This is a genomic window from Antarctobacter heliothermus (genome assembly GCF_900188425.1).
Lineage (GTDB): Bacteria > Pseudomonadota > Alphaproteobacteria > Rhodobacterales > Rhodobacteraceae > Antarctobacter > Antarctobacter heliothermus.
Genome location: NZ_FZON01000045.1, coordinates 1 through 43666, shown reverse-complemented (window position 1 = coordinate 43666; position 43666 = coordinate 1). Strand labels below are relative to the sequence as shown.

General features: G+C 64.6%; 43 protein-coding genes and 1 other RNA gene. 21 read left to right on the top strand and 23 right to left on the bottom strand.

Features of this window, described 5'->3' with window-relative positions; all coding sequences use genetic code 11:
- A partial coding sequence (locus tag CHB90_RS19025; protein ID WP_170941114.1) for a transposase occupies positions 1-276 on the bottom strand: 276 nt, incomplete at its 3' end.
- Positions 277-346: 70 nt separating this feature from the next.
- Here CHB90_RS19025 and ehuB point away from each other — a divergent pair.
- The 3 genes from ehuB (at position 347) to ehuD (ending at position 2373) form a co-directional block, all read left to right on the top strand.
- Entirely contained in the window at positions 347-985 is a 639-nt protein-coding gene (gene ehuB / locus CHB90_RS19020) for an ectoine/hydroxyectoine ABC transporter substrate-binding protein EhuB (RefSeq protein ID WP_245823304.1), read from the top strand.
- Positions 986-1048: 63 nt separating this feature from the next.
- Positions 1049-1717: an ectoine/hydroxyectoine ABC transporter permease subunit EhuC gene (gene ehuC, locus CHB90_RS19015; protein ID WP_089279434.1), complete on the top strand. Its 669-nt coding sequence runs from the start codon at positions 1049-1051 to the stop codon at positions 1715-1717.
- 2 nt (positions 1718-1719) lie between these two features.
- On the top strand, positions 1720-2373 hold the full coding sequence (gene ehuD / locus CHB90_RS19010; RefSeq protein WP_089279433.1) for an ectoine/hydroxyectoine ABC transporter permease subunit EhuD: 654 nt from the start codon (positions 1720-1722) through the stop codon (positions 2371-2373).
- Positions 2374-2692: 319 nt separating this feature from the next.
- Here ehuD and CHB90_RS19005 read toward each other — a convergent pair whose 3' ends face one another.
- Positions 2693-4972 (bottom strand): NADP-dependent malic enzyme, encoded by a 2280-nt coding sequence (locus CHB90_RS19005; protein ID WP_089279432.1) that lies wholly within the window; start codon positions 4970-4972, stop codon positions 2693-2695.
- A 225-nt stretch (positions 4973-5197) separates the two neighbouring features.
- Between CHB90_RS19005 and CHB90_RS19000 the strand changes: the two genes are divergently transcribed.
- The 6 genes from CHB90_RS19000 to CHB90_RS18975 all read left to right on the top strand — a co-directional run bounded on the left by CHB90_RS19000 (position 5198) and on the right by CHB90_RS18975 (position 11177).
- Complete coding sequence (locus tag CHB90_RS19000) at positions 5198-5614, top strand: cytidine deaminase (RefSeq protein WP_089279431.1); 417 nt, start codon at positions 5198-5200, stop codon at positions 5612-5614.
- Positions 5614-6906 (top strand): thymidine phosphorylase, encoded by a 1293-nt coding sequence (locus tag CHB90_RS18995; protein ID WP_089279430.1) that lies wholly within the window; start codon positions 5614-5616, stop codon positions 6904-6906. Before CHB90_RS19000 ends, CHB90_RS18995 begins: the two co-directional genes overlap by 1 nt.
- A complete protein-coding gene (locus CHB90_RS18990; protein ID WP_089279429.1) occupies positions 6906-8108 on the top strand; it encodes a phosphopentomutase in 1203 nt (400 codons plus the stop codon). Before CHB90_RS18995 ends, CHB90_RS18990 begins: the two co-directional genes overlap by 1 nt.
- Positions 8105-9133 carry an adenosine deaminase gene (locus CHB90_RS18985; RefSeq protein ID WP_089279428.1) on the top strand — a complete coding sequence of 343 codons (1029 nt, stop codon included), beginning with the start codon at positions 8105-8107 and terminating at the stop codon, positions 9131-9133. Before CHB90_RS18990 ends, CHB90_RS18985 begins: the two co-directional genes overlap by 4 nt.
- A complete protein-coding gene (gene upp, locus CHB90_RS18980; protein WP_089279427.1) occupies positions 9130-9762 on the top strand; it encodes a uracil phosphoribosyltransferase in 633 nt (210 codons plus the stop codon). Before CHB90_RS18985 ends, upp begins: the two co-directional genes overlap by 4 nt.
- A 284-nt stretch (positions 9763-10046) precedes the next feature.
- Entirely contained in the window at positions 10047-11177 is a 1131-nt protein-coding gene (locus CHB90_RS18975) for an SPOR domain-containing protein (RefSeq protein WP_141135927.1), read from the top strand.
- Between the two features lie 53 nt (positions 11178-11230).
- Here the strand turns inward: CHB90_RS18975 and CHB90_RS18970 are convergent, their stop codons facing one another.
- Both CHB90_RS18970 and CHB90_RS18965 read right to left on the bottom strand, forming a co-directional pair.
- A complete protein-coding gene (locus tag CHB90_RS18970; protein WP_089279425.1) occupies positions 11231-12247 on the bottom strand; it encodes a hypothetical protein in 1017 nt (338 codons plus the stop codon).
- Between the two features lie 114 nt (positions 12248-12361).
- Complete coding sequence (locus CHB90_RS18965; RefSeq protein ID WP_089279424.1) at positions 12362-13990, bottom strand: AMP-binding protein; 1629 nt, start codon at positions 13988-13990, stop codon at positions 12362-12364.
- A gap of 109 nt (positions 13991-14099) precedes the next feature.
- Between CHB90_RS18965 and CHB90_RS18960 the strand changes: the two genes are divergently transcribed.
- Complete coding sequence (locus CHB90_RS18960; protein WP_089279423.1) at positions 14100-14747, top strand: sulfotransferase family 2 domain-containing protein; 648 nt, start codon at positions 14100-14102, stop codon at positions 14745-14747.
- Positions 14748-14769: 22 nt separating this feature from the next.
- Here CHB90_RS18960 and CHB90_RS18955 read toward each other — a convergent pair whose 3' ends face one another.
- Both CHB90_RS18955 and CHB90_RS18950 read right to left on the bottom strand, forming a co-directional pair.
- Positions 14770-15114, bottom strand: coding sequence for an SH3 domain-containing protein (locus tag CHB90_RS18955; RefSeq protein WP_170941113.1), 345 nt, complete (start codon positions 15112-15114; stop codon positions 14770-14772).
- A gap of 214 nt (positions 15115-15328) precedes the next feature.
- Positions 15329-15964 carry a ribonuclease T2 family protein gene (locus CHB90_RS18950; protein WP_089279421.1) on the bottom strand — a complete coding sequence of 212 codons (636 nt, stop codon included), beginning with the start codon at positions 15962-15964 and terminating at the stop codon, positions 15329-15331.
- 158 nt (positions 15965-16122) lie between these two features.
- On the opposite strand from CHB90_RS18950, the gene CHB90_RS18945 reads away from it, so the two are divergent.
- Both CHB90_RS18945 and CHB90_RS18940 read left to right on the top strand, forming a co-directional pair.
- The gene (locus CHB90_RS18945; protein ID WP_089279420.1) at positions 16123-16896 is read left to right on the top strand and encodes a DUF1013 domain-containing protein; all 774 of its coding nucleotides are present in this window, start codon (positions 16123-16125) and stop codon (positions 16894-16896) included.
- A 227-nt stretch (positions 16897-17123) separates the two neighbouring features.
- On the top strand, positions 17124-17528 hold the full coding sequence (locus CHB90_RS18940) for a VOC family protein (RefSeq protein ID WP_089279419.1): 405 nt from the start codon (positions 17124-17126) through the stop codon (positions 17526-17528).
- 18 nt (positions 17529-17546) lie between these two features.
- Here the strand turns inward: CHB90_RS18940 and recR are convergent, their stop codons facing one another.
- Genes recR through CHB90_RS18915 form a run of 5 tightly spaced genes read right to left on the bottom strand, consistent with a single transcriptional unit; the run spans position 17547 to position 21777 of the window.
- Positions 17547-18146 carry a recombination mediator RecR gene (recR, locus tag CHB90_RS18935; RefSeq protein WP_089279418.1) on the bottom strand — a complete coding sequence of 200 codons (600 nt, stop codon included), beginning with the start codon at positions 18144-18146 and terminating at the stop codon, positions 17547-17549.
- Between the two features lies 1 nt (position 18147).
- A complete protein-coding gene (locus CHB90_RS18930) occupies positions 18148-19215 on the bottom strand; it encodes a TraB/GumN family protein (RefSeq protein WP_089279417.1) in 1068 nt (355 codons plus the stop codon).
- Positions 19216-19218: 3 nt separating this feature from the next.
- Positions 19219-19563 (bottom strand): YbaB/EbfC family nucleoid-associated protein, encoded by a 345-nt coding sequence (locus CHB90_RS18925; protein WP_089279416.1) that lies wholly within the window; start codon positions 19561-19563, stop codon positions 19219-19221.
- Between the two features lie 10 nt (positions 19564-19573).
- Positions 19574-20002 (bottom strand): hypothetical protein, encoded by a 429-nt coding sequence (locus CHB90_RS18920; RefSeq protein WP_089279415.1) that lies wholly within the window; start codon positions 20000-20002, stop codon positions 19574-19576.
- Complete coding sequence (locus CHB90_RS18915) at positions 19999-21777, bottom strand: DNA polymerase III subunit gamma/tau (RefSeq protein WP_089279414.1); 1779 nt, start codon at positions 21775-21777, stop codon at positions 19999-20001. The genes CHB90_RS18920 and CHB90_RS18915 overlap by 4 nt, the downstream gene beginning before the upstream one ends.
- Positions 21778-21911: 134 nt before the next feature.
- On the opposite strand from CHB90_RS18915, the gene ypfJ reads away from it, so the two are divergent.
- From ypfJ to CHB90_RS18900, 3 genes are all read left to right on the top strand, one after another.
- Positions 21912-22760 (top strand): KPN_02809 family neutral zinc metallopeptidase, encoded by an 849-nt coding sequence (gene ypfJ / locus CHB90_RS18910; protein ID WP_089279413.1) that lies wholly within the window; start codon positions 21912-21914, stop codon positions 22758-22760.
- Between the two features lie 185 nt (positions 22761-22945).
- Complete coding sequence (locus CHB90_RS18905) at positions 22946-24484, top strand: ankyrin repeat domain-containing protein (protein WP_089279412.1); 1539 nt, start codon at positions 22946-22948, stop codon at positions 24482-24484.
- 215 nt (positions 24485-24699) lie between these two features.
- A complete protein-coding gene (locus CHB90_RS18900) occupies positions 24700-25257 on the top strand; it encodes a protein-tyrosine phosphatase family protein (RefSeq protein ID WP_089279436.1) in 558 nt (185 codons plus the stop codon).
- Positions 25258-25346: 89 nt separating this feature from the next.
- On the opposite strand, the gene ffs is transcribed toward CHB90_RS18900, so the two are convergent.
- Positions 25347-25446: signal recognition particle sRNA small type (ffs, locus tag CHB90_RS18895), an RNA gene on the bottom strand.
- A gap of 84 nt (positions 25447-25530) precedes the next feature.
- Between ffs and CHB90_RS18890 the strand changes: the two genes are divergently transcribed.
- On the top strand, positions 25531-26625 hold the full coding sequence (locus CHB90_RS18890) for a THUMP domain-containing class I SAM-dependent RNA methyltransferase (RefSeq protein ID WP_089279411.1): 1095 nt from the start codon (positions 25531-25533) through the stop codon (positions 26623-26625).
- A gap of 169 nt (positions 26626-26794) precedes the next feature.
- On the opposite strand, the gene CHB90_RS18885 is transcribed toward CHB90_RS18890, so the two are convergent.
- The 3 genes from CHB90_RS18885 to CHB90_RS18875 form a co-directional block, all read right to left on the bottom strand.
- Positions 26795-27133 carry a hypothetical protein gene (locus CHB90_RS18885; protein ID WP_089279410.1) on the bottom strand — a complete coding sequence of 113 codons (339 nt, stop codon included), beginning with the start codon at positions 27131-27133 and terminating at the stop codon, positions 26795-26797.
- Between the two features lie 69 nt (positions 27134-27202).
- Positions 27203-27841, bottom strand: a complete 639-nt coding sequence (locus CHB90_RS18880; RefSeq protein WP_089279409.1) for an HAD family hydrolase — start codon at positions 27839-27841, stop codon at positions 27203-27205.
- An 87-nt stretch (positions 27842-27928) separates the two neighbouring features.
- A complete protein-coding gene (locus CHB90_RS18875) occupies positions 27929-29905 on the bottom strand; it encodes a bifunctional 2',3'-cyclic-nucleotide 2'-phosphodiesterase/3'-nucleotidase (RefSeq protein ID WP_089279435.1) in 1977 nt (658 codons plus the stop codon).
- Positions 29906-30089: 184 nt separating this feature from the next.
- Between CHB90_RS18875 and nudC the strand changes: the two genes are divergently transcribed.
- From nudC to CHB90_RS18855, 4 genes are all read left to right on the top strand, one after another.
- Entirely contained in the window at positions 30090-31055 is a 966-nt protein-coding gene (gene nudC, locus CHB90_RS18870; protein ID WP_089279408.1) for an NAD(+) diphosphatase, read from the top strand.
- Between the two features lie 84 nt (positions 31056-31139).
- Positions 31140-31601 carry an SRPBCC family protein gene (locus tag CHB90_RS18865; RefSeq protein ID WP_089279407.1) on the top strand — a complete coding sequence of 154 codons (462 nt, stop codon included), beginning with the start codon at positions 31140-31142 and terminating at the stop codon, positions 31599-31601.
- A gap of 62 nt (positions 31602-31663) precedes the next feature.
- Positions 31664-32470 (top strand): DUF4198 domain-containing protein, encoded by an 807-nt coding sequence (locus tag CHB90_RS18860; RefSeq protein ID WP_089279406.1) that lies wholly within the window; start codon positions 31664-31666, stop codon positions 32468-32470.
- Positions 32471-32472: 2 nt separating this feature from the next.
- Positions 32473-33870: an FAD-binding oxidoreductase gene (locus tag CHB90_RS18855; RefSeq protein WP_425426643.1), complete on the top strand. Its 1398-nt coding sequence runs from the start codon at positions 32473-32475 to the stop codon at positions 33868-33870.
- Positions 33871-34066: 196 nt separating this feature from the next.
- On the opposite strand, the gene iolB is transcribed toward CHB90_RS18855, so the two are convergent.
- The 7 genes from iolB to CHB90_RS18820 form a co-directional block, all read right to left on the bottom strand.
- Positions 34067-34891, bottom strand: a complete 825-nt coding sequence (gene iolB / locus CHB90_RS18850; RefSeq protein ID WP_089279404.1) for a 5-deoxy-glucuronate isomerase — start codon at positions 34889-34891, stop codon at positions 34067-34069.
- Positions 34892-34904: 13 nt separating this feature from the next.
- Positions 34905-36071: a phytanoyl-CoA dioxygenase family protein gene (locus CHB90_RS18845; protein WP_089279403.1), complete on the bottom strand. Its 1167-nt coding sequence runs from the start codon at positions 36069-36071 to the stop codon at positions 34905-34907.
- Positions 36068-36298 carry a hypothetical protein gene (locus tag CHB90_RS18840; protein ID WP_089279402.1) on the bottom strand — a complete coding sequence of 77 codons (231 nt, stop codon included), beginning with the start codon at positions 36296-36298 and terminating at the stop codon, positions 36068-36070. Before CHB90_RS18840 ends, CHB90_RS18845 begins: the two co-directional genes overlap by 4 nt.
- Positions 36299-36302: 4 nt before the next feature.
- Positions 36303-37202, bottom strand: coding sequence for a myo-inosose-2 dehydratase (gene iolE / locus CHB90_RS18835; protein WP_089279401.1), 900 nt, complete (start codon positions 37200-37202; stop codon positions 36303-36305).
- 15 nt (positions 37203-37217) lie between these two features.
- Positions 37218-39041 carry a 3D-(3,5/4)-trihydroxycyclohexane-1,2-dione acylhydrolase (decyclizing) gene (gene iolD / locus CHB90_RS18830; protein WP_089279400.1) on the bottom strand — a complete coding sequence of 608 codons (1824 nt, stop codon included), beginning with the start codon at positions 39039-39041 and terminating at the stop codon, positions 37218-37220.
- Positions 39042-39044: 3 nt separating this feature from the next.
- Positions 39045-40943: a bifunctional 5-dehydro-2-deoxygluconokinase/5-dehydro-2-deoxyphosphogluconate aldolase gene (locus CHB90_RS18825; protein WP_089279399.1), complete on the bottom strand. Its 1899-nt coding sequence runs from the start codon at positions 40941-40943 to the stop codon at positions 39045-39047.
- Between the two features lie 285 nt (positions 40944-41228).
- Positions 41229-42260, bottom strand: a complete 1032-nt coding sequence (locus CHB90_RS18820; RefSeq protein WP_089279398.1) for a LacI family DNA-binding transcriptional regulator — start codon at positions 42258-42260, stop codon at positions 41229-41231.
- 136 nt (positions 42261-42396) lie between these two features.
- Here CHB90_RS18820 and CHB90_RS18815 point away from each other — a divergent pair, with 136 nt between their 5' ends.
- A complete protein-coding gene (locus tag CHB90_RS18815; protein ID WP_089279397.1) occupies positions 42397-43395 on the top strand; it encodes a Gfo/Idh/MocA family protein in 999 nt (332 codons plus the stop codon).
- Here CHB90_RS18815 and CHB90_RS18810 read toward each other — a convergent pair.
- Positions 43349-43666 (bottom strand): transposase domain-containing protein (locus tag CHB90_RS18810; RefSeq protein ID WP_141135833.1); only part of this gene is annotated, 318 nt, incomplete at its 5' end. The two genes, CHB90_RS18815 and CHB90_RS18810, sit on opposite strands and share 47 nt — an antisense overlap.

Genomic DNA, 43666 nt, shown 5'->3' with positions numbered 1-43666 from the left:
GTCGGGCACCGCCCAGTCGAGGCCGACCAGGCTCAGTAGGCTTTCAACGAACCCGGTCGTCTGCCGGAGCGCCATGCCGAAAAGGACTTTCATCGTCAGGCATGCCTGGATCGCGGCGTCGCTATAGAGCGGCTGCCGGCCTCGCTTGCCGGTCGGCGGTGGCACCCAGACCATGTCCGGGTCGAACCAGATCGTCAGGGAGCCGCGCTGCTTCAGCGCTTCGTTGTAGGCCGGCCAGTTCTTGGTCTTGTAGCTCGGCGGGATCGGTCTGCTCATGCAGGACAGCTACCACGCTGGATTCACGAGATGAATCCCTCAACCAGCCTTTGCGCAACAAAGCCCTGTGATGGCCAAACTCGGCGTTCCGGAAATTCGCGCACAGGTCGTCCCTTATGGTTCGATGATCCCGGCGCTTTTGGCGCGGCGCGTCGATATGGCGACCTCGGGCCTTTACATCAAGCCGAACCGTTGCGTGGCAATCATATATTCCGAGCCCGACCTCTGCGGTGCTGAAGCTTTTGCCGTGCCTGCGGGAAATCCGCATGGGCTCACTACATATGAAGATATTGCGGAAAACCCTGAGCTGACGATGACAACCTGCGCCGGCTGCGCAGAGGAAACATATGCTCTGGAGCGCGGTGTCAAACCCAGCCAGATTAAGGTTTTTACCGATCCACAGAGCGGCATCAAGATGTTGCAGCAGGGTCGCGTCGATGTGTTTGCCTTGTCGGGACTGGGGACGCAAGATCTTCTGCTCAAGCTGAACGACCCGAGTGTTGAACTGGTTATGCCGGTGAAGGGGGTTCCTATGGGCTGCGCCGGCACTGCATTCAATCCTGAGGATACGGCATTTCGCGAAGCCTATGACCAGGCGCTGGTCGAGTTGAAGGAAAGCGGGGAGTTTGCCGAGATCATCGAGCCTTATGGCTTCTCGGCCGAAGCGACGCTGGCCGTCAAGCGCGACGATTTCTGCCCCGGCAACTGAGCCGCTTAGTTCAAATCTAACTCTCCCTCGCGCCTCGCGGGGGAGATGATGGGATGCGTCACAATGGAAGTGCTTGTCGAATTTTTTCCGCTCCTGCTCAAGGGCGCCACAGTGACGATCCAACTGACGGTTGTCAGCGCAGTGATCGCTCTGGTGATCTCCTTCGTCGTGGGGTTGGCGCGATTGTCCCGGTATCGCGTCGTGCGCGTCTTGTCCGTGATCTATCTTGAGTTTTTTCGCGGCACATCGGCCCTGGTGCAGATGTTCTTCATGTTTTACGTCCTACCGCTTTTCGGTCTTACCCTGGCACCCTTTGCCGCTGGCTTTCTGGCCTGTGGCATGAATCTGGGCAGCTATGGATCAGAGGTTGTTCGGGGCGCGATCAAATCGGTCGGGAAACCCCAGCGCGAAGCGGCGCTTTCCCTGAACTACACGACCTTTCAGCTTTACCGGCATGTCCTCATTCCACAGGCGATTCCGATGATGATCCCGCCCTTTGGCAACCTGTTGATCGAATTGATGAAGCTGACCGCGGTTGCGTCGCTGATCACGATATCCGATCTGACCTTTGCCGCCCAGATCGTGCGGGCACAGACCGGGCTTACGCTGGAACCCTTCCTCTTGATCCTCGTAGTCTATTTCCTGATCGCTTCGGTACTTGTTGGCGCAGTTGATCTGCTCGCCTGGCGGATCAAGACCAAACGCAAATTGAATGTCAGAACAGGAAACTAATCATGGATTGGAGTTGGATCGTCGTCGCCGATGTTTTGCCGCGTCTGCTCGCAGGGTTGGTCGTCACCGTTCAAGCGACATTCGCAGGCGCCGCGGTGGCCTATGCACTGGGCCTGATGCTGGCAATCCTGCGGCGATCGCCGTCACGGCTGGTTTCGCTGACAACCTATTGGCTCTCGGAATTCGTGCGTCGTACGCCGCTTCTGGTGCAGCTCTATTTCCTGTTCTACGTCTTGCCCGACCTCGGGGTCTATCTGTCTCCGTTCGTCGCCGGAGTCATCGGTCTGGGGGTGCATTTCAGCACATACACAGCCGAAGTATTCCGTGCTGGCATCGAACATGTGCCCAAGGGACAATGGGAGGCCGCGCGATCACTGAATTATTCCCCCACTCAGACATGGATCAATGTCATCTTGCCGCAATCGATCCCCCCGATGATCCCGCCATTGGCGAATTACCTGGTGACGATGTTCAAGGAAACGCCATTGCTTGCCGCGATCACGGTGGTCGAGCTGTTCAACGCTGCGAACATCTACAGTAACAGTACCTACAAGTATCTGGAACCGATGACGCTGGTGGGACTTCTGTTCCTGATTGTGACAATCCCGACAGTTTGGGCGACCATGTATCTCGAGAGGCGGTACGCGCGACACTAGAGTCGCTTGGTTACCCCAGCCATCCGCACGGACGCCGTGTGGTGATCTCAATTCCTGTATGGTCAGGATGAGGTCCGAGTGGAGCGCAGTGTAACGTCACAAAGCTCCGCCACGTCTGCGATTAGTTTCTGCGCCAGCAAAAGTGGCAACTGCAGAAGTCCGGTTTGTGCCGCTTGGCCGACCTCCGGGTCAACAGGTGCCGAAGATGTCTTCGGTCGCTGTTGCTCGACGTAGCGCCGAGCGTACAGGGCGTTCGGCCACAAATTGCACCATTTGCGGCAAACGGCGGGTCAAAGGCCCGCCGTTTTTCCGTTCTGCCTTAGCCGTAATGCGCCACTGGTGTGCCCGCGATGGCGGCCATGTTCAGCAGGCCCCGCGCGGTGATCGAGGGGGTCACGATATGGGCGCGGTTGCCCATGCCCATCAGGATCGGACCGACCTCCAGCCCGCTTGCCTTCATCTTGAGAATGTTGCGGGTGGCCGAGGCCGCGTCGGCGTGGCCAAAGATCAGCACGTTGGCGGCCCCCTGCATCCGGTTGCCGGGGAACTGGCGTTCGCGCAGATCGACGTCCAGCGCGCTGTCGACGTTCATCTCTCCCTCGTAGCAGAAGTCGCAGTCATGCGCGTCGAGGATCTGCATGGCGTCGCGCAGGCGCACGCCGCTGTCGGATTGCTGGTTGCCGAACTGCGATTGGGAGCAGAGCGCGATCTTGGGCTCGATGCCAAAGCGGCGCACATGCCGGGCCGCGCCAATGGCGGTTTCGGCCAGTTGTTCGGCGGTGGGCTGCTGATGCACATGGGTGTCGGCGATGAACAGCGGCCCGTCTTCGAGGATCATCAGCGACAGCGCCGCCTGCGGATGATGTTTGCGGTCGCCCAGCACCTGCCGGATGTAGTTCAGATGCCAGAGATATTCGCCGAAGGTGCCGCAGATCAGGCTGTCGGCCTCATCGCGGTGGACCATGATCGCGCCGATGGCGGTGGTGTTGGTGCGCATGATCGCGCGCGCCAGATCGGGCGTGACACCGCGCCGGGCCATCACCTCGTGGTAGCTGGTCCAGTAGTCGCGGTAGCGCGGATCGTTCTCTGGATTGACGATGTGAAAATCGCGTTCCGGCCGGATTTCCAGCCCCATGCGTTCACACCGGGCGGCGATCACCTCTGGACGGCCAATCAGGATCGGCGTTTCGGTGGTTTCCTCAAGAATGGCCTGGGCCGCGCGGAGCACGCGTTCATCCTCACCCTCGGCAAAGACGATCCGGCGCGAGGCGGTGGCGGCGGCCTGAAACACCGGGCGCATCAGCAGCGCGGATTTGTAGACCGATGCGTCCAGCTTTTGCTTGTAGGCTTTCAGGTCCTCCAGCGGGCGCAGGGCGACGCCGGACTCCATCGCGGCGCGGGCCACGGCAGAGGAGACAATGCCCGACAGGCGCGGGTCAAAGGGCTTGGGGATCAGGTAATCGGCCCCGAATGTGAGCTGTTCGCCGCGATAGGCGGCGGCGGCCTCGGCGCTGGTGGTGGCGCGCGCAAGGGCGGCGATGCCTTCGACGCAGGCGACCTGCATGGCGTCGTTGATTTCCGTCGCGCCCACATCCAGCGCGCCCCGAAAGATGAAGGGGAAACACAGGACGTTGTTGACCTGGTTGGGAAAATCGCTGCGCCCGGTGGCGATGATCGCGTCGGGCGCGGCCTCACGCGCAAGGTCCGGCATGATTTCCGGCGTGGGGTTGGCCAGCGCAAAGATGATCGGGCGGGCGGCCATGCGGCCGACCTGTTCGGGCTTCAGGACGCCGGGACCGGAGAGGCCCAGGAACAGATCCGCGCCGTCAATCACGTCGTCCAGCGTGCGCAGGTCGGAGGGCTGGGCAAAGGCGGCCTTTTGCGGGTTCATGTCCTCTGCGCGGCCCTCAAACACCAGACCGTGAATGTCACACAGCCAGATGTTTTCGCGCTTCACGCCCAGTTTCACCAGCATGTTGAGGCAGGCGATGCCCGCCGCGCCGCCGCCGGTGCTGACCACCTTGATGTCGCCCCATGCCTTTTCGGCCACATGCAGCGCGTTGGTCGCCGCCGCGCCGACCACGATGGCAGTGCCGTGCTGGTCGTCGTGAAAGACGGGGATGTTCATCCGCTCGCGGCAGATCTTTTCCACGATGAAACAATCGGGGGCCTTGATGTCCTCAAGGTTGATGGCGCCAAAGGTGGGTTCCAGCGCGCAGACGATCTCGGCCAGTTTTTCCGGGTCCGGTTCGTTCACCTCGATGTCGAAACAGTCGATGTTGGCGAATTTCTTAAACAGGACGGCCTTGCCCTCCATGACCGGCTTGGACGCCAGCGCGCCGATGTTGCCAAGGCCCAGAACGGCGGTGCCGTTTGTCACCACCGCGACCAGATTGCCCTTGGTGGTGTAGCGGGCGGCGTTGGCCGGGTCGGCCTTGATTTCAAGGCAGGCCTCGGCGACGCCGGGGGAATAGGCGCGGCTGAGATCGCGGCCATTGGCCAGCGGTTTGGTGGCGCGGACCTCCAGCTTTCCGGGGCGCGGGTTCTCATGGTAGAACAGTGCCGCCTGACGCAGCGATTCATTGGTGGTGTCGTTCATGAAGAGGCCCTCCCGAAGAGTTTGTTTAATGCTAAACGACCCCGGTCTCCCACGGCAAGAGTCACGCGTCCGATAGCAGTTTCAGGATTCGATTGAAAATGGAATCCGGGAGGCGGCCCCGGCGGAGTGTCGCTGTTTCGCGCTAACATTCGACCCTCGCCGCCTCTTGCATTCCGCAGACCGGCTCCGCAACATGGGGGGCGTTCATCGAGGAAGGCCCATCCCATGTCCAATCCCCTCTCCGGATTCGCCGAGCTTGCCGCCGCCGCCCGTGCGGTGCGTGAGAACGCCTATGTCCCTTATTCGCATTTCAAGGTCGGAGCCGCCCTCCGCGCGCCCTCTGGCGCGGTCTATGTCGGCTGCAACGTGGAAAACGTCGCCTATCCCGAGGGCACCTGCGCCGAGGCCGGGGCGATTGCCGCGCTGGTGGCGGCGGGCGAGACAGAGATTGTTGCCGCCTATGTCATCGCCGACAGCGCGCATCCGGTGCCGCCCTGTGGCGGGTGCCGGCAGAAATTGTTCGAGTTTGCGCGGGGGGACGTAGAGGTGACGATGGCCACGGTGGATGGCGGTCAAGAGACGGTGACGGTGGCGGATCTGCTGCCCGGCGCCTTTGGCAGTGCGCATATGGATCGCACCTGATGGATGCGCGCGGGATCATCGGAGAGCTGCGCCGTGGCGAGGAACCGGCCCCTCGGGAACTGGCCTGGTTTGCGCAGGGGCTGGCCGATGGGTCGGTGAGTGCGGCGCAGGCGGGGGCCTTTGCCATGGGGGTGTGTCTGCGCGGATTGTCAGAGGCGGGGCGCGTGGCGCTGACGCTGGCGATGCGGGATTCCGGCCGGGTGCTGGAGTGGGACATGGACGCGCCGGTGGTGGACAAGCATTCCACAGGCGGCGTGGGCGATTGTGCGTCGCTGGTGCTGGCACCTGCGCTGGCGGCCTGCGGGGTTTACGTCCCGATGATTTCCGGCCAGGGGCTGGGCCATACCGGCGGCACATTGGACAAGCTGGAGGCGATACCGGGCTATTCCGTCGCCGCCGATGAGGCGATGCTGCGGCAGGTGGTGGGGGACGTGGGCTGTGCCATCGTCAGCGCCTCTGCCGACATCGCCCCGGCGGACAAGCGGCTGTACGCGATCCGCGATGTGACCGGCACCGTCGAGAGCCTTGATCTGATCACCGCGTCGATCCTGTCGAAAAAGCTGGCCGCCGGGCTGCAATCGCTGGTGCTGGACGTTAAAACCGGGTCGGGTGCCTTCATGAAGACGCAGGCAGATGCGCGTGCGCTGGCACAGGCACTTGTCAGCACGGCCAATGCGGCGGGCTGTCCGACGACGGCGCTGATCACCGACATGACGCAGCCGCTGGCGGCGTCGCTGGGCAACGCGCTGGAGGTCGAGTCATCGATGGCAGTGCTGACCGGGCAGGACAAAGGCCCGCTGCTGGAACTGAGCATCGCGCTGGGGGCGGAACTGCTGGCCACCGCCGGGATCGCCGATGGCGAGGCCAAGCTGCGCAAGGCCATCACCTCGGGCGAGGCGGCGGAGCGGTTTGGCCGGATGGTCTATGCGTTGGGCGGGCCGCTGGCCTTTGTCGATGACTGGCGGCGTTTCCTGCCAGAGGCGACGGTGATCCTGGAGGTGCCCGCGCCAAGGGCCGGTGTGGTGACGCAGATGGACGGCGAGGCGCTGGGGTTGGCGGTGGTCGATCTGGGCGGCGGACGCCGGGTCGAGACCGATGTGGTGGACCCGGCGGTGGGCTTTTCCGACGTGGTGCGTCTGGGCGACACGGTGGCCAAGGGCCAGCCGCTGCTGCGGGTCCACGCGGCGCGTGAGGAACAGGCCGCCGCCGCCGCGCAGGTGGCATTGCGGGCCATCACGCTGGGGGACACGGCCCCCGAAACCGTGCCGTTGATCATGGAGAGGATCACCTGATGCGCGCCTTTCTGGTTGTGATGGATTCGGTCGGCATCGGCGGTGCGCCGGACGCGGATGCGTATTTCAACGACGGGGTGCCCGACACCGGGGCCGACACGCTGGGCCATATCCTTGATGCCTGCGCCAAGGGCGCGGCAGAAGAGGGGCGCAGCGGCCCTCTGCACCTGCCGACGCTGAGCGCGCTGGGCCTGTACCACGCGGCCGATCTGGCCTCGGGCGGGGCGCGCGCCGATGACACGCCGCCGATGGGGCTCTGGGGCGCGGCGACCGAGGTGTCCAAGGGCAAGGACACGCCGTCGGGGCATTGGGAACTGGCCGGTCTGCCGGTGCCGTGGGACTGGCATTTCTTTCCCGACACCACGCCGGCCTTTCCCAAGGACGTGACCGATGAGGTCTGCCGGATCGCCGGAGTCGATGGTGTGTTGGCCAATTGCCACGGCTCCGGCACGGTGATGCTGGACGAATACGGCGCAGAGCACATCCGCACCGGATTCCCGATCTGCTATACCTCTGCCGACAGTGTGTTCCAGATTGCCGCGCATGAGGAGCATTTTGGCCTGCAACGGCTGTTGGATCTGTGTGAGACGCTGGCCCCGATCCTGCACAAGATGAAGGTGGGCCGGGTGATCGCGCGCCCCTTTGTGGGGGAGCCGGGCAATTTCACCCGCACCGGAAACCGGCATGATTATGCCATTACCCCGCCTGAGCCGGTGCTGACCAACTGGGTGCAGGACGCGGGCCACCGGGTCTATGCGGTGGGCAAGATCGGCGACATCTTTTCCATGACCGGCATCGACGAGGTGCGCAAAGGCGACGACGCCAACCTGATGGGCCACCTGTCGGATCTGATTGACGAGGCCGAGGACGGCAGCCTGACCTTTGCCAATTTCGTCGAGTTCGACAGCCTGTATGGCCACCGCCGCAACGTGTCGGGCTATGCCCGGCATCTGGAATGGTTCGACGCGCAACTGGCGGGGCTGCTGGCACGGCTGCGCGAAGACGACATGCTGCTGATCACCGCCGACCACGGCAATGACCCGACATGGACCGGCACCGACCACACCCGCGAACGGGTGCCGGTTGTGGTGGCTGGCTGCGGTGAGGGGACGCTGGGGCAGATCGGCTTTGCCGATGTTGCCGCCTCTATCGCCGCACATCTTGGCGTGCGATCGCACGGCCCCGGAAGGAGTTTCCTGTGAGAGACCGCGACCCCATCACCGACGAGGACGAACTGCACCGCATCGTGACCCTGCCCAAGGTCGAGCTGCACCTGCATTTCGAAGGGGCCGCGCCGCCCGCGTTCATCCGTGGGCTGGCCAAGGAAAAGAAGATCGATATCAGCGGGATTTTCAATCCGGACGGCTCTTACGCGTACCGGGATTTCTGGCATTTCCTCGAGGTCTACGAGGCGGCGACATCGGTGTTGCAGACGCCCGAGGATTTTGCCCGCCTGTGTACCGCGCTGCTGGAAGAAAGCGCGCGGAACGGTGTGGTCTATACGGAGACCTTTCTCAGCCCGGATTTCTGCGGCGGCGGCGATGTGACGGCGTGGCGCGAATACCTGCACGCGATCCGCGAGGCGGCGGATGCGGCAGAGCGCGACATGGGCATCACCCTGCGTGGCATCGTCACGCCGATCCGCCACTTTGGTCCGGAAAAGGCCAAGCGCGCCGCGCGCTGCGCGGCAGAGACGGCGGGCGACTGGATTGTCGGCCTTGGTATGGGCGGCGACGAGAAGCAGGGCAAACAGCGCGACTTTGCCTACAGTTTCGACATGGCGCGCGAGGCCGGTCTGAAGTTGACCAGCCATGCGGGCGAATGGCAGGGACCGTCAGAGGTGCGCGAGGCGGTCGAGGATCTGGGCGTCGAACGGATCGGCCACGGGGTCCGCGCCATCGGCGATCTGGCGGTGGTCGACATGCTGATAGAGCGCGAGATCACACTGGAGGTCTGCCCCGGCTCCAACGTCTTTCTGGGCGTATTTCCGTCGTTGAAGGAACACCCGATCGAGCGGCTGCGCGAGCGGGGCGTCAAGGTGACGGTGTCCACCGATGACCCGCCGTTCTTTCACACCACCATGAAGGATGAGTACCTTGGCCTTGCCAAGGCGCATCGATGGGACGAAGAGGTGTTCGCACAGATCAACCAAACCGCCATCGACGCCGCATTCTGCGATGCGGCCACGCGTGAGGCGGTCAGAAAGAAACTGGAGCCGCCCGCATGAGCAAGCACCTCACCATCGTCGATCACCCCCTTGTGCAGCACAAGCTGACCCTGATGCGGGAAAAGGACACCTCGACTGCCAGTTTCCGGCGGCTGCTGCGCGAGATCAGCCTGCTGCTGGCCTATGAGGTCACGCGTGAGATGCAGATGACCACCAAGCGGATCGAAACCCCGCTGTGCGAGATGGACGCCCCGGTGATCGAGGGCAAGAAACTGGCGCTGGTGTCGATCCTGCGGGCGGGCAACGGGCTGATGGATGGTATTCTGGAGCTGATCCCGGCGGCGCGGGTCGGCTTTATCGGGCTGTACCGGGACGAGGCGACGCTGAAACCGGTTCAGTATTACAACAAGCTGCCAGAGCAGATGGGCGACCGCCTGACCATCGTGGTCGATCCGATGCTGGCGACGGGCAATTCCTCGGCCGCCGCAATCGACCTGGTCAAGGCGTCCGGCGCCAAGGATATTCGGTTCCTGTGCCTGCTGGCCGCCCCCGAAGGGGTCAAGCGCATGGAAGAGGCCCATCCGGACGTTCCGGTCATCACCGCGTCGCTGGATCAGCGTTTGAACGAAAAGGGCTACATCGTTCCGGGGTTGGGGGATGCAGGCGACCGGATGTTCGGCACCAAATGATGCGGCAGGCCGCGACACGCGTGCTATCCATAGCGCGTGTGTTTCGCGGCCTGCGACAATCCCAGGTATATTGCCCGATTTACCGCAGTCCCGGCTGTGGACATCCCAAAGCCATTAACAATTTCAAGGCTTTACAGGACGGTTTCCAAAGGGGTATTCTATAGGTCAAATCTGTGGGGGCAGACATGACCTTGAAATCATTCTCTTTTATCGCGCTGCTGGTTTCCGGATTCGGAATTTCTTCTCTACCTTTGCATGCGCAATCCGCGTCCCGGGACGTTCCGGTGAACTTTCCGCCGGCCTCGTACACGGGCAGCCAGTTCGTCGACAACCGGGGCTGTGTCTATGTGCGCGCAGGCTTTGACGGGGCGGTGACATGGGTGCCGCGCGTCTCGCGCCAGCGCCAGCAGTTGTGCGGTCAAAAGCCGACGTTTGGCAGTACGCCGGTTGCGGCACCCGCCGCGCCGATGCCGACCACAACCAAGCCGGTGCAGATCACCGCAACGCCGCCGGCCAAGGCCGCGGCCCCCGCGCGGGTGCAAGCGACCACTACAGCGCCGGCGCCCAAGGTGGTCAGACGCACCGTGGTGCGCGCCGCCAAACCCGTTGCGGCCCAGCCGCCGCGTGTCGTGCGCCGCGTGCCCGCCGCTGCCGCCCCGGTGGCCAAGGCACCGGTCAAGGTGGTTCCCAAGAGGGTGGTGCAGGGTGAATACGCCTGCGTCAACGGTGAGACATTCCGCGTCGTGAACGGGATGAAGCTGCGCGCCAGCTGTGGTCCGCAAACCGCGCCGCATGTGACCATCGTCCGCCGGGGCGAGGCACCCGCGCCGGGCAAGAACGTCTATTACAACAAGAACAGCTGGGAGGGCAGCAACCTGACCCTGCCGCCAGAAACCCGCATCGTGCCGAAACATGTGCTGGAGCAGCATGACCCGCAGGTGGCCTATGTGCCCGAAGGCTATAGCCCGGCATGGAAAGACGACCGGCTGAATTCCTACCGCGCCTGGCAGACCGTCAAGGGCCATCAGGACACTCAGCAGATCTGGACCAACACCGTGCCTCGCAAACTGGTCACGCAGGTGCGCAGGCATGAGGTCAAACCGCCGGTGGTTGTGGGTCGGACCAAATCGCCGCTGCCGCTGACGCCGGTTGTGACCACCCGCAGTTCCGCCCCCAAGGCGGCGAGCGAACCCAAGGTCAAAACCGGTCGTTGGATCGAGATCGGGGCCTTTACCACACCCGACAAGGCGCGCTCTGCCGCGCATCGCCTGCAATCGTCCGGCCTGACGGTCCGCATGGGCAGCCACAAGAATCTGTCGCTGCTGCGGGTCGGGCCCTTTGCGTCGCATGACCAGTTGCAGGCGGCGCTGCGCCGTGTGCATATCACCGGCTACACGCAGGCCTATATCCGCTAAACGAAGACCAATTGACTGAACCGCCCGTGCGCCTCCCGCGTGCGGGCGATTTGTTATCCGCCGCAGATACCTTGCAGGCGCACCCAATCCGCATCGCTGAGAACCTGTCGGCTGTCCTGCCCCGCGCGCGGGTCTGCCTCGATCAGGGCAAGGGTGCGTTCGCCGGTAATGTCCAGCGCATAGGCGAAGGGCGAACTGCGGATCTCGGCCTGCGCAAAGGCGGCGATGAGCGCCTCAGGGGCGGGCAACTCTGGCTCTATCGCCATCAGGTGTTCGGCGTAGGCGGCCAGCGCCGTGTCCGGCAGGGCGCCGGTGGTCAGCAGGCGCAGGCTGGACATCAGCCCGGCATGATCCAGCAGCGCCGCCAGCGGATCGGTTTGCGCGGCACGCACGGTTTCCGACAACACAAACCCGGCGGCCACGTCCGGGTCTTCGTAGTCCTCGACAATGGCACGGCTGAGCAGGATGATCCTGCCGGGCAGATGTGCGCTGCGGCGCGCGCCGCCTGACAGCACCACGACACGCCCGCCATCCATCAGCCGGGCAGACAACCGGTCCAGCGGGCCACGCGCATCGCGCGTCATGCAGGGTTTGCCCGCGACTCTTTCGATGTGACGCAAGAGATGACCGCCGATCTCGGCCCGTTTGACCGGTGGCACCACGGTCACCGCATAGCGTTCCAGTGCGCTCGGCAACCAAAAGACCGCCCCCGCGAGCAGCGCCGCGAAAAGCCCGCCGGTGAGCAGAAAACGCAGTTTGCCCGGACGGGGACGGCGGCGTTCGATCGCGCGCAACAATTGGTCCACGCCTTCGATCATCTGGGTTTCCGAACCGGCCAGTTCCAGCGTCTCACCCGGCGCGTTGTCGGGGTGGTAGATGGCGGGAATATCCTTGCCGTTGGCGCGATTCACAGCCCCAAGCGACCAATGCGCCAAGGCGGTGCCATTGATGTCGGACAGGGTCAGCGTGGCGTCGCCCAGCGATACAATCACCTCACGGCGCTGTTCCTCTGGCGATGGCCGCCAGAGGCCGGTCGCTTCGAGACGTGAGAACTGTTTCAGGGCGGTCATCGGGGGCTGCTCTGCCTCGCATTTTGGCAACGCTATCATGCGGGGCAGGGCGGGGCAATCGAGCGCGCGTCCCCCTGACGGAGGCCGTCCTACCCGTGTCCCGCCGCGCCTGCATCAGCCCAGCTGCTTGGCCTGTTCGCGCAAGGCGAATTTCTGGATCTTGCCGGTCGAGGTCTTGGGCAATTCCTGGAACACCACCTTCTTGGGCGTCTTGAATCCGGCCAGCCGCTGCCGCGCAAAGGCGATCATTTCGGCCTCTGTGGCCTTATGCCCGTCCTTGAGCTCGACAAAGGCGCAGGGCACTTCTCCCCATTTCTCATCCGGCTTGGCGACGACGGCGCAGAGCAGCACCGCGTCATGGCCCATCAGGCAGCTTTCGACCTCGACCGAGGAGATGTTTTCGCCGCCCGAGATGATGATGTCCTTGGCACGGTCGGCGATCTGGACGTAGCCGTCGGGATGCTGGACCGCGATGTCGCCAGAGTGGAAATAGCCGCGTGCAAAGGCCTCTGTCGTGGCCTTGGGGTTCTTGTAGTAACCTTTCATCACGCCGTTGCCCCGGAACATGATTTCCCCCTTGATCCCTCCGTCGCGGGGGATGTCGTGGCCCTCGTCGTCGTGTACGGCGACCTCTTCCATAAAGGGCATGGCGACGCCCTGACGCGCCTTGATGGCGGCGCGTTCTTCGCCCTGCAGCGGCTCCCATTCGGGTTTCCATGTGCATTCGGTGGCGGGGCCGTAGACCTCTGTCAGGCCGTAGACCTGCGTCACGTTAAAGCCCATGGGTTCGATTTTCGCCAGCGTCGCCGGGGCCGGGGGCGCGCCTGCGGTGAACACCTCGACCACATGGTCGAAGTCGCGTTTCTGGTCGGCGGGGGCGTTCACCAGCATGTTGAGCACGATGGGCGCACCGCCAAAATGGGTCGCGCCCTCATCGGCAATGGCGTCAAAGATGGCAGGTGCGGTGGTGTCGCGGCAGCAGACAACCGTGCCGCCCAATGCGGGCATCATCCAAGTGTGGCACCAGCCGTTGCAGTGGAACAGCGGCACGATGGTCAGGTATTTCGGGTGCAGGGTCATGCGCCAGCTGACAATCTGGCCCATGGCGTTCAGATAGGCCCCCCGGTGGTGATAGACGACGCCCTTGGGCCGCCCGGTGGTGCCGGAGGTGTAGTTGAGGGCGATGCTCTCCCACTCATCTTCCGGCATGATCCAGGGGAAATAGGGGTCGCCGGTTTCTATGAAGGTCTCATAGTTGGTGTAGTGGCCGTGGGCGTGGACGCCTGCGTGGTCGTCGGCGACCTCGACGATCATGGGCGGCTCTCCCTCCATGAGGTCCAGTGCCTCTGCCAGCACGGGCAGGAATTGCGGGTCGCAGAGCACGAGTTTTGCGCCGCCGTGGTCAAGGATATAGGCCACGGTGGTCACATCCAGCCGGGTGTTGATCGCGTTCAGGATCGCGCCACAGGCGGGCACGGCAAAATGCGCCTCTGCATGGGCGGGGATGTTGGGCAGGATGGTGGCGACCACGTCGCCGGGCATGACGCCCGACTGCGCGAGGGCAGAGGCCAGCCGCGTCACCCGTTCGAAATACTGGGCATAGGTCTTGCGGTGGGGGCCATAGACCACGGCCAGATGTTCGGGCCAGATGCCGGCGGCGCGGCGCAAAAAGCTGAGAGGTGTCAGGGGCGTGTAATTCGCGGTGGTTTTGCCCAGTCCGGTTTCGTCAGCCAGCCAACCCATGAGATGCTCCCTTTTGCGCCAAGTGTGGCGACTATGCGCAAGTGCGCGGCGCAAGAAAAGCCCCGCATAGGGGTTTCATTTCGCCGCAAGCCGCCGCTAGGCTGCTGTCATGATCCTGTCGCCCGGACGCCGGTTCCTCTTTGTGCATATCCCCAAGACCGGCGGCACCTCGATGGCGCTGGCGCTGGAGGCGCGGGCGCATCGTGACGACATCCTGATCGGTGACACGTCCAAGGCACGGCGGCGCAAGGCGCGCGCGGCAAAGCTGGCCGAAACAGCGCGCGGGCGGATCTGGAAACATTCGGCATTGGCGGATCTGGACGGGGCGCTGACCCCGGAAGAAATCGGCGCGATGTTCTGTTTCTGCCTTGTGCGCAACCCGTGGGACCGGATGGTCAGCTATTACCACTGGCTGCGCGCGCAGGGGTTTGATCATCCGGCCGTGACCCTTGCAAAGGGGCAGGCGTTTGCCGGGTTCGTGCGGCACGCACATACTCGGGCCACGCTGCTGGCGTGGCCCTATGCGCGCTACATGCGTGACGCGGCGGGCCATGAACACGGGCAATTCCTGCGGCTGGAGCATCTTGAGCAGGACATGGGGCCACTGACCCGGCATCTGGGGTTCACGCCGGATCTGCCGCACGCAAACCGATCACAGCGGGCGGCAGAGTACCGGGGCTACTACGATTCCGCGACCCAGGAGATTGTCGCCGAGATCTGCGCCGAGGACATCGGGCGATTCGGCTATACCTTTTGATCGGTGCCGATGCGGGGCAGATTTACGGACAGACGCCACCGATATTGAGGTACTTGCCATAGACCCAGCCATTGGGATTGGCGGCGCCCCACAGCGGGTTCTGACACCGCCCCGTCATGCATTGCACCTGATACCAACTGCCCGAGCGGTTCCAGACGGAGATCTCATCCCCCAGGTACAGCTCTCCGATTTGCTGGTTGTTGGAGCTTGGCCCGGTGCGGACCGCAAGAAACCCGTTGCCGGAATAGTGGTTGTACTGGCTGATCGGACGCACGCCCACAACCCAGCCGGTGCAATCCCCGGCCTGAACCTGCGGGGCGGCAACGGCCAAAAGGGCAGCGGCGGCGAGGGCCAAAATGCGTGTCATGTCTCTCTCCCTTGTCAAACGGTGCGCGTCGTCCCGGTCAGGGCATGGGCGCACACAGGAGATTCGCATTCAATCCGCCGCATGTCTTTGACATGGGTCAGCACGCCTCTGCCGTCGGGTGCGCGCCTTTGGGAGGCCGCGATGCGGGCCAACCGGAACACGCCACGGGCCACCGCCCGCCGCGCCTGCAACCTGTTGATTTTCCCGCCACTTGTTACCGGATTGGTTCAAACCGGGCGTTTGTCAACTTGCAGTCACGCACCACGTCCTGACCGCAAGGCACCGGCTCCAGACCCTTTGACAGGCAGATGCGGACCTCTTGGATATGGCCGTCCTGACAGGTGATGGTGATCATGTCCGGCTCCAGCGTGGGGTTGGCCTTGATGAACGCCTCTTCGACCAGCTCGGCGGGCAGGGTGACGCTCTTGTCCAGCTTGCGAAAGGCGTCCGGGCGCGTGACTGCACCATAGGCCGCGCGCGACAGGTCAAAATACTGGGTGGCCGACAGCCCCGAACAGACGCCGTGTTTCTTCCACTGGTGCCACGCCAGCCCGCCGGAGCCCATGACATCTGTCATTTCGCCTGTCATCCGACGTGACGGCGCGCGTTGGGTCGTCGGGCAGAAAGCCGGCCAGCCGCGGTGAAACTGCGGCCAGAGCCCGTGCAGCAGCCATCCTGCATCGGTGTCGCACTGGTCGGCGTCGCGGGCGTCGCCCTCCAGCGCGCACCAGTTTGGCGACCAGCTTAGCGCCATGACGTAGTAGTCAAACTCTCCGGCGCGCTCACCGTCGGCCCGCAACATCCCGCCAATCAGACCCGCCCCCAGCACCAGAACACTCAGAAAACGCATTTTTACTTCCCCTTTGGACTCTGCGTCACTATATAGACGCCGAGTTCCCCGACAACGGTAACCCGCTCCGCCCGCCGGAGCCGCCCTTGGCCCCGACTGGCCCTGGGTCTGGCAAGAGGCATGGACGCGGCCCGCAAGACCAAGGAGATGATGACGAGATGTCCAAGCTGCTGCACCCCAAGGCGACCGCCGTTTGGCTGGTGGACAACACCACCCTGACCTTTAAGCAGATCGCCGATTTCACCGAGTTTCACGAGCTGGAAATTCAGGGCATCGCCGATGGCGACGTGGCTGTGGGGGTCAAGGGCTTTGACCCGGTCACCAACAACCAGCTGGATCAGGCCGAGATCGAAAAGGCCGAGAAGGATCAGTTCTATCGGCTGAAGGTCAAGCACAACCCGGCGGCGCGGGATGAGGACAAGCGGCGCGGCCCGCGCTATACCCCGTTGTCGAAACGGCAGGACCGTCCCAACGCGATCCTGTGGCTGGTGAAATTCCACCCCGAACTGGCGGACAGCCAGATCGCCAAGCTGGTCGGCACCACCAAGCCGACGATCCAGACCATCCGTGAGCGGACACACTGGAACATTCAGGCGATGCAGCCGATTGATCCGGTGGCGCTGGGCCTGTGCAAGCAGTCCGAACTGGATGCTGCCGTGGCCAAGGCCGCCAAGGCGATGCAGGCGGTGATGACCGACGATGAGCGCCGCAAGCTGGTCTCGACCGAGCAGAGCCTTGGGATGGACCCGGAGCCGCGTCTGCCGTCGGCAATCGAGGGTCTGGAAACCTTCAGCCTGTCCGATCCGCGTGGCGAGGACGACGACGAAGACCGCCGCAGCGACAGCGAGTTTCTGGACGCCGACAGCTTTTTCAACCTGCCCGAAGGCGGCAAGGACGACGAAGACGACGAGGACGACGACAAGAAAGCCTGATCCGCGCCGCTTGGCGGGTGATGATCGCAACATTTCTTTGACAAGCGCCTCCGCAAGGTTCTGCGGGGGCGTTTTTTTGTGGCTGACTGGGCGGCGTTGTTCCGAAGGGCGCCCCAGTGGGTTTTGGCGGCCTGCGCGGGGTCGTTTGTTGAGCGGCGACCCGTGTTGGCCTACGACAGAGCGGCAACTACGGTTGCAAGGTCGAATGTCGGAAAGGCACAGAACGCATGATTGCCTACGTCACAGTTGGCGCGGACGACATCGGACGCGCCACGCGGTTTTACTCCGCGATCCTGCCCGCGCTAGGCTATGACCTGAAAGAAGGGCCGGAGGGGCTGAGTTACGCATTGCCCGTGCAATCGGGGCAAGCCCCGGTTTTTCCGGATTTCTACGTCAAGCCAACCTTTGACGGGCGGCCGGCCTCGGCCGGCAACGGGGCCATGGTGGCCTTTGAGGCGCGCAGCCAGGAACAGGTGCGCGACCTGCATTCCGCCGCACTGGCCGCTGGTGGTACCAATGAGGGTGCGCCGTGTTTTCGGGCTGCTTATGGGCCGCGTTTTTTTGTTGGCTATCTGCGCGACCCGCAGGGCAACAAGATCGCCCTGTTCTCCAGCAATCCGAATGAGCCGTGACGGGATGGTTAGCGCGGGTTACAGCCGCTTGCGGGCGTTCAGTGCGGCGGTGATGGTGCCGTCGTCCAGGTAGTCCAGCTCTCCGCCGATGGGCACGCCCTGCGCCAGTGAGCTGAGCGCGATGCCCTGCGGTTCCAGCTGGTCGGCGATGTAGTGGGCGGTGGTCTGGCCGTCGATGGTGGCGTTCAGCGCAAGGATGACCTCTGTCACGTTTTCGGCCCCGATCCGGCGCAGCAGTTGCGGGATGCGCAGATCCTCGGGGCCGACATTGTCCAGCGCCGACAGGGTGCCGCCCAGAACGTGATAGCGCCCCTTGAAGGTGCCGCTGCGTTCCATCGCCCAGAGATCCGCCACCTCTTCGACCACGCAGAGCAACCCGTTTGCGCGCGCCTCATCGGTGCAGATCGGGCAGATGTCAGAGGTGCCGACATTGCCGCAGTTCAGGCATTCGCGCGCGGTCTGGGCGACCTCTGTCATCGCTTCGGCAAGGGGAGTCAGCAGGTGGGCGCGCTTGCGGATCAGGTGCAGCACCGCACGACGGGCAGAGCGTGGCCCAAGGCCGGGCAGGCGCGCCATGAGGTCGATCAGTCGGTCGATGGGGCTGGAATTGCGGATCATGTCAGGGCGCCTCACCCGGCAGGGCGATGCGGGTGATCGTGAAGCCCTCGGCGCGCAGCAGTTCGATCATGCCCTTGTCACCGGGCAGGTGAAAATTACCGACGGCGACAAACAGGCCGCCCTGTTCCAGCGCATCCCGCGCGGCGTTCACGAAATCGACGTTTCGTTCATCGACAAGGTAATCGGTCATGCGGGCGTAAAGCGCGGGCCCCTCGTTGCCAAGGGCGGCGCTGATCTGGGCGCGGTCCCAGGCCATCATCACGCCGACGCGCCCCTGCTGGTACAGACCCAGACCCGTGGCACGTGCCTCTGGCGTGGCACCGGGGGACAGGTAGATGGCGTAGGTGCCGATGATCGCACGGGCCAGGTCCTCGTTGCCGGGGGTGTTCAGCTTGTTCGACAGGCGGTTGCGGTGTTCCAGCGGCAGGATCGGGATGCCCTGGATATGGGCCAGGGTCTGGAGATAGCTGTCCTGCGTCGGCAGCACGCCGCCGGTGAAATCCTCGCAGGGATCATACAGCAGCAATTCGGCAAGCGTGCCGAATTTCAACTGGTCCAGCGCGGTGCGCGGCCAGCCCAGCGATGTCAGCCGATTGCCAAGGTTGTGTTCGATGTCCCCCGGCAGGCCAAGATCGGCAAAGCGAAACCCCGATGGGGCCGGACGGTAGACATCGGCGCCCTGCATGAACCGGTCGTGGCTTTCGCGGTCGGGAAAGCGGGGGTCGATTTCCAGCGCCACGCGGGATGCGCCCTTGAGCGCGTCCAGAACGGTGTCCGGCAGGTCCAGCACGCTGCGGTGGCTGCTGTGCATCGTGCCCCACAGGTAGGAGGTGCCGCCGCCGGGCGCGGTGACGCGCCAGAACCGCCCCGTCGCATTGGGGATCAGAGCGGCGCGGCGGTCCAGTTCCTCTGCGCCTTCGGGGGCAAAGACCTCATCAAAGACCGCGATCCGGGGCGGCTCGCAGACCTCGCGCGTGGCCCAGTCCTGCGCCTGCGCAGCGGAAGCGGCGAAAATCAGGGCAAGGCAGGCAAGGCCTGCGCGTGCAAAACCCCGGACCGGATGTGCCATGGATCAGAACGGCAGTTTCATATCGGCGGGCAGGCCCATCTGTTCGGTCAGGGCGCGCATTTCGGCCTGTGCGCGGTCGCTGGCGCGGGCCTGTGCGTCCTTGATGGCGGCAAGGATCAGATCCTCTGCCACTTCCTTCTCCGATGGTACAAAGATGCTGGGATCGATTTCCAGCCCGGTCAGCTCGCCCTTGGCGGTGGCGGTGGCCTTGACCAATCCGGCACCGGATTCGCCGGTGACGGTCATATTGGCCAGATCCTCTTGCATCTGGGCCATCTTGGACTGCATTTCCTGCGCCTGTTTCATCATCTTGGCCATATCGCCAAGCCCGCCGAGGCCCTTGAGCATGTGTCGTCTCCTAGTCGTTGGACCGCCGCTCTGTCGGGGCGGTGTACAGGATTGTTGCTATACATATCGCAGCGACGAGGGCGATGAACAAGGTGGGCGAGCCGATACAGCCCTCGATTGTCGCCTTTTGCCGGGTGCCGGTGGGGTCCGTGCCAAAGACCCGCAGAGTGATCAGGATAGACCAGCCGCTGACCACCGCCAGCCCGCCCCATTTGCTGCGAAAGCGCAGGGCAAGGGCGGTGGCGACGATCAGGAGCACGGCGGGCAGGGAGGAGGCGAGGAAAAGCGCCTCGCTGATTGCGGTGGCCGGGGTGCCGTCCCAGCCGGGGCGTTCGGTGCTGCAGACCTCTGCCAGCGCGGAGGAGGGCCAGATCAGCGCCAGTGCGGCGAGTGGGGCGCGTGACAGGGGGGGCAACCGGAGGCGTTTGCGCGGCGTCATTCCTCGAACGGATCCCATTCGTCCTCGACCTCTGGCAGCGCCTCTTCCAGCGCCTCGGTCGCGGCCTCTTGCGGGGTGCGGATGCCGGAAATCGTGGCCTTGGGAAAGGCGGCGATGGCGGCCTGCACCAGCGGGTGCGCGCGCGCCTCTGCCCGCAGTGCCAATTCCGCCGCGTCGCGGGTTTCCACCACGGTCGGAGCGTCGCAACCGTTCACCAGCGTCACCGCCCAGCGGTTGCCGGTCCAGCGTTGCAATGCCCCACCAAGGCGCTGGGCAAGGTCATTGGCGGCGTCCTGCGTTGGCGTAAATTCAATGCGGCCGGGTTGGTAGGCGGCAAGGCGCACGCTGCCCTCGACCTCGACCAGCAGTTTTACGTCGCGGTTGGTGCGGATCAGTTCCAGAACGTGGTCAAACGTGGGGTAGCGGGCCAATGCCTCGGCCACGGCGGGGGCTGTGGCGGTGGCGGCGCCATGGGTGCCGCCCGAGGACATGCGCGGGGGTGTGGTATGGGGCGCGTGGCCGCCTTGCGCGCTGCCAGTCTGGCCCCCTGAATGGACCCCTGTGTGCCCGCCCGAATGTCCCCCCGGATGCCCGCCGGAGGGGGCAGGCGGCGGCGGGCTGTCGGCCAGCTTGCGCATCAACTCGTCCGGCGTGGGGCCCTCTGCCACATGGGTCAGCCGGATCACCGCCATCTCTGCCGCCATCATGGCGGAGGGCGCGTTGGAGACCTCTTCGATCGCTTTCAGCAGCATCTGCCAGGCCCGCGCCAACGTGCGCATCCCAAGGCCGTCGGCAAAGGATTGACCCCGGCCACGCTCATCCGGGGAAACGGTGGGGTCTTCGGCTGCCTCGGGGGTGATCTTGACCACCGAAATCCAGTGGGTGAGTTCGGCCAGATCGCGCAGAACGGCCAGCGGGTCGGCCCCGTCCGCGTATTGCGCCGACAGTTCCTGCAAAGCGCCCGCCGCATCGCCGCGCATGATGCGCTCGAACAGGTCCATCACCCGGCCCCGGTCGGCCAGACCCAGCATGGCGCGCACCTGATCAGCAGTGGTCTCGCCCGCGCCGTGTGAGATTGACTGGTCCAGCAGGGATGTCGCATCGCGGGCCGATCCCTCTGCCGCGCGGGTGATCAGCGCCAGCGCGTCGTCGGTGATCTCTGCGCCCTCAGAGGCGGCGATCTTGCGCATCAGGGCAATCATGTCTTCGGGTTCGATGCGGCGCAGGTCAAACCGCTGGCAGCGCGACAGGACTGTCACCGGAACCTGCCGGATTTCGGTGGTCGCAAAGATGAATTTCACATGGGCAGGCGGTTCTTCAAGCGTCTTCAGCAGCGCGTTGAACGCGCTTTTGGACAGCATGTGAACCTCATCGATGATGTAGATCTTGTAGCGCGCGCTGGCGGCCCGGTAATGCACACTGTCGATGATCTCGCGGATGTCGTTGACGCCGGTGCGCGACGCGGCGTCCATTTCCATCACGTCGACATGGCGGCCTTCCATGATCGCCACGCAGTGTTCGCACTGCCCACAGGGTTCGGTCGTCGGGCCGCTCTCGCCATCGGGTCCGATGCAGTTCATGCCCTTGGCAATGATCCGGGCGGTGGTGGTTTTCCCCGTGCCGCGGATGCCGGTCATGATAAAGGCTTGGGCGATGCGATCCGCCGCAAAGGCGTTCTTGAGGGTGCGCACCATGGCGGTCTGGCCGACGAGATCGGCAAAGGTCTCTGGTCGGTACTTGCGGGCGAGCACCTGATAGGCGGGCGAGTCGGTCATGGGGTGTCCTTATGGCGACAGGCCAAAGGTATCGGGTTGGTGGGGCAGATCGCAAGCAGATGGGCGCGCCTTCGGGGAACCGGGCGGGGCGCGGCAGCGTTTGAAGTGTAACGGGGATAGGTCGGAGACGCGATATGCGCCTGAGAAATGTGAAACGCAGCCGGAACGTCGAGGATCGGCGCGGGCGCGGTGGCCGGGGTGTGGCCGGTGTTGGCGGGCTGGGCGTTGGCGGCGTGCTGTTTGTGCTGGCGATCGGGTATTTCACCGGGATCGACGTCACCCCGCTGTTGACCGGCGGCGCGCAGCCGCAGCAGACCAGCGCCCCGCGCCCATTGACGGAGGCCGAACAGCAGGCCGGTGAGTTCAGCGCCCGCGTGCTGGCCACCACCGAAGAGGTCTGGACCGGGATCTTTCCGCAGGCATTTGGCAAACCCTATGAGCCGCCGGTGATGGTGCTGTTTTCACAGGTCACCTCCAGCCCCTGCGGCAATGCCTCTGGCGCGACCGGGCCGTTCTACTGTCCGGCGGATGAAAAGGCCTATCTGGACACCGATTTCTTTGCCACCATGCGGACCCAACTGGGCGCGGGGGGCGATTTTGCCTCGGCCTATGTGATCGCGCATGAGGTCGCGCATCATGTGCAGAATGAGCTGGGTATTCTGGGACAGGTCACCGCCGCCCGCCAGCAGGTCAGCACCCGTGAGGCCAATGCCCTGACCGTGCGGCTGGAATTGCAGGCCGATTGCCTCAGCGGGGTCTGGGCGCGCAACGTGGCGGGGCTGATGGAAAAGGGCGACCTGGAAGAGGCGCTGAATGCTGCGCGCAAGATCGGCGATGATCACTTGCAGAAACGCGCCGGGCGGGTGCCGCAGCCGCATACCTTTACCCACGGCACCTCAGAGCAGCGGCAACGCTGGTTTGTGACCGGCTACGAGTCGGGTGATCCGAACCAGTGCAACACCTTCGACACCGACCGATTGTAAGGTTTTCTGCGCGGCGGGGCTTGATTTGCCGCGCCGCGCACGGCAGAGATTGGGCAGGGCCGCTCGCCGGGGGCCTCCTGATCCGCGGAAAGCGCATGCGCCGGCCATTGACGAATTTTCACTGAGAATTCGGTTCTCTCTTGCCCGACCAGCGGATCGCGGGCGTTGATGGAGGAAACCGACCGATGTCACCCGACGTCCCCCTTGTGCTTGATGACCTGCGGATAGAGGCCAAGCGCCTGCACCGCGCCCATGCCGCCGGCGCAACCTGGGCACTGCAACGGCTGAAACAGCACCCACCCCGACACAGCCCCGATGATCTGAAACGCGCCGATTTCCTGCATGTTGTCGCGCAGGAGACCGGCTTTGCCAGTTGGCCCAAGCTGAAGCTGGCGGCAGAGACGGTGGGGCTGGACCGTGCCACCAAACAGCAACGGCTGAAGATTGCGCTGTTTCATGGGCAAACCGCGTTGGTGGATACCCTGTTGGACGGCACACCGGACCTTGCCGATGGTCTGTTTGGCCTTGAATGCGCGCTCTACCGGCGTGCGGCGGTGGCGTCTGCGCTGGAGCGTGATCCCGGTCTGGCAACCCGTCTGGCAGGGCCACGCCGCCCCATCCTGCACCTGAGCTTTTCGCGCTGGATCAAGGCGCATCCGGAACTGGAGGCCGACATGCTGGCGGTGGCCGAGATGTTGCTCGCGCATGGGGCAGACGTGAATGACGGCTATCCCGCCGCCGAGGGCGACGATCACCTGTTGTCGGCGCTCTACGGGGCCATCGGGCACGCGGACAACATGGTGCTGGGCCGCTGGCTGCTGGACCATGGGGCCAGCCCGAATGATGGCGAATCGCTCTATCACGCCACCGAGCTGGGCCACCACGAGGGGCTGTCGATGCTGTTGCAGGCGGGGGCCGACCCCAAGGGCACCAATGCGCTGCTGCGCGCGATGGATTTTCACGATCACGCGGCGGTTGAGATGCTGTTGGCCCATGGGGCAAAGGCCGATGACTACAATGACGCCGAGGTTGGCGGCGAACAGCCCTGGGTGGTGCCCGCCTTGCATCAGGCGGCGCGGCGCGGTTGTGACCGGCGGATGGTCGATCTGCTGCTGGACGGGGGCGCCGATCCCGCCCGCAGCTATCAGGGGGCCAGCGCCTACGCCTATGCCCGCGTCTTTGGCAACGCGGCGGTCTGGCAGGCGATTGAGACGCGCGGCGTGCAACCCGCGCTATCGCCCGAAGAAACCCTGCTGGCGCGCGCGGCAGAGGGGCAGGACAGCCCCGGTCAGTATATTGACCCCGACAAACTGCCCGCGGCCTATCGCCTGATCGTCAATGAGATCCTGCATCTGCCGGATCGCCTGCCGCATCTGCGCAGGCTGATGGCGCTGGGTCTGCCGTGGGACACGCCGAACGGTGAGGGCGTGACGCCGGTGCAATTGGCCGGATGGCAGGGTCTGCCAGAGGTCATGGACTACTTTCTTGGCCTTCGCCCCGACCTGAGCCATGTGAACCGTTACGGCGGCACGCTGCTGTCGACCATCCTGCATGGGGCCGAAAACGCCCCCGACCGTGACAGACGCGATCACACTGCCTGTCTGGATCTTGCATTGCACCACGGCGTTGCGCTGCCTCGGCACGCCATTGCACAGGTGGCGCGTGAGGATATCCGCACCCTTCTGGAGGATTGGGCAGACCGTCACCCCGGTCAGGTCGTCTAGGCGGATCATCATCCGGAACGGGCCGTTCCGTTGCATTCTGAACGCAGTGCGTGAAAAACCGACCGCAACCCCCGCGAATCCGGCCCGGATTGGCCGGATTCGCGGGATCGAATCGCTAGGACATCCGTCCGGGGCGTGTATGCTTTTGGATGGCGGAAATCCGCGGCTGTGGGGGCGGTTCGGTTCCGTTGCTGCTGTTTCGGGGAGTATGGGACATGGTCGAGGAGGATCAGGCAAGCGCGGATGCGTCCGGCTCTGTCGTTCTGCATGTGCTGCCCACGGGTGGCGGAATTCTTGCGCTGTCGCCGCTTCCGGGCGCGCGCGGCGACTATCGCGGCGACCTTGACCACCTGTCCAGTTTTCGGCCCGCCTTTGTCATCTCGCTGGTGTCGCATGTCGAAATGCTGGAGGCGGGGGCCAAGTCGCTGGGGCAGGACATTCAGGACAAGGGCACGCGCTGGGTACATCTGCCGATCAAGCGCGGCGAAGCACCCAATGCCAACATCGAAGAGGATTGGCCAAGGATCAGCACACAGGTCCGCAAGGCGCTGCTCGGCGGCGGCCGGGTGATGATCAACAGCCGCGATGGCCACGGTCGGGCGGGCATGGTGGCGCTGCGCCTGATGATCGAGGCCGGAGAGGCCCCGGACGAGGCGGAAGAGCGGCTGACATCGGTCCAAGGCGCGGCCTTGCTGGAGCCGTGGCAACGCAACTGGTCTTTGCGCGCAGAACGTGAGCCGGTGCCGTTTGTGCGCCACTCCAAGTCGGGCTGACCACAGGCGTCGATCTCGCCAAACGACAGTCCCGCAACATACATCCACCCGGAAACGACATCGGCCCGGCGCTTGCGCACCGGGCCGCTGATGGTGAGAGATTGCAACGACCCAAGCGGGTCCCGTTACGGCTGCTTCCTTCCGGATCTGACCGGGTTGGCGAGGCGCTTGCCCGCACAACCTCTCGACGCTCTATTTAGGGCCCTCGGAACGAATATGCAATGGGGGGCGATGGCCTCTCCCGTTCGGGCTGGCGGGGCGCTATGAAGCGGAATGGATCAGACGTTCGAGATATTCGCAAGCGCCCCTCCGGGGCTGGAACCCTATCTCCTGGCAGAGGTGCAGGAGGCGGGTTTTGCCGCGCCCGTGCAGGTGCCCGGTGGCGTGACCTTTCAAGGGGGCTGGGCCGAGGTGGCGCGGGCCAACCGTGAATTGCGCGGGGCGGGCCGGGTGCTGGCGCGCTTTTCTGAATTTCGCGCGATGCATCTTGCCCAACTGGACAAGCGCGCGCGCAAGCTGGACTGGGCGGCGCTGTTGCGGGTGGATGTCCCGGTGCGGGTCGAGGTGACTTGCCGCAACTCCAAGATCTATCACGACCGCGCCGCGCGGCAGCGGGTGGAGACGGCCATCGCGGAGACGGTTGGCGCGCCGGTTCTGAAAGAGGCGTCAGACGAGGCGCTGCGGATCATGGTGCGGATTGAGGATGATCTGGCGGTTTTTTCCGTCGATACCTCTGGCGATCCGCTGCATCGGCGTGGGTACAAGCAGCAGGTGGGTAAGGCCCCGATGCGCGAGACGCTGGCCTCTCTGTTTTTGCGGGCCTGTGGGTATGACGGGACAGAAACGGTGGTCGATCCGATGTGTGGGTCGGGCACCTTTGTGATCGAGGCGGCAGAGATTGCGGCGGGACTGGCACCGGGGCGGGCGCGGGGCTTTGCCTTTGATAAACTGGCGCTGGACCTGCCCGCGACTTCGCTGCCGGAGCGGCGCGAGGTGGGCCTTCGCTTTTATGGGTCTGATCGGGATGATGGGGCGATCCGCGGCAGCACGGCCAATGCAGAGCGGGCAGGGGTTGCGGATCTGTGCAGTTTTACTCGCGCCGCCGTCAGCGATCTGGTGCGTCCTGAGGGGCCGCCGGGGTTGGTCATGGTGAACCCGCCGTATGGGGCGCGGATTGGCAATCGAAAGCTCTTGTTCGCCCTCTATGGCAGCCTTGGGTCCGTTCTGAAGGAGCGATTTGGAGGCTGGCGGCTGGGGATGGTGACCTCGGACGGGGGGCTGGCCAAGGCGACGGGGCTGGCCCTGACGGCGGGACCCCCGGTGTCTTTTGGCGGGCTTCAGGTGAAGCTGTATCAGGCGCGGATCTAGGGCTGTCCACGCGTGGACAGCGTGGCGGGTGTGTAAGATCAATGGGTTACAGAGACGTTTTTACACGGCGTTAAGGAATGCGCCGGGTTGGGGGGGCGGGATAGTGCCGGTGGTGCCGGGCTGAAGCCCGGCCTTCGGAACGCCTATAGGGGAGTGCCGGGGCGGGAGGTTACTCGCGGACCAGTCCGCCGGGGCAGAAGAACTGCGTATAAGCGCCGTAGCAGGTGGCCGTCATCTTGTAGCCGTTCAGATCGACGCGGGCGTAGAGGTGGCGGTCCTCGTAAGTCATCTCGATTCCCGAGACCAGAAGATCGGTGCAGGCCGCAGGGTCCACCCGGCAGAGCAGCAGCGCCGCCGAATCGAGACCGGAGCGACCGTCCAGTTTTTCGTTGGCGACGGCCAGTTGGATCTGGTCGCGCAGTTCGTCCTGCGCCGCCTCTGGCCCCGGTTTGGTGAAAAACGCGGCGATCAGCGCCATGGCAATCATACCGAGAAGAAAGCGAAACATGGCGCACCCCTAGTCACCCAACAGTGCCCTGTGGAGTAGGCGAGGCGCGCAAATTGCGCAACATCACTTTCAGCGCAATCCGGCCATTTTCGCCCCGCTCAGCAGATCCTCTGCAAGGTGATGCGCATGTCGGCCCGTGGGCGTCACCAGATCCGCGACCTGCACCACGGTCATCCCGGCGGCAAAGGCGGCCTCGGCCCCTGTATTGCTGTCCTCGAAGGCAAGGCAGCGGCGCGGGTCGACGCCAAGACGCCGGGCCGCCAAGAGGAATGGCTCTGGCGCGGGTTTCGCATGGGTGACGCAATCGCGGGTGACGACAACCTCGAAATGCCTTGCAAGCGCCGATTTTGCCAGCTTGTGTTGCGCCCCGGCGCGGCGGGATGAGGTGGCGATGGCCTTGGGGGTTCCCTGCACCGCCAGTTGGCTCAGCAGCGCCTCGGCCCCCGGTTTGTGCGGGATGCCTGCCTCTGCAAGGTGATGATCCTCGGCCCGCCAGTCGGCGTCGATGGCGTCAAAATCATGATCGCCGAAATGGTCCTTCAGCATGGCGCGCACGGTGACGGAATCGACGCCGACAAGGCGCAGGAACAGCGGTTCGGTCAGGGTCAGCCCGTGCCGCGCAAGGGCGCGCTGGCCAGAGACAAAGGCCATGCGTTCGGTATCCAGCAGCGTGCCATCAAGGTCAAAGATCACGGCGTCATAGGGCATGGTTGGTCCTGCTTTGGGGATGGCTGTGGCGTACAACGGCAACGGGCGGCCCGAAAGCCGCCCGCCGTCACAAGATATGTCGTGATCTTACAGGTTGATGCGGAACAGGGCGAAGCCGTCTGCGCCCTCTCCTGCGTCCTCGATGGTCACGGCCTTGACGTCATTGATGTAGTCGCGCGCCTTGGGGCCGGTTTCGAACAGGACGCTGGTCCCTTCGAGCGGTTTGAACGACCAATTGGCATCCGCCGAGGGGTTGATGGTGCCCTGTTCGACGATGTAGCGCACGATCACGTCGCGGTTGGTGTCGGGGGCCTCGAATATGATGGTGTCACCCTTGGCCCCGGGGAAATCGCCGCCGCCCGAGGCGCGGTAGTTGTTGGTGGCGATGATGAATTCCATGTCATCGGTCACGGGCTCGCCGTTGTATTGCAGATCGACGATGCGGCTGGCATCGGGGTTCTCCAGCTCACCCTTGGGGCCAAAGCGCGACGGCTGGCTGAGGTCGATCTGATAGGTCACGCCGTCGATCACGTCGAAATTGTAGGACGGGAAGGACGGGTTCAGCAGCAAGGCGTCCTGCGCGCCCACGTCGATCTGGTTGAACATCCCGGCAGAGCGTTCCAGCCAGCCTTTGACCTGTGCGCCGGTGACCCGCACCGCGCGCACGGTGTTGGGGTAGAGATACAGGTCGGCGACGTTCTTGATCGCCACGGCACCCGGCGCGACATCGGTGTAGTATTCCGGGCCACCCCGGCCGCCGGCCTTGAAGGGGGCGGCGGCAGAGAGGATCGGCAGGCCCTCATGTTCGGTGCCGACCATCATCTGTTCGATGTACCATTTCTGCGCAATCGACACGATCTGCACCGAGGGATCATCGGCGACCAGCGCAAAATAGCTGTGCAGCGGGGCCGAGGTCTGGCCCACGGCGCGGCGCACATAGGCCAGCGTTTCGTCGTGGTCCTGTTGGGTGGCGTCGATGACGGGCTGATAATCCTCGACCAGAGCGGTATAGCTGCGGTCCTCGTTGCGCTTGGAGATCGGGCGCGCCTCTGACGTGGTGGAGACCACGCGCCATGTGTTGCCGTCGCGTTCCAGCAGCAGGTCGATCAGCCCCATGTGAGAGCCCCAGAAGCCGCCCATGACGGCGGGTTTGCCGTGGATCGTTCCTGCGTCCACGTCGACGGCGGCGTAGTCCGCATAGGTGGGCGAGGGGAACACAAGGTGCGAATGCCCGGTCATGATGGCGTCGATGCCGTCAACCTCGGCCAGTGGCACGCTGGCGTTTTCCATGCCGTCGGTGTGGTCGGCAGAGCCGATGCCGGAGTGCGACAGGGCGATGATGATTTCCGCCCCCTGTTCCAGCATTTCGGGCACATAGGCGCGGGCGGTGGTGACGATGTCGCGGGCGGTGACATTGCCCTCGAGGTGTTTGCGGTCCCAGTTCATCACCTGCGGCGGGGTGAACCCGATCACGCCGACCTTGATGGCATGGCTTTCGCCCGCGCCGTCGGTCAGCATCCGGTCAAGGATCACATAGGGTTTGAACAGGGTTTCATCCTCGCGCGGGGTGGCGCCCTGGGTCTTGGCCAGGTTTGCCAGCACCACCGGGAAATCCGCGCCCGCCATGGATTTCATCAGGAAATCGAGGCCGTAGTTGAATTCGTGGTTGCCCACCGTCGCCGCGTCAAACCCCAGCGTGTTCATCGCGGTGACGACCGGGTGCATGTCGCCCTCTTTCATGCCGCGCTCATAGGCGATGTAATCGCCCATCGGGTTGCCCTGTAGAAAGTCGCCGTTGTCCACCAGCAGGGTGTTGGTCGCCTCGGCGCGGATGCCGTCGATGATGGACGCGGTGCGCGACAGGCCGACCGTGTCGACGGGGCGGTCGGCGTAATAGTCGTAGGGGTGGACGTGGACGTGGATGTCCGTCGTTTCCATGATCCGCAGGTGGGCCTGATTGGTGGCGGCGTTTGCGGAATAGGGGTGCAGCGTGATCAAGGCGGCTCCGGCGGTGGTGCCGGCCAGGAACTGGCGGCGCGAAAGGGGGGCGTTGGGCAAGGACATGGGAAACCTTTCGTGTTTCGGTCTGGCGACCCCCATGCACCTCTTTTTCGACAGTCGCATGACAGTCACGGTTATCAAGTCCCGAGTTTAGCGAGGGTGCGGCATTGTACCAAAGATAATCGTGCCGCAGGTTTACATTTCGGCCCGGCGATGGGCAGGTTGCGGCCAGCAGCAGGGGGCAGGCATGAGACACGCGGAACAGGTGACATTCGGTGGATCGGCGCTGGACCGCGCGGCAGAGATCCGGGGTGATGTCGGCGCATTGGCGGCGGCGATGCAGGACCCGGCGGCGCGCACGCTGCCGATCTGGCGGGGCAAGCCGCTGGTGACCGGGGACGGGGCGCTGAGCGCGCTGCGCCTGCCGCTGGATCACCCGATCCTGGCCGAGGCGGGCGGCCCGCCGATCCTGCTGGGCCGCGAGGACGGCGCGGCGGTCTTTGCGCATGACATCTCCGGCTGGCTGCCGCAGGATTTCGACGCCGAGGCGCAGGCGTCGTTCCTTGATGCCAGCGAATACAGCCACCCGAGCTGCCCTGAGGGCCGCTTTGCCGAGCTGCGCCGCATCATGACCCAGCTGACCCCGCGCGACGCGGAACTGACGGCGACAGCCAAGGCGGTGTTCGGCTGGCACGCGTCGCACAAATTCTGCTCGCGCTGCGGGGTGGCGTCAGAGATGCACCAGGCCGGTTGGCAGCGGATCTGCCCGGCCTGCGGCGGGCACCATTTCCCGCGCACCGATCCGGTGGTGATCATGCTGATCACCCGGGGCAACCGCGCGCTGCTGGGCCGCTCTCCGATGTGGCCGCAGGGGATGTATTCCTGCCTGGCCGGGTTCGTTGAACCGGGCGAGACGATAGAGGCCGCCGTCCGCCGCGAGGTCTGGGAAGAGGCGGGCATCCGCGTCGGCCCTGTCCGATACCTTGCCAGCCAGCCCTGGGCCTTTCCGGCCTCCTTGATGATCGGCTGTCACGGCGAGGCGCTGGACGAGGACATCACCGTCGACCCGGCCGAACTGGAAGACGCCATGTGGATCACCCGCGAGGATCTGGCAGAGGCCGCCGCCGGACAACGTCCCGATCTGCTGCCCGCCCGGAAAGGGGCAATTGCGCATTTTCTGTTGCGCAACTGGATGGCGGATAGACTGGACTGACATCGCTGTTGGGGTAAAGTGCCGGAAATCGGCCCGCAGAAATCGACCCGAAACAGGCCGAAAAAAAGAGGCAAGAGCAGGCATATGGAGCTGACGGCACGCGAAGACATCGACGCCCCGCAAGACCGGGTCTTTGCCCTGTTATCGGACTTTGACACCATCGAACGGCAGGCGATGCGACGCGGTACCGAAATCATCCGCACCCAGGACGGCCCCGGCGCGGGCATGGCATGGCGCGCGACATTCCAGTTTCGCGGCAAGAAACGCGTCGCGGCGGTGACACTGTCGACCTATGACCCGCCCGACCGGATGGTCTTTGACAGCGTGTCGGGGGGGCTTGAAATGGCGTTGACGTTGGATGTCGTGGCGCTGTCACCGACCCGGACGCGGATCTATGTTACCAGCGTACTGGGCGCCAAGACACTGTCGGCGCGGTTGTTCCTGCAATCCATCAAGCTGGCGCGCGGCGGCATCGACAAACGGTTCCGCAGACGGGTGGGCGAACTGGCGGGTGATATGGAAAACCGGCTGCGCGGCATGGCGTGACCCGTTGCGGCTGTGGCTCAGGGCGCTAGATTGACGCCAAGCGCAGCCCAAAGGAACGCCACATGATACGCCACCCGAACCGCTTGATCTGGGCACTGACCCTGCTGGCCTCACCGCTTTCGGCGCATGAATTCTGGATCGAGCCGGAGGGTTTCGAACTGGCCGAGGGCGCGCCGGTGATGGCGCAAACCCTTGTCGGGACAGAACTCAAAGGCGCAACCTACAGCTATAACCCGCAAAATTTCACCCGGTTCGAGATTGTCACCGACGCGGGCATTCAGCCGGTCGAGGGACGATTGGGCGACAAACCGGCGCTGAACATGGTGCCAGAGGGCACCGGGCTGGCCACGATCGTACATGTCACGCGGGACTACAGCCTGACCTACCGCGAGTGGGAAAAGTTCACCGCCTTTTGCGAACACAAGGATTTTACCTGGGCCATCGACCGGCACCTGGAACGCGGTCTGGGCCAAGAGCGGGTCTATGAACGCTATTCGCGCCACGCCAAGAGCCTTGTCGCGCTGGGTGACGGCGCGGGGGCTGACCGCGAGGTCGGTCTGCTGAGCGAAATCGTGGCCGAGGCGAACCCCTATACCGACGACCTCTCGGGCGGGTTCCCGGTGCAGGTGCTGTACCAGGGCGCACCGCGCGCCGATGTGCAGGTGGAACTGTTTGAACGCGACGCGGCGGGCGAGGTCACGATCCGCCTGTACCGCACCGATGATCAAGGCCGCGCGGTGGTCGAGGTCACGCCGGGGCATTTCTACCTGGTGGACGCGGTTGTCATGCGCGAACTGGAGGTCACCGGGGACACCGATCCGGCGTGGGAAAGCCTCTGGGCTTCGCTGACCTTCGAGGTACCAGAGTGAGCCTGATTGACCGGCTGCGCGACGTGCTGGACGTGGGCGGCCTGCTGACCGGCGAGGATATGGCGGCGTGGTCGCGCGACTGGACCGGGCAATTCGCCTGGACCCCGCTGTGCGTGGTCCGTCCACGCGACACCGCCGAGGTGTCGGCGGTGCTCAAGGCCGCATCTGACGCGCGGGTGCCGGTCGTGCCGGTGTCAGGTCACACCGGGCTGGCGGGCGGCAGCTATGGCGCGGGCGCGGTCATGCTGTCGCTGGACCGGATGACGGCAGTCGAGGACATCCGTCCCGACGCGCGGCTGGCAGTGGTTCAGGCAGGGGTGATCCTCAGCGATTTGCACGCGGCGGCCGGTGCGGCGGGCCTCAGCTTTCCCATGACCTTCGGCGCGCGCGGCTCGGCCCGGATCGGCGGGCTGCTGGCGACCAATGCGGGCGGGTCCAACGTGCTGCGCTATGGCAACACCCGTGATCTGGTGCTGGGTCTGGAGGCGGTGCTGGCAGATGGCCGGGTGGTGGACCTGCTGTCGGACCTGCACAAGAACAATACCGGCTATGACCTGCGCCACCTGCTGGTCGGGTCCGAGGGGACACTGGGCGTGATCACGCGCGCGGTGCTGAAACTGGTGCCGCAGCCCCGCGCCTATGTCACGGCGATGGTGGCGACGCAGACGCTGTCCGGCGCGCTGGAGGTGCTGAACCGCCTGCAGGATCTGACCGGCGGCGCGGTCGAGGCGTTCGAATACATGCCCGCCGACTACCTCAAGGCCTACGCGGACATGCACCCCGGCACCCGCGCCCCCTTTGCGCAGGACCATGCGGTCAATATCCTGGTCGAACTGGGGGCCACAGCACCGCGCGATGTGACGCCGGGACCGGATGGTGCGGTGCCGCTGACCGGGTATCTGGAGGACGTGCTGGCCACGATGATGGAGGACGGCGCGGTTGTGGACGCCGTTGTGGCGCAGAACGACGCCCAACGCGGTGAGATGTGGGCCCGGCGCGAGGCCGCCGCCGAACTGGCCTATGCGCGGCCCAATGTGCTGGTCAACGATGTTGCGGTGGCACTGGACAAGATCGGGCTGTTTCTCGAACAGGCCGACAGCGTGCTGGCCGGGATTGATGCAGGGGCGCGGACCTCTGTTGTGGCGCATCTGGGGGACGGCAACGTGCATTATTCGGTGCAACTCTCCGATCCAGAGGCCAAGGGCGCGGTGATGGAGGCGGTCGAGGATGTGGTGCTGGCACTGGGCGGATCGTTCTCCGCTGAACACGGCATCGGTTTGGCCAAACGCCCCTCCATGGCGCGGCGCAAGGACCCCGTCGCGCTGGACATGATGCGCGCGATCAAGGCGGCGCTGGACCCGCACAACATCCTGAACCCCGGCAAGCTGCTGCCGGAATAAGCGGAGCGCCTGCGGCGCACAGGGTGTCTCGCGCCCCGCCTGCGGCGGGGAGCTCGGGCCATGTGGGGGAGAGGTTGCGCTCCAATATGGATGCGCCCGCCGGTTGCGGCCTTGCTTTTGGGTATTTTCACAAAGAAGAAGCTGGGGCGCGCAACTTTGGCTTCTTCTCTGTCCAAATACCCAAAAAAGAAAACTCTCAGGCGTCGCGCCGGGCGATCCAGTCGTGATCCGGGTGGTTCTGGAACCGCCATTTGCGCAGCGGTCCGGCCATGACGTTGAGGTAGTACATTTCATAGCCGTAGGGCGCGCCGCAAGGGTGGTGGCCTTTGGGAACCAGCACCACGTCGTGATCGGACACGGACATTGTGACGTCAAGGCTGCCGTCTTCGGTGAAGACGCGCTGGTGACCGTAGCCTTGGGCCGGATTCAGGCGGTGGTAGTAGGTTTCCTCCAGGTAGGTCATGTCGGGGAAATTGTCCTCATCGTGCCGGTGTGGTGGGTAGGAGGACCAGTGCCCGGCGGGGGTGTAGACCTCTGTCACCAGCAGCGAGGAGGCGATGTCGCGTTCCTCCATCGCGATGGGGTGGATGTGGCGGGTGTTGGTGCCTTTGCCGCGGTTGACCATCTCGATTCCGTCCGGGCCGATCCGGGCTGCGGGGTAGTCGGCGATGGCGGGGGCAGAGCAGACGGCGAGGGTGCATTCGGTGGTCGCGGCGGCGGTCCAGTCAGCGCCTGCGGGCAGGTAGACGGCATGGGGGGCGCGTTTGTCGAAGACGGTCATGCGGTCGCCGAGTTCGCCGAAGTCGTGGCCGCCGCCGCTGATGTGGGCCTTGCCCTCGACCAGCACGAGGATGACCTCACGGTCGCCGGTGGAGCCTTCGGCGCGTTGATCTGCTGTCAGGCGCCAGAGGTCAAAGCCGACGTAGCCCCAGTCGGGGCTGTCGGGGGTGCGGGCGTTGGCGACGGTGATCTCATGGACCTTGCCGGTGGTGGCAGTGGGTTTTCGGTGCAGCAGGCTCATCAGAAGTCTCCGGTCAGGGTTGTCGGCGGGCGTCCTGAACTGCCAGCGCGTGGGCGAAATCCTCGGGCGAGAGGTTTTCGGTCAGGGCGCGGTGGAACAGGGCGTTCTGGGTTTCGGGGGCTAGACCGCCCAGCGGCGGGTCATTGTCGAGGTTGGTGGGGAAGGAATAGCCCTCGGCAGCACTCGCGATGGCGGCGTTGAGGTTTGCGTCGTCCAGCGTGCCTTGGGCGCTCAGCGACTGGATCGCCGGGTAGAGCGCGCGGCACATGGCGGTGCGGTCGATGGTTTCCATCGCGCGTCCCAGCGCCGAGGAAATCTGCAGCAGGTTTGCCATGCGCTGGATGTCCGCGCTGCGGTTTTCGCCTGCGGCGTGGAACAGTGCCGGGTTGAAAAACAGTGCGTCGCCTTTGGCCAGCGGCATCTGGATGCAGTTTTCCTCAAAGAATTCGCGGAAATCGTCGCGCCGGTAGGCCATGTAGCCGGGGCGGAACAGTTGCGAGAACGGCAGCAGCTTGGTCGGGCCGCTGTCTACCGGCATGTCGCAATGGGCCACGGCACCTTGCAGCGTCATCACCGACGACAGGTCATGCACATGGGCCGGGAACCGCGCCGCAACCTCTGCGGTCTGGAACCCGAGGTGATAGTCGCGGTGGGCGCTTTGGGCCTGTCCGCCGGGGCGGACAAGGTTGACCTGTGCGGTCATCTGGTAGAACGGGCCAAGCCATGCCTCGCAGACGGCGGCGATGGCCGTGTTGCCGTAGTACAGCGCAAAGGCCTGCGGGTCCTCCATGCAGTGCTTTTGCAGCGCGTTCCAGACCCGCGCGTTGGACCCGGCCTTGGCGAAATGGTCGCCCGCGCCTTTGCCCGCCTCGTGTTCGCGGGCGATGATCCGGTCAAAGATCGCGGTGGCCGCGTCGATGGGGGCTGTGTCGGCATAGGCGGTTTTCAGAACCAGCACCCCGGCAGAGCGGCCCAGCACAAAGCCCCATTCGGCCAGCAGTTCGGCGCGTTGCGCCGGGTCGGACAACACGCCCTGAAGGGCCGCCATGTCGTAGATTGGCACGTTCTTGTCCACTGTCGCGGCAAAGCGCAGAACCGAGGGCGACAGGCTTTGCCCGGTCAGGCGCGCAAATTCCGCCAGATCGCAGCTGGTGACGTCGAAATAGGCTGTGTCCTTCATGACGATCCTCCTTTGTCGGTGTGTCTTTTGCGGATTGCCTCCGGGTCGAAGGCGATGAAAAACTGATGGGCGCAATAGGTGCCGACGGCGGCAAAGAGCGTGGCCCAGAGCGGGTTGCCCCAGCTGAGTTCCAGCCCCGCCCAGCCAAGGCAGAGTGCCACGGTCACGATCCGCCGCCAAAGTGGCAGGAAAAACGGGTGCTGGACGTCAAAGGCGCGGTTTTTCATGGGCTCAACCGGCTATGTCCAGCCCGGCCCGGGCGCAGACCTGAACGATGTGCTGATAGCCGTTTTGCGAATAGTCATAGGGCGGGGCCTTGGCCGGGTCCTGTTCTGCCTCGACCACGATCCATCCGTTGTAATCCATTGCCTTGAGCCGGTCAGCGACGGCCTGAAAGTCGATGCAGCCATCGCCGGGCACGGTAAAGGCGCCCGCGATCACCGCGTCCAGAAAGCTGCGGTCATTGGAGCGCACGTCCGCCACCACATCCGGGCGGATGTCCTTGAAATGGACGTGGTGGACGCGGTCGGCCCAGCGGTCCAGCGTCGCAATGACATCGCCGCCGCCGAACAGCAGGTGGCCGGTGTCAAAGCACAGGGAGACCTCTGGCCCGCTGGCCTGCATCAGCCAGTTGACGTCATCCTCATCCTCGATGATCGAGCCCATGTGGTGGTGATAGGCCATCGGCATGCCCTGATCCTGCATCCACTTGGCCAGTTCGGACAGCTTGCGCGCGTAGGCGGTCACCTGATCGCGGTCCAGTTTGGGGCGGTCATTGACCGGGGTGCCGATCTGGCCCTGCACGGTGTTGGAGCATTCGGCAAACACGATGCAGGGGCTGTTCAGGGCGACAAACTGGTCGACCTGCTGACGCACCGCGTCGATTTCCTGGGCCACGTCGTTGACCAGCAGGTTGCCGGAGCACCAGCCGCCGCAGAGTGCGATGTCGTATTTGTCCAGATAGGCGCGCAGCCCGTCGGTGTCATGCGGCATGCGCTGGCCGCGTTCGACGCCGGTATAGCCGATCTCGCGGCTTTCCTTCAGCGCCTGTTCCATCGTGTAGGCGGCGGTGAGGTCGGGCAGGTCGTCGTTCTGCCAGGCAATGGGAGAGATCCCGATCTTGACGCTCATGGTGGTGTTTTTCCCTCAGGTGCGCTCTTTGAGCGCTGCTTCGTATCCCTTGCGGGCGTCCTGGACTTCGGCGCGGTCCGACACCTCCGGAACGGCCACTTCCCACCATGTTCCGCCGTGCGGGGTGGAGGGGTAGGGGTCCGTGTCGATGACAATGACAAAGGGGCCGGTGGCCTCTTTGGCGCGGGCCAGCGCGTCCTCCATTTCAGCGATAGAGCTGACGTGGATCGCCGCCGCGCCCATGCTGGCGGCATGGGCGGCAAAGTCGATATTGCTGGGGGTCTCATGCACCGCGTGGTCCAGCAGGTTGTTGAACTCGGCCCCGCCGGTGCCCATTTGCAGCCGGTTGATGCAGCCAAAGCCGCGGTTGTCGGTGATCACAAGCGTGAACTTGATCCCCATCATGACGGCGGTGGCCAGTTCGGAATTGGCCATCATATAGGTGCCGTCGCCGGTAAAGCAGACCACGTCGCGGTCCGGTTGGGCCATCTTGATGCCCAAGGCACCGGCGATCTCATAGCCCATGCAGGAAAACCCGTATTCCATATGGTAGGATCCGGGGCGCGGGGCCTTCCACAGTTTGTGCAGCTCGCCCGGCATGGTGCCTGCCGCGCACATCACCACGGTGTCGGGGGTGCTGGCGCGTTGAACCGCACCGATGACCTGCATGTCGGTGGCCAGGGCGTTGCCGTCTGCGGGCGCGTCGGTCAGCGGATCGACCTGTGCGAACCAGTCAGCTTTCAGCGCGCTGTCCAGATCGTCGGCGCGGTAGCTGGCCAGTTCCAGCGCCAGTTCCGTCAGACCCGTGCGCGCGTCCGATTGCAGCGGCAGCGCGCCGTGTTTGACCGCGTCATAGGCGTTGACATTCAGGCTGATCAGCGAGCGGCCGGGGGTCTTGAACAGCGACCACGACCCGGTGGTGAAATCCTGAAACCGCGTACCGACGCCCAGCACCAGATCGGCCGCGCCACAGGCGGTGTTGGCCGATGTGGCGCCAGTGACGCCCACGGGGCCAAGGTTCAGCGGATGGTCCCACGCCAGCGCCGATTTGCCCGCCTGCGTTTCGACCACGGGGATGTTGTGTGTTTCGGCAAAGTCTTGCAGCTGCGCGCAGGCGTCCGAGTAGTGGACGCCGCCGCCGGCGATGATCACCGGGCGTTTGGCGGCGCGGATCTGTTCGACGACGCGGTGCAGTTCGTGATGATCGGGACGAATGCGGCGCTGATACCATGTGCGCGGCTCAAAGAACGCCTGCGGGAAATCGAACGCCTCTGCCTGCACGTCCTGGCAGAAGGACAGGCAGACCGGCCCGCAGGCTGCCGGATCGGTAAGCACGGCCATGGCGCGGGGCAGGGCGGTCAGCAGCTGTTCGGGCCGGGTGATGCGGTCAAAGTAGCGCGTCACCGGGCGGAAACAGTCGTTGGCGGATACTGTGCCGTCGCCGAAATCCTCGACCTGTTGCAGGACGGGGTCCGGGCCGCGATGGGCAAAGACATCGCCCGGCACCAGCAGGACGGGCAGGCGGTTCACATGGGCCAGCGCCGCCGCGGTCACCATGTTGGTCGCCCCGGGGCCAATCGAGGACGTGACCATCATCGCCCGCTTGCGCCGGGACTGTTTGGCAAAGGCGATGGCGGCGTGGGCCATCGTTTGTTCATTGTGGCCGCGGTAGGTGGGCAGCGTGTCGCGCACGCCGTGCAGCGCCTCACCCATCCCGGCGACATTGCCATGGCCGAAGATCGCCCAGCAACCCGCGAGGAAACGCTCGCCGTCCTCATTCATCTGCGCCGACAGGTAGCGCACCATCGCCTGAGCGGCGGTCAGTCGGAGTGTCGTCATGGTTCAGTCCTCCCCGCGTGCGGCGTCCCAGAGGCCGCACAGACGTGTATAGTTGTCCTTCATCAGCGCAATGGCCTGCGCGTCACTGAGCGCGCCGGTCATCCAGCCACGGGCGGCCTCGGCAAAGATCGTGCGCCCGACGGCAAAGCCCTTGACCAGCGGATAAGGCGCGGCGACCTCAAAGCTGGCTTTCAGTGCGTCCTCGTCCGCGCCCAGCCCCAGTACCAAGATACCACGGGTATGGGCATCATTGTCCTCAATCGCGGCGACGGTCATTTGCCATGCGGCGTCAGAGGTCATCGGCTCCAGCTTCCACCAGTCGGGATAGACGCCAATGTCGTAAAAGCGGCGGATCACCCGTGCGGTGGTGTCGTCGCCCACGGGCCCGGCCTTGGACGGGATCACCTCTAGCAGGAATTCCAGACGGTTGCGCCGCGCGGCGTGGAACAGGCGGGCAACGGTCGCCTCCTGTTCGGCGCGCATCTCTGCCGGGTCGTCGGGATGGTAGAAACACAGCACCTTGACCACCTGTTCCAGCGGCCATTCGTTCAGCCCGCCAAAGTCCGGGCCGATCTCGGGCTCTAGCGTCAGCGGGCGGGAGCCGGGCCATTCCACTGGGCGGCCAATCCACAGGCCGGTGCCTGCGGCCCTGTACAGCGCATCACGCCCCAGCCGTCCGTCAACCAGCAGGCCATAGCCTGCGCGCCCGTCCGCCACCTGCGTGCAGGCGTCCAGACAGAGCGATTTGAACGCGCCGATCTTGGCGGGCGTCGCGCCCTCCAGCCTTTCCAACTGGGACCGATGGTCAAAGGCAAAGACACGCATCACCGGCCAGTTGCCTTTGCGGTTGGTGGCCCAGTGGATCTGTTCCAGTTCCGCGTCCTTGCGCAGCGCGGGGGTTTTCACGCCGCGTTTGAGGAAGAATTCCAGCTCTGCCCAAGACGGATAGGCGGGCGCGCAGCCGTGGCGCGACACGGCAAAGGCCCCGCAGGCGTTGGCGTAGGTCAGCGCGGTGGGCCAGTCCTGATCCGTCAGCCAGCCGCGCAGCAAACCGGACATAAAGCCATCCCCGGCGCCCAGTACGTTGAACACCTCAATCGGGAAGCCGGGGCCGCTTTGGCCCTCGTCCAGCGTGTCGGGGACGGCGTCGGTAAAGGCCACGGCGCCCATCGGCCCGCGTTTGCACACCAGCGTGGCAGCAGAGACCTTGCGCGCGTTGCGCAGCGCCTGAATGGTGTCGGTGGTGCCGCCCGCGATGTGGAATTCCTCTTCGGTTCCCACGATCAGATCGAACAGATGCAGGGTGGATTGCAATTTCGCCGTCACCTTTTCCGAGGCGATAAAGCGGCTTTCGCCGTCGCCATGCCCCGCCAGCCCCCAGAGGTTCGGGCGATAGTCGATGTCCAGCGCCGTCAACATGCCGTCGGCGCGCGCGATGGTCAGCGCCTTGAGCACGGCGGCCTCTGTGCGCGGGTGGCTGAGATGGGTGCCGGTGGCGGTGACGGCGCGGGCCTGCGTGATGAACGCGGGGTCGATGTCCTCCTCGCACAGCGCCATGTCGGCACAGTTCTCGCGGTAGAAGATCAGCGGAAACTGTTCCTGATCGCGGATGCCCAGCAGGACCAGCGCGGTCAGGCGGTCCGGGTCGGTGACGATCCCGCGTGTGTCCACGCCCTCTTTTTGCAATTCCTCGATGATGAAACGGCCCATGTGTTCGTCACCCACACGGGTGATCAGCGCCGATTTCAGACCCAGCCGGGCGGTGCCCGCCGCGATATTGGTGGGGGAGCCGCCGATGTATTTGTTGAAGCTGGCCATATCCTCCAGCCGGCCACCGATCTGCGCGCCATACAGATCCACAGAGGATCGACCGATGGTGATGACGTCCAGGGGTTTGCCCATGCGTTCTGCCTTTTCGGATCTTCGAAAACCCGGCCCGCGCGCCTCAGCACGGCCCGTGTTGACGCAAAGTGATCCGACAGGGGGCATTGGGTCAATTCCCCAGTGCGCGCTTTGCCTCATTCATGAGAGGTTTTGAAAGCAGGGGGGAGAGGTTTTGCGTCATTCCGGCGATCCGGTTTTGGCCAGCGATCCGGTTTTGGGGGTGTTCGCAGGGATGGTGCAGGCGGGACGCTGGTTCAAGGCGCGGGGCGCTGGCCGGTCAGCGGTCGGACGCGGGTTGGTCTTTCAGACGGATTCCGGCAAGTAGAGATCGGGTTTGAGAAAGTGCTGGCCGGGGGTCGGGGCCTCTGCCTTTTGCACGGCGTCGATCATCAGCGCGACGGTGTCATTGCACAGCCGTTCCAGCGGGGTGGCGATGGACATTTCGGCATAGCGGTCCGCCAGTGCAGCGCGCGACTCGGGGATCAGCTCATGCAGGATCAGCGCGACCTGACCGGGGGCGCGGGCCTCGCGCAGCGCGGCAATGGCGCCTTCCATTCCGCCGCCAGAGCAATACAGCCCGCGCAAATCCGGGTGCCGCTGCAGCAATTCCAGCGTGGTTTCATAGGTCAACTGCCGGGTTTCAAGGTTCACCATCGTGTCGAGGATGGAGAAATCCGGCGCGTATTCACGAAAGTAGCTGCGAAAGCCGGTTTCGCGCAGCTCATGCCCATGCCATCTGTAACCTCCTACAAAGACGGCGAGTTTTCCCGGTTTGGCGACGACTTTGGACATCATATGCGCCGCGATCCGGCCCACCTTCATGTTGTTGAGCCCGACATAGCCCTGCCGGACACCCTGGGCAAAATCGTTGAGCAGGGAAAAGCAGGGGATGCCGCGTTCTTGCAGCAGGCTGACGGTGTCGGTGATCTGCATGTGGTTCACCGCAGAGGCGGCGATGGCGTCGCAGCGATCCGCCAGACCCATCATCAGGCCCGCGATGTCGCCGGGGCTTTGCGAGGGCGCGAACTCCAGCGCGATCTGTCCGCGGATGCCGGGGGCGCGGGCCACGGCCGCCTCCATCTCTCGGGCGGCGTTCTGCCAGAACGGTTGCCGCGCCTTGGGAAAGACAAAGCCAAAGCGCACCTCTGGCAGGTCGGCAAACATCCGTTGCCCGATCAGCGCCGCCGCGTGATAGCCGATCTTTTGCGCCGCCTCATAGACCCGGCGCGCCGTTTCCTCACGCACCTTGGCGCGCCCGTTCAGCACCCGGTCCACCGTGGCCACGCTGACCCCGGATTCGCGGGCGAGGTCGGTGATGGTGGGGCGTTTGGCCATGGTATCCTCGGCGAGATGATAAACGTCGGTCGCACCCTATGATGGTTTTTGCAAGAAATCCAATCCTCGACATGCGAGGACGCTGGGAACCCAGTCGCGGCTTGGCTAGGGCTGGTGTGTCGGGATGGAGGACACGATGGCGGAATTGGGAATCGGCCTGATCGGAACGGGTTTCATGGGCAAGACCCACGCGCTGGCCTGGCGAGCGGCGCGGGCGGTGATGGGCGGCGATCTGCCCGAGGCGCGGCTGGAACTGTTGTGCGACACGCCGCACGACAGGGCAGACGACATGGCAGGGCAATTCGGCTTTGCCCGTGCGACGGATGACTGGCGCGCCCTGGTCAGCGATCCGCGTGTCGACGTGGTGTCGATCACCACGCCCAACGGATTGCATCACGACATGGCCTGCGCGGCGCTGAAGGCAGGCAAACATGTCTGGTGCGAGAAACCCATGGCCCTGACGCTGGGTGAGGCCGAAGAGATGGCCGAGGTGGCGCGCGCGGCGGGCACGGTCACGATGGTGGGCTACAATTACATCCGCAATCCGGCGTTTCGCCATGCGCAAAAGCTGATCAGTGAGGGGCGGATCGGGCGGGTGGTGCATGTGCGCGGCTGGGTCGATGAGGACTATCAAGCCGACCCGGATCTGCCGTGGACATGGCGCGCGCGGCTGGACGAGGCCGGGCTGGGCACGTTGGGCGATCTGGGTTGTCACCTGGTGTCACTGATGGTGGGGCTGTGCGGCCCGATCGAAAGCCTTGTGGCGGACACGCAGATCATCCACCAAACGCGACCCCTGCCCGATGGCACCGGGCGCGGCGCGGTCGAGAATGAGGATACGGCGACGGCGCTGCTGCGCTTTGCCAGCGGCGCGCATGGGTCGCTGTCGACCTCGCGGTCGGCATGGGGGCGCAAGAACAGGCTGGACTGGGAGGTGCATGGCACCAAGGGCATGATCTGTTTCGCGCAGGAACGGATGAACGAGTTGCAGGTCTATCTGAACGAAGGGCCGAAAGCTGAACAGGGGTTTCGCACGGTGTTGTCCGGCCCGGACCATCGTATGCGTCCGGCCACGCAGCGCTTGACGCCTATTTCGGCGTCCAGTTCCATGGCGCGAGTTCGCCGATGCGGTTGATCTTGTGATCGGCGATCCGTTCGAGAACCCAGGTGAGCCAGGCTTCGGGATTAACGCTGTTCATGCGGGCGGTTTCGATGAGTGTGTAGGCGACAGCCGCGGCCTTGCCGCCACCTTCCGAACCCATGAACAGGTAGTTTTTCCTGCCGAGAGTCAGGGGCCTGATTGACCGCTCGCAGATGTTGTTGTCCAGTTCCAGAAGCCCGTTATCGAGGTATGGACGCGCCTTGGGCATGCGGCCGAGCGCGTAGCGGATCGCCTCGGCCAGCTT

Bases quoted from the DNA above. Each gene is read 5' to 3' on its own strand.
- CHB90_RS18905 (WP_089279412.1), top strand. From the start codon at position 22,946: ATGTCACCCGACGTCCCCCTTGTGCTTGATGACCTGCGGATAGAGGCC.
- recR (WP_089279418.1), bottom strand. From the start codon at position 18,146: ATGATCCGCAATTCCAGCCCCATCGACCGACTGATCGACCTCATGGCG.
- CHB90_RS18860 (WP_089279406.1), top strand. From the start codon at position 31,664: ATGATACGCCACCCGAACCGCTTGATCTGGGCACTGACCCTGCTGGCC.
- iolD (WP_089279400.1), bottom strand. From the start codon at position 39,041: ATGACGACACTCCGACTGACCGCCGCTCAGGCGATGGTGCGCTACCTG.
- CHB90_RS18890 (WP_089279411.1), top strand. From the start codon at position 25,531: ATGGATCAGACGTTCGAGATATTCGCAAGCGCCCCTCCGGGGCTGGAA.
- iolB (WP_089279404.1), bottom strand. From the start codon at position 34,891: ATGAGCCTGCTGCACCGAAAACCCACTGCCACCACCGGCAAGGTCCAT.
- CHB90_RS18915 (WP_089279414.1), bottom strand. From the start codon at position 21,777: ATGACCGACTCGCCCGCCTATCAGGTGCTCGCCCGCAAGTACCGACCA.
- nudC (WP_089279408.1), top strand. From the start codon at position 30,090: ATGAGACACGCGGAACAGGTGACATTCGGTGGATCGGCGCTGGACCGC.
- CHB90_RS18815 (WP_089279397.1), top strand. From the start codon at position 42,397: ATGGCGGAATTGGGAATCGGCCTGATCGGAACGGGTTTCATGGGCAAG.
- ehuC (WP_089279434.1), top strand. From the start codon at position 1,049: ATGGAAGTGCTTGTCGAATTTTTTCCGCTCCTGCTCAAGGGCGCCACA.
- CHB90_RS18875 (WP_089279435.1), bottom strand. From the start codon at position 29,905: ATGTCCTTGCCCAACGCCCCCCTTTCGCGCCGCCAGTTCCTGGCCGGC.
- CHB90_RS18865 (WP_089279407.1), top strand. From the start codon at position 31,140: ATGGAGCTGACGGCACGCGAAGACATCGACGCCCCGCAAGACCGGGTC.
- ypfJ (WP_089279413.1), top strand. From the start codon at position 21,912: ATGCGCCTGAGAAATGTGAAACGCAGCCGGAACGTCGAGGATCGGCGC.
- iolE (WP_089279401.1), bottom strand. From the start codon at position 37,202: ATGAGCGTCAAGATCGGGATCTCTCCCATTGCCTGGCAGAACGACGAC.
- CHB90_RS18965 (WP_089279424.1), bottom strand. From the start codon at position 13,990: ATGGGTTGGCTGGCTGACGAAACCGGACTGGGCAAAACCACCGCGAAT.
- CHB90_RS18920 (WP_089279415.1), bottom strand. From the start codon at position 20,002: ATGACGCCGCGCAAACGCCTCCGGTTGCCCCCCCTGTCACGCGCCCCA.
- CHB90_RS18840 (WP_089279402.1), bottom strand. From the start codon at position 36,298: ATGAAAAACCGCGCCTTTGACGTCCAGCACCCGTTTTTCCTGCCACTT.
- CHB90_RS19000 (WP_089279431.1), top strand. From the start codon at position 5,198: ATGTCCAATCCCCTCTCCGGATTCGCCGAGCTTGCCGCCGCCGCCCGT.
- CHB90_RS18845 (WP_089279403.1), bottom strand. From the start codon at position 36,071: ATGAAGGACACAGCCTATTTCGACGTCACCAGCTGCGATCTGGCGGAA.
- CHB90_RS18930 (WP_089279417.1), bottom strand. From the start codon at position 19,215: ATGGCACATCCGGTCCGGGGTTTTGCACGCGCAGGCCTTGCCTGCCTT.
- CHB90_RS18945 (WP_089279420.1), top strand. From the start codon at position 16,123: ATGTCCAAGCTGCTGCACCCCAAGGCGACCGCCGTTTGGCTGGTGGAC.
- CHB90_RS18990 (WP_089279429.1), top strand. From the start codon at position 6,906: ATGCGCGCCTTTCTGGTTGTGATGGATTCGGTCGGCATCGGCGGTGCG.
- CHB90_RS18825 (WP_089279399.1), bottom strand. From the start codon at position 40,943: ATGGGCAAACCCCTGGACGTCATCACCATCGGTCGATCCTCTGTGGAT.
- ehuD (WP_089279433.1), top strand. From the start codon at position 1,720: ATGGATTGGAGTTGGATCGTCGTCGCCGATGTTTTGCCGCGTCTGCTC.
- CHB90_RS18880 (WP_089279409.1), bottom strand. From the start codon at position 27,841: ATGCCCTATGACGCCGTGATCTTTGACCTTGATGGCACGCTGCTGGAT.
- CHB90_RS18950 (WP_089279421.1), bottom strand. From the start codon at position 15,964: ATGCGTTTTCTGAGTGTTCTGGTGCTGGGGGCGGGTCTGATTGGCGGG.
- CHB90_RS18940 (WP_089279419.1), top strand. From the start codon at position 17,124: ATGATTGCCTACGTCACAGTTGGCGCGGACGACATCGGACGCGCCACG.
- CHB90_RS18960 (WP_089279423.1), top strand. From the start codon at position 14,100: ATGATCCTGTCGCCCGGACGCCGGTTCCTCTTTGTGCATATCCCCAAG.
- CHB90_RS18820 (WP_089279398.1), bottom strand. From the start codon at position 42,260: ATGGCCAAACGCCCCACCATCACCGACCTCGCCCGCGAATCCGGGGTC.
- upp (WP_089279427.1), top strand. From the start codon at position 9,130: ATGAGCAAGCACCTCACCATCGTCGATCACCCCCTTGTGCAGCACAAG.
- ehuB (WP_245823304.1), top strand. From the start codon at position 347: ATGGCCAAACTCGGCGTTCCGGAAATTCGCGCACAGGTCGTCCCTTAT.
- CHB90_RS18995 (WP_089279430.1), top strand. From the start codon at position 5,614: ATGGATGCGCGCGGGATCATCGGAGAGCTGCGCCGTGGCGAGGAACCG.
- CHB90_RS18900 (WP_089279436.1), top strand. From the start codon at position 24,700: ATGGTCGAGGAGGATCAGGCAAGCGCGGATGCGTCCGGCTCTGTCGTT.
- CHB90_RS18885 (WP_089279410.1), bottom strand. From the start codon at position 27,133: ATGTTTCGCTTTCTTCTCGGTATGATTGCCATGGCGCTGATCGCCGCG.
- CHB90_RS18955 (WP_170941113.1), bottom strand. From the start codon at position 15,114: ATGACACGCATTTTGGCCCTCGCCGCCGCTGCCCTTTTGGCCGTTGCC.
- CHB90_RS18970 (WP_089279425.1), bottom strand. From the start codon at position 12,247: ATGACCGCCCTGAAACAGTTCTCACGTCTCGAAGCGACCGGCCTCTGG.
- CHB90_RS18925 (WP_089279416.1), bottom strand. From the start codon at position 19,563: ATGCTCAAGGGCCTCGGCGGGCTTGGCGATATGGCCAAGATGATGAAA.
- CHB90_RS19005 (WP_089279432.1), bottom strand. From the start codon at position 4,972: ATGAACGACACCACCAATGAATCGCTGCGTCAGGCGGCACTGTTCTAC.